Here is a 45,595-nt window from a genome sequence, read left to right as displayed (position 1 = left end):
TGGACCCCCTTGGCGTGCCGCCGCTGATGCAGGCGGTGCGCATGCTGCATCACCCGGGTGTCGATTCAGACGAAACCGCCCTGATGGACGGCACACATCCGGCGTGGGTGCGCATCAAGTTCGAGGAACTGCTCGCCCAGCAGATGTCCTTGAAGCGTGCGCACGATGAGCGCCGCACCCGCGCGGCGCCGGGCATGCCACGGCGAACCGCGGACGATCCGGCCTCGCTGGTGGCGCGTCTCCTGAAAGCGCTGCCGTTCTCGCTGACCGGCGCCCAGCAGCGCGTGGGCGGAGAAATCGCGCTGGATCTGACCCAGCCACATCCGATGCAACGTCTGCTGCAGGGCGACGTGGGCAGCGGCAAGACCGTCGTTGCCGCGCTCGCCGCCGCGCAGGCCATCGACGCCGGCTATCAGGCCGCCTTGATGGCGCCGACCGAAATCCTCGCCGAACAGCACGCGCGCAAGCTGCGCGGCTGGCTTGAGCCGCTCGGCGTCAGCGTGGCGTGGTTAGCCGGCAGCCTAAAGACCAAGGAGAAGCGCGCTGCCATCGAGGCCGCGGCGCTCGGCACCGCGCAACTGGTGATCGGCACGCACGCGATCATCCAGGATGCGGTGGAGTTCGCGCGGCTTGGCCTCGTGATCGTCGACGAACAGCATCGCTTCGGTGTCGCGCAACGTCTCGCGCTGCGCGCCAAGGCGCAGCACGCGGCGGACGGCGCGCGCGATTTCCAGCCGCATCAGTTGATGATGTCCGCCACGCCGATCCCGCGCACGCTCGCCATGACGTATTACGCGGACCTCGACGTCTCGACCATCGACGAGCTCCCGCCCGGCCGTACCCCGATTCTCACGAAGCTCATTTCCGACGCGCGCCGCGAAGAGGTGATTGGCCGGGTGCGTGAGGCGGCGCTGACTGGGCGCCAGGTCTACTGGGTCTGTCCGCTGATCGAAGAGAGCGAAACGCTGCAGTTGCAGACTGCCGTGGAAACTTACGAGACGCTGGTCGCCACGCTGCCGGAGCTGAACGTCGGCCTCGTGCATGGCCGGCTTGCTCCGGCGGAGAAAGCCGCGGTGATGGACGCCTTCACCCGTAACGAGGTGCAACTGCTGGTCGCGACGACCGTGATCGAAGTGGGTGTGGATGTGCCGAACGCGTCGCTGATGGTGATCGAGCACGCCGAGCGCTTCGGGCTGGCGCAATTGCACCAGTTGCGCGGCCGGGTCGGGCGCGGCAGCGCGGCGTCTGTCTGCGTGCTGCTTTACACCGGACCGCTGTCGATCACCGCCCGCGCTCGCTTGCAAACCATGCGCGAGACGACCGACGGCTTCGAGATCGCCCGCCGGGATCTCGAAATCCGCGGTCCCGGCGAGTTTCTCGGCGCACGCCAGTCGGGCGCGGCGATGCTGCGCTTTGCCGATCTGGAGCAGGACGGCTGGCTGATCGAGCCGGCTCGCGAAGCGGCGGCCCATCTGCTGGAAAAGTATCCGGACGTGGTCACGCAGCACCTCGCGCGCTGGCTCGGGGCGCGGGAACAGTACCTGAAAGCCTGACCCAGAGCGCATTTGCGGGTTTTGAGCAGCGCGGCGTTACGGTCGGTAACGTTTCCGTGCATTCCCTGTGCCTGGGGGAGGTTGGCGAATTGGCCCCATAGGTGTATAACTGAAACCTATCGAATTCATCGCACTGATTGGTCCCCAATGACGCTCACTGAATTGAAATACATCGTCGCGGTTGCCCGCGAGCGGCACTTCGGCCGCGCGGCAGAGGCGTGTTTCGTCAGCCAGCCGACGCTGTCGGTAGCGATCAAGAAGCTCGAAGACGAACTGAATGTGCAGATTTTCGAGCGTGGCACGAGCGAAGTGAGCGTGACGCCGATCGGCGAGCAGATCGTCACTCAGGCGCAACGCGTGCTCGAACAGACGCTCGCTATCAAGGAAATTGCCAAGCAGGGCAAGGATCCGCTGGTCGGGCCGTTGCGCCTCGGCGTCATCTACACGATCGGACCGTACCTGCTGCCCACGCTGGTCAAGCAGATGATCAAGCGCGTTCCGCAAATGCCTTTGATGCTGCAAGAGAACTACACGCTCAAGCTGATCGAACTGCTCAAGCAGGGCGAGATCGACGTCGCGATCATGGCGCTGCCGTTCCCCGAAACCGGCCTGATGCTGCGCCCGCTCTACGACGAGCCGTTCGTCGTCGCGCTGCCGTCCGGCCATGCCTGGGAGAACCGCAAGAAGATCGACCCGGACGATCTCAAGCAGGAAACCATGCTGCTGCTCGGCAGCGGCCACTGCTTCCGCGATCACGTGCTGGCCGTCTGCCCCGAGTTGATGCGCTTCTCGCAGAACGCGGACGGCATCCAGAAGACTTTCGAAGGTTCGTCGCTCGAGACGATTCGCCATATGGTGGCGAGCGGCGTTGGCATCACTGTGCTGCCGCGTATGTCGGTGCAGGAAGTGAAGCCGCACGCGGGCGGCATCGATTCCGGCCTGCTCAGCTATGTGGCCTTCGACGAGCCGGTGCCGGATCGCCGGGTCGTGTTGGCATGGCGCAAGAGCTTCACTCGCATGCCCGCAATCGACGCGGTCTGCGACGCCATCAACGCCTGCGATCTGGCCGGTGTGAACAAGCTCGAATTGCCCGTCGCGGTGAGTTGAGCGTCTAAAGGCAGGCCCAGCGTCATCAAGTGCGCCGCTGGCCTCGCCCGCAATAAAGGCCGATAGCGTTGGCCCCTATCGAATAGATAAAATTAATCAAATATCACTTCTCGATAGCATCTATATAGTTTCCTCCATGGGTCGCCTGATTCCGATCGCGACCAACCCGATATGGAGGAAATCATGACGCAGCCTCAACCGCAGCAGCCCCAGCAAGTTTCCACCCAAAGCGCCACACCGGCGAGCCGGTTCGCCGTCTCGGCGAATAGCGTGCGCACCGTTGCGCTCTCGTTGCTGGTCGACCGCGCGCTGAGCGCTTAAGACGTCGCCCGGTTGGGCGAGTTACGCCGCGAAAACACGGCGTGCGGTCCAAGACCCCATCTCCAGCAGCGCAAAAACTCTCATCAGGAATACACGATGTCCGAAAGCAAACTTACCTCCGCAGCCGGCGCACCCGTCGCCGACAACCAGAATTCGATGACAGCCGGCGCCCGTGGCCCCGTGGTGCTGCAAGACGTTTGGCTGCTCGAAAAGCTCGCGCACTTCGACCGCGAAGTGATTCCTGAGCGCCGTGTGCATGCCAAGGGCTCGGGCGCCTTCGGTACGCTGAAAGTTACGCACGACATCTCGCGCTTCACGAAGGCAAAGGTGTTTGCGCAAGTCGGCAAGGAAACCCCGCTCTTCATGCGTTTTTCGACGGTGGCAGGCGAGCGCGGCGCAGCTGACGCCGAACGCGATGTGCGTGGCTTCTCGATCAAGTTCTACACGGAAGAGGGCAACTGGGACATTGTCGGCAACAACACGCCGGTGTTCTTCATCCGCGATCCGCTCAAGTTTCCGGACTTCATCCACACGCAAAAGCGCGATCCGTACACGAACATGCGCAGCAATGTGGCCGCGTGGGACTTCTGGTCGCGTCATCCGGAATCGCTGCATCAGGTGACGATCCTGATGAGCGATCGTGGCATTCCGCAGAACTACCGTCAGATGCACGGCTTCGGTTCGCACACGTTCTCGTTCATCAACGCGAACGACGAGCGCTTCTGGGTGAAGTTCCACTTCAAGTCGATGCAAGGTATCGAGAACTACACCGACGCGCAAGCAGCGCAAGTTGTTGCGCAAGACCGTGAAAGCGCACAGCGCGATCTGATCGACAACATCGATAACGGCAACTTCCCGAAGTGGCGCTTCTGCATTCAGGTGATGCCGGAAGCCGATGCGGTGACGTATCGCTACAACCCGTTCGATATCACCAAGGTGTGGCCGTACAAGGATTACCCGCTGATCGACGTCGGCACGATCGAGCTGAACCGCAACGCGCAGAACTACTTTGCCGATGTCGAGCAGGCGGCCTTCACGCCGGCCAACGTGGTGCCGGGCATCGGCTTCTCGCCAGATCGTCTTTTGCAGGGGCGTCTGTTTTCGTACGGCGATACACAGCGTTACCGCCTCGGGATCAATCATCACCAGATCCCGGTGAACGCATCGCGTGTGCAGCGTCAGCATTCGTTCCATCGCGATGGGGGGATGCGCACTGACGGCAATCTCGGTAGCACGGCGAACTACGAGCCGAACCGCTTCGGCGATTTTGCGCAGGATCGCAATGCGTCGGAGCCGCCGCTCGCTGCAGGCGCCGTGGACCGTTACGACCATCGTGAAGACGAGGACTACTACAGCCAGCCGGCTGCGCTGTTCCGCCTGTTCGACGCGTCGCAACGCGAGCGCTTCTTCGGCAACATCGCACGCCATATCAACAGCGTGCCGCAGGAGATCCTCGCGCGGCAACTCGAGCATTTCTGTCGGATCGACCCGGCATACGCAGGAGGGGTGATCGCCGCGTTGGCGACGCTTAATGAGAAAGCGAAGTAAGCGACGCTCAATCAGCAAGCGAAGTAGGCATCACCCGACGTACCACCTCTCCGGTCAATGGGGCCGGCAGGTACAGCGGGCTCAGGCGGTCAAGTCAGAACCGCCTGAGCCTTATCCGATAGTCACGGCGGACGCATCGACGTCTTGCCAGCTCGAAGTCGAAGGAGAACGAGCATGGTTCATATGTTAAGCATCGGCAGCGCACGGATCGCACGTGACGCACGGATCGTCTTTGGCGGCGACTTCTCGCGCAAGCTGGTCGGCCTCGCCATTCTGACCAGCGGTTACGCATTGATCGCATCGCACGCGCTGCAACATTTGTCGGGTCACTAGGACCGACCGGTGGAGCGCTGTTGCGTGCACGTGGATTTACTCCCGAATTTTTCTTATGGAGGTTGTCATGTCACTTCATCCCACCCGCAATACGTTGCCCGAAGCGATTCGGCGCAAGTCTGTTGATCTGCTTGGTCAGTCTCTCGTCACCGCGATTGACGTGCAACGGCAGGCGAAGCAGGCGCACTGGAACGTGAAGGGTCCGAATTTCATCGCGCTGCATCTGCTGTTTGACGAGGTTCATACCGCCGCTATCGAGTGGGCCGATTTGAGCGCCGAGCGGCTGGTCGCACTCGGTGGCGCGGCGGACGGCCGGGTCAAACACGTGGCCGATAAAACGCAGCTCGAGTCGTATCCGCTGGAACTGACGGATGGCACCGACCACGTTCGCCAACTCTCGGCTGCGCTTGCGCAATTCGGGCAGAAAACCGTTGCAGCGATCAAGGAGTCGGGTGACGCTGGAGACCCGTCGACCTCCGATCTGTTCACGGAGATTTCGCGCGCGGTCGATGATTATCTGTGGAAGGTCGAAGCCCACAATTACGCAAAGTAGCGTGAGCGAGGGGCATAGGGTCTGCACCGTTGTACGATAAACTGGCGGACGTTCGCAGATTCATGGTTTGCGCATCATTGTATCAGCGCACCATGCTCTGCCTGCTGTTTCGTATCACTCTTTACAGGAGTCGTCATGGCCAAAAAAGAAACCATACAACACATCAATATCGGCATCAGCGACAAGGATCGCAAGAAGATCGCAGACGGCCTGTCCCATCTGCTGGCGGACACGTACACGCTGTACCTGAAGACGCACAACTTCCACTGGAACGTCACGGGTCCGATGTTCAACACGCTGCATCTGATGTTCGAGACGCAGTACAACGAACTGGCGCTGGCTGTCGATCTGATTGCTGAGCGGATCCGTGCTCTGGGCGTGCATGCGCCGGGCAGCTACAAGGAGTTCGCGAAGCTGTCGTCGATTCCTGAAGCGGACGGCGTGCCGGCAGCGGAAGAGATGATCCGTCAACTGGTGGAAGGCCAGGAAGCCGTGGTGCGCACCGCGCGCGGAATCTTCCCGGCAACTGAAGCCGCCCACGACGAACCGACCGCCGACCTGCTGACGCAACGCATGCAGACGCACGAAAAGACCGCGTGGATGCTGCGCGCGATGCTGGCTTAAGCGTCAGCGTACGTAAAGTACCGGGCCTCCCTTTGGCTGTTCGGGGAAGAGTGCATACTATTTTTCTGTGAGCAGGTAAATCCGCCACTCTTGAAATGTTATGCGTAACATCTCGGCATAATATTTCTGAACCCGTTCGCGAATGTGAACGGTTTTTTTCTTGGTCAACGAATCAGGGGCTCCGCCGCGCCAACCCCATACTGGATGTGTGGGCAGCCCGGGGGGGCGGGGTTCAAATACCCCCCTGCAGCCACGGACGTCAATCGCCTCGGTCCGTCAAGAACCTCTCGCGGCATAAACGGAAGCCTTCCCACGAAAGTGTGGGCCCCTTCCAGTTATCCCCTGTTGGTCTCGACCGCCTTCCGCTCTAGGTTCTTGCTCAGCGTCAAACCGGCATTCGGGCCACGACAACCTAGACTGCATTCAAGACCTTCTTGATAGCAGTGGCAAACCCAGCTCTGAAGATAGCATGCCCATCTTTCGATACTCGCCCAGTCTTCGCGTCCACACTCCAGCCCATCTTGGTAAGCAACTCGCCCGAGATGGAGTGGCGCAGTGCATCCACTTCCAATGGCAACAACGTACTCATTGCCGTTAGCACTTGCACCCCCGACGGAGTGGTCGGCGCCGACATTGCGGAGCTATTCTTCTGCCGGAGCGCTATGCGGCAAGCGGGACCATTACGCAAAACAACAAGCTCGTTGAAGCATCCGGGGTGCTGGGCTATTTGGATACCGAGGACGAGGCGCAGCAGGCTGGCCCCGCCTGGGCGCGAGCGTGGATAGACATTCATGGTTAGGTACCAAGTCCACTTGGGCAAGGATGCCCGTTCTATAGCGAACCGGAACGGCCACGTCGTGCAAACGCCAAACCCTTCCCTAAACGGTACCCGAGCACAGTCGGCCGGCATGCTCATCGAAAGATGTTGATGCTCGCGTTAGCTGTCTGGGCGCGCATTAGTCATTCTCTGCCGGGAACTACCTCACGAGCCGTTGCTTTCCACCAGCCTCGTCAGTAGGGGGCCTAGCTCTTCAAGAGAGACACAAAAGTCGGGACTGGCACCGCGGAGAGCACTCATCGGCATATCGGGTTTTCGGGCGCCCGCTGGATGCTGAACAATGCACAGGCCGCCCGCCTCTTTGATTCTTCTCAGTCCTTCGGTGCCGTCGCAGTTTCCGCCAGTCAGTACCACGCCAATGGTGCGCGGCCCATAATGCCGGGCCGCAGACTCGAATAGCCGGTCAACAGCAGGTCGAGCGTAGTGAACCTTGGGGCCGGAGTCCAATCCGAGCAGGCTGGGGCAGACGATGACCATGTGCCGGTCAGGAGGGGCTATGTACATGCACCCAGTCTTAATTTGGCCACCATGGCCGCCATACTCAACGCCGAGCGACGTGTAGTTTTGGAGGATACCGGCAAGTAGCCGAGGGCTTTGTGGAGAGGTATGCAAGACCACCAGTATCGACGCAGGCAAGTCGCAGGACAGTGAGCTTGAAATATGGCGCAAGGCCTCGAGTCCACCTGTCGAAGCGCCAATCACAATAATGTCGCGGCGTGTGCTCATCGTAAATACTCGAGAACGTCCTAGTCCGCCCACTGGCGCGCGTTTCGGTGCTGTGCCGTTCACTGTGCTTGTGCGAATGAGCGGCAGCGTCCTTCGGTTTCTAGTCTGCGCCTTTCCGCCGTGGGTGGGCGGCCAACTGAGTTCGCCCGCAAAAGGGCAAAGCGTCAGGACTTAGCCGAGCGCACGTCGCAAAGTTTAGCGAGCCGTTTCGACCAATCGGGCACTGGAGAAGTTACATTTTTCAGGATATCGAACGCCCGCATGCTCACGGAATTGTGGACTGGCGTCTTGCCGATTTGGAACCAAACAATTCCACGCGCGGGTTGGATTAGGCTGCGCCGAAGGGCGCGGACCACGTTCGCGCCTTGGCCATATGCATCCTTTGGCGGCTCGGGCACGCCGTGTGCTTAGACGACTGGCGTTTGACCGATGCCGAACGACCACACCTACGGCCCGATTGCGGGTTTACCAAGACAGAGAAAATGCTGAGTTCGAGACCTTGCACGAGCACGTGCGTAATTGATGGCACACCCGTCACCTTCACCTACTATCCCGATACCTGCGATTTGCGGATTTCCGATGCATGTGGTGTATGCATCCACAAGACGAGATGGCTCGCCCCATGGACCGCACTTCTCGCCGCCCTCCGCGATTTTGCGCAATTACCTGAGGCAGGTGTGAACGACGCTTTGGGTCTGGTTGCCAACCTGCTTGGCGTCGCAAACGCAAATCACGCTGCAGGCCGCCTTGCGACAGGTGCCCTGAGAATTACGGCGGCAAGCGCCACATGATTTATCAACCGCGGGCAATTGGCCCGCTTTTTTTCGAAGCAGAGGAATATATGGCGACAGGCACTGTGAAATGGTTTAACGATGCCAAGGGATTTGGCTTCATCACGCCCGACGGCGGCGGTGAGGACCTCTTCGCGCATTTTTCGGAAATTCAGAACAGCGGCTTCAAGTCGTTGCAGGAAAACCAGAAAGTGACCTTTGAGGTCAAGCAAGGTCCGAAGGGCAAGCAGGCGTCGAATATCCAGGCGAATTAAGCCTCTCGGGTGCTGCCGCACTATGCGGCGGCTCAACCAATCGGAATTGCCATCATGGAAACTTCAAGGTCGGATGCCAACATCCATCTACGAGCGTACTACCTCTGGGAAGCAGATGGGCGACCAGAAGGGCATGCTGACGAATACTGGGGGAAGGCACAAGCGTTGCTCAAGGAAGAGGCGCGAGTTACTGCGCCGGCTGACCAGGCCAATGCGGCCGGTGCGTTCCTGACGCAGGAGAAACGACCTTCCCTTGTTACCCAGCAGTCCGGGAAATTGCCCTCCGACGCGGTTCAGTCGCCGTCGTCAAAAGCGCCGTCAACGCGGAGAAAAAAGTTGAGTGCAGGCGACGAAGCGAAGCCGGCCTCGGGCGAAGGCGGTCGAACCGCGAAGCGTCGCACACAGCAGGCGGGGACAAAATCGTCTACGGCCGTCACGAACAAAAATTCTGAGAAAAGCTGAGTTTGTTCGAGCTCTGGGGTAACTGGGCAGCGATTCGTGGCGAACTTCCGCATACCGGCGCCCCGAGCGCCGAGCATGGCCGAGTCCAGGTTCCGACGTGAACGCCGAGGCGTATGACGGAATGCGAACTGGACTGATTCCGAAATTGGCGGCGTGACAGGTTTGCTTTTGTGGCGGAGGACATTTCGCATGTGCGACTCCGCACTTTCGATATGCTTGAATACTCGCGATGGAATCTATAATCGTTTTAAACATCAGCTACTTGAGAGAGGCCAATTACGGCGGTGGGTCTCTAGTATTGCTATGACTGGGCTCCTCTAACGTTGACACATATGGAAAGCGCTCTCGCCCTGGAAGTCTCTATTTCTCCAGACGGAAAACTCGTCGCGTTTGTTGCACATGTCCGAGGCCTCGACGTCCCTTGTTCCATCCTGCGCAATGCACTGGAAGAACATTTTTGGGTGCCGGCCGGCGCTGATGACGCCCGTCTGATGAAAGCCATAATAGACGGCCGTAATCGCATTACGGCCGCAGTCGAGCGCAAGATGCTGAGAGCACCCGGGGAACTAATAAAGTTGAGCGGTGCGGACTTCAGGCATTAGCGACCTGCTCGCTTGAATGCGAAGCGAAAGAACTCTGCCGCATCCGCTCGACTGTCAGCCTCTTTGAATCTCGCTATGCGCGACCACGCGGTGTGTTGGGCGTCGGCGCTGCGTCCAGGGCTAGTACTTTGGTTGATAGACGGAGATAAGCGACAGCAAGCGCTTTCAGTTCCTCTTCGGAGGCGTCCTCTATCCCGATGAGTTTATTACTTGCGGCGCGGTGAGACGAAAGCAAGTCATTCAGCTTCAAATGGAGCGCCACGCTGTCCTTGTTCTGGCTTTACTGAATCAGGAAAACCATGAGGCAGCTAGCAACACTCAATGGCCTCACGTCCGTCGCTTGCAACGGCGATTGCCACGGATGGAACACACATATGAGCGATGGGCCAAAAGGCGCGCGAGTGGCATCATTTTTCGACTTCGACGATGGTGGCCCTGGCTACCTGGCCTATGACCTGGCAGTTTATCTCTGGAACAACTTGCTAGGTCGGCAGCTTGAAAAGCCGGATGAAGAAGTCGAGACCAAGTGGGGCCATTTCGTGAACGGCTATCGCAGTGTTGCGCCGATTCCATCAGCCGATTTCGAGGCCATCATGGCGTTCGTTGCAATCCGTCACTTCTGGTTGATGGGCGAGTTAGCCAGCCGTGTTCACCGGATGGGTTTGGGGGTGTTTCGGGGACCGTGGTTTCGCAATAACTTTGAGCTTGTCAAAGAGTGGCAATCACTTAGTACCCCAAGTGTCTGAAATTCCAAGGCCACGTCTTGTAATCTGCAGTGGCATAAATGCGATATTGCACAAGCGTTCGGATTCGTAGCCTGGCGCGCAGGGCGAAGCAGACCACTAGCTCGGAAGAAGACCGGCTTTGCGATAGTTCTCGACCAGCGAATCGTAGGCGGCAATGTCAGAGCGGCTCCTCGCCATGAGCTGCGCGCCAGCAATGGCGGCGTAAATGGCACGCGCCCGGCCGTCGCTCTCCTCCGGATTCACCACGCCGGCGGCGGTGAGCACTTTCGCCAGCCAGTTGATGTTGACATCGGAGAACATCTGAACTTCCTTCTTCACCGTATCCGGCAGGTCGTCATACTCAGCTGCCATGAAGCTGCATAGACACATTCGATTGTCGTTCTGCAGCGCGGTCCGGAAAGTATCAGGGTATTCGCGCAAGCAGAGAATCGGGTCGGCTGTGGCAGACAACCGCGCGTCCAGCATGGCCGCAAATTGCTCCCCATAGCGTTTAGCCACTTCGGCGCCCAGGTCCGCCTTGGTGGGGAAGTGATGGTAGATGCTGGCAGCCTTGATGCCGACTTCTGCCGCGATGTCACGGAAATTCAGCCCGCCGTACCCGTGCGCCCCCGCGACCTTTGTCGCGGCAGCGAGAATGTTCTCCCTCGAATTTGAACCGCCTTCAGTTTTCACCGGCACTACCTCTTTTTAAAAAAATGGTGTTGACAGAGGCAATTCTATCCCATAAAGTGAATCCTACCAAGTGGCAGGTAGCCTCACTTGGTTGAGAACACCCGGATAACGCGAGGTGTTTTTTTTGTACCGAGGCAGGCTACCAAGTGGCAGGTAGCCTGCCTCGGTAGTGATGAATCCCCCTTAAACCCTTAGGAGCCGCACCATGTCGTCCAAACTTCAACTTTTCACTTCGCCCTCAGCTTTCCCTAACCCGCAGCGCCTGCGGCTGTTCATGTACGAGAAAGGCATCGCCGAGCTGTTCGAGGAGACCGTCTACGACATGACGCCGGTTGGCGAGCAGCGTGGCTGGCGTCATCTGAAGATGAATCCGTGGGGCGAGACCCCGACACTCCAGCTGGCCGACGGCAGCTTCATTTCCGAGACAGCTGCCGTGGTTCGCTATCTCGACCAGACTTTCCCGGGCCGGAAGATTATGGGCGAGACCCCGCTGGAACAGGGCCTCGACAACATGTGGGACAACCGCATCTGGGTACACATCCTGTATCGAATCGTCACGGCTTTCCACGTGCTGCACACCGGTCTAGGGTTCAAGCTTGAACTGACGAAGAACGAGGCGTGGGGCGAGCACAGCCGCAAGGAAGCGCTGGCCCATGCGGCACTGGTCAACACGCACCTGTCGGACGGCCGCGCATGGCTGCTCGACGGTGACGAGCCTACCTTCGCGGACATCACGCTGGCAACCGCAATCGCGTTCTCCAAGTTCCCGGTCAACGCCACCCCGCTCGACGAGCGTTTCGAATTCCTGGACGCGTACTGGAAGCGCTGGCAACAACGCCCGACCTTCAAGGCCGCCTACGCTGACCGTCAGAGTGGTATCCCGGAACTCGACAACCCGCAAGGAAAGTAAGGCAAACAGCCGGCAAGGAGCTCTCCGGAATAGTGGCCATAAGAAATCTGTTTTCTTAGCACTCCTAATCCAGAGATGCTCTCGCCAGCATGTTGGCCATATGTTTTCGACGCGCCCGCATATTCCGGGAGGCGTGACTTTTTTGAAATTCGCACATGAACAAGGAGTCTCATATGCAACCGGAAAGTTTGTTCTTACCTGGCAAAATCGGCGCTATTCCCGTGGCGAACCGGATTGTCATGTCGCCGCTGACGCGAGCACGTGCCGACATGGAGGGTAAACAGACGGCACTTGCCGTTGAGTATTACCGACAAAGGGCATCCGCGGGGCTGCTTATCACCGAAGCGACCAACATTTCTCGCCAGGGCCGGGGTTACGCGTTTACACCCGGCATCTATACGGATGAGCACGTGGCCGCCTGGCGACCGGTGACGGATGCCGTACATGACGCAGGTGGTCGCATCGTGCTCCAGTTGTGGCATGTAGGGCGAATCTCGCATAACAGTTTGCAGGAGCACGGCAATGCGCCCGTCGCGCCATCCGCAATCCGCGCCGGCCAGACGACCTACACCGAGTCTGGAATGCAGCAACCGTCACAACCAAGAGCGTTGCGTAGCGACGAAATTCCTGGCTTGATTGACGAGTACCGTAATGCTGCTACCAGAGCAAGGTTGGCTGGCTTTGACGGCGTGGAAGTGCATTCGGCCAACTGTTACCTCCTCGAACAATTTATTCGTGACAGCACGAACAAGCGCGACGACGCCTACGGTGGTTCGGTGGAGAACCGCACACGCCTGACTTTCGAAGTTGCGCGCGCGGTGGCCGACATCTGGGGTAGCGACCGCGTTGGGGTGCGGCTGTCACCGCTGACGATGTCTGCCGGCGATACGCCGCTCGATAGCGACCCGCAGGGTACCTATGGTTACCTGGCCGACCGACTCGGGACGCTAGGGTTGGCTTACCTTCACTGCATTGAAGGGCAGACCCGTGGCGATAACGCGAAAGATGCCTTCGACTTTCAGGCGTTACGCCGCGCGTTCGGCGGTCAGTACATCGCGAACAATGGCTACGACCGCGAAAAAGCCATTCAGGCAGTGAAAGATGGACACGCAGACATGGTGGCCTTCGGGCGTTCTTTCATTGCCAACCCTGACCTTCCCGAGCGGTTGCGCCTGAATGCCCCGCTGGCCGTTGCATTGCCGGAGACTTTTTACGGTGGTGGCGCGCCTGGCTACACCGATTATCTAACCCTGGACCAGCAGACGGCAGACTTACGGGGACATCGCATATGGTGACAGACGAGCCCTGGCTCGGCGCACGACGTCTTCCGTTAATAGTCACTCCACCGCCCCGACCGGATACTCCTGCGGATGACAAAGTGGGTGCGTAGCGTCCGCGCAAATCAGCGGCAATGAAAATGCCACACGCTCGCGTGGTAGCAGGAAGCCGGCGAGCCGGCGGACGCGATTCGAACAACCATGCAGGCCGCCGAACAGGGTTTTGCGCGGGCGACGTTCACGGGAGATGCTCTCGACTTAGCAGTTGAATGGCTGCTGGTCATCTGCGGTCAGTAGCGATGGTAGTAGCCGCCTCCTGGCACAACAATACAGGCGCTCAACACGGTTCCGAGACATACAACCATCAGCAGCAGCGCAAAGATTCGTTTCATACGTGCCTCACTTGTCAGTAGTGAAGGCAATATATTTGGAGTGCAGATTACCGGTGTGTTTGTGTGTAACGAGACGTGTGGTTTGATACACCTACATCATCCCGGACCTTCTCGGAAATCCCGTCCGCAGCGAAATATCCGGTTTCAGAATTCACAACTCCAAGGTCAACATCATGGTCGTCCGACGCGTTGAGGAGATGAACGGCCAGAAGTTGGCCATGCTCACCATGAGCGCGACATAGATATCACTTTTGGCACTGCATCCGTTTCGCTGCGCTATACCGTTGACCTAACGGCACCGGCCACATTCAACGAACATGATTTTCTTTCCGGACGAAGAGATAGCTGCCAGAGAGCGTCGCAGCACCCAACGTTGAGCTCGCGCGAGAGGTTTGCTCCTCTTGCCCGTGCTTCAAGCCCTTTCTCATCGCCGCTTAGGGCGACCGCATCCTCCTCCGGAAGGATACAGGTCGTTGCTTTTGCGTCATCCCGGCGCAAAACCCCTTGTTTTAGGGCCTCGCCCGTTGCAGATTCACATCCGTGTTGCTACGCTGGCGTCAGCCTGAGGATTTGGACCTTTGCGTATTGTCGGTGACTACGCAAAGGCAAAGGTCTCGGGCCAACCTTTGACCAATGACGAGGAATCTATGGCAACCACAAGTGCAACGAAAGCTGCAGCAAAACCGGCTCCGAAGAAAGCTGTAACGCCGGTCGAGAAAAAGGCAAAAGCGCCGACAGCGAAGAAGGCGGCGACTCCTGCCACGAAGAAGGCGGTCGCTGCAACGCCGCTGAAGCCCATCAAGGATTCGTTCACGAAGGCTTCGCTCGCCACCCATCTTGCCGAGCGCGCAGGTGTCGAGCCGAAAGCGGCGAAGGCTTTGATGGTCGCTCTGGAAGAAACGGTGCTCGCGTCGGTCCACAAGAAGGGCGCGAAGGAGTTCACACTGCCGGGTCTGCTGAAGGTTGTTGCTCAGGACGTGCCGGCAAAGAAGAAGCGCTTCGGCAAGGACCCGTTCACGGGTCAAGACAAGTGGTTTGCCGCGAAACCCGCTTCGGTGCGTCTGAAAGTGCGCCCGCTGAAGAAGCTGAAAGAGGCCGCTCTCTAAACCGGGCCGCCGGAAAGGAAGCCCTTCGCGACGGAAGTCTGAGGGGCTTTTTTGGTTCTATGCCTGAGACGCAGGGGGCCTTCATGTAATCTGCCTACTCGAGATGAGCCGGACGATATCTGCAAGAACGGCGCACAAGCAACATCGTCCTTTCACGAGGCAAGAAGCTAAGGGTCGGTCTTCACGAGAAATTGAGGGGGGACATCGGTGAGCATCGTCGGCCGCCGCTCATCATCCTGAGGAAATTCCACGGTGAGAAGACCGGTGGCCTTCGAGGAAGACACAACCTCACCGACCCTACCTACATACAAGGTCGCAGACCGGTTGTCCAGTTCACCGAGCCGCTCGTCGCTCAGTCGCACCCGGGTTCCTTTCCTGATTTCTCCCATTCTGCCTCCATCTGGTTCGGAAACGGTGGGACGCTCAGGAACGACAAAGGTTCGACCGAACGATACCAGTGTTCGAAACGCACGTTCTACCTCGAGGACGAGCAACCGCCGCGCGCCTAGGCGCTCCGGCGTAATGGCCGCCGACAGAGCCGGAACAGGGAGCTCGCTGAGAACCTTGCTGGGGCAGAACGGTAGTCATCGCCTTTCCCCTTGGAGCTGACCGTGTTCACGAGTGGCCTCGCGCGCTCTAACAGGTGCTAATTGATGGTGCGAACGGCCATTTATTTGCCATGTCCGCCACCAGCAGCTCCTCCAGCAGCGCCGCCAGCAGTGCCGCCGTGACCCATGCCTCCACTGGGAGACGCGCTGCCGGGCAACGCGCTGCCACCACCAGCGCCGCCAACTCCGCCTCCAGCGGCGTGGGCGCTTGGATTGCCGGACACGCCCTTGCCGGGGTGCATGCCGTCGGGGCCATGAGGCCCCTGGTCCGGCCGGCGAATCCGGGAACCGCCGCCATCGTTTACCGGCGGGCAGTTCATCGAGCTGTCCGCGGGGCTGCAGACAACTTGCGCGAAGGCCACACCCGGAGCTACCAACGGCGCAGCTAGGGCGGCCAGGACCGTTAACTTCGTAAGTAATCTGGGCATGATGTTTCCCTCCCTTTAAATGCTTAAACGGCCGCCGACGCATGAATATTCCACCGCGCAGGGAGTCGGCGATTCGGCGGCGTCGGTCATAAGTGCTTTTCAGAGGCGGCACGGAGACTTCCATGTTGACCGGGCGCCGCCGCTAGGAACCTCACCCGCAAGGTCGGTGCCCGGTGCGACAGCCGGCCCAAAAGAGTCGACCTGTCAGCGCGACGCCCGTTGAAAAGACGGAGGCACGCAATCGCGCTGGAGTTGGACGGCCTAATGCTGCGAGTGGGTGTAGCTCGAGGGGAGAGGCACAGTCGGAATGCGGACCTGCCGGTAATCTGTCGTGGGTTCATGAGACCACTTGGAAGGCGAGGAGCGAGGCGCGGCGAGATGGAGAGGCACAGCCGGCAGAACGGGGTGTTAGCTAGTCCGCCGTCGCGGGTTGCCACCCCGTCTGCATCTGGAAGGAAGTGTCCGGCTCACACGCCAGCGAGCGAAGCACGACCTGTGTCCAGGTCGGCCGGCCAGGTGGGCTCGCGACTGGTGCGCATACCGATGTAATGCAGGATGGCCGTGAGCGTGGCGAACGGCGACAGTCCCCGGGCGAGCGCGGTCGCCGCCACATTGCCCTCTGCGAGCAGTTTTCTGTTCGTGCGTTGCCACAACCGGTAGCTGTTACGGAACGAGACTTCGGTCGGAACCAGCTCAGGTGCCGGCACCGCGGACGGGCCGCCATCCATGTACCGGCGGACGTATTCGAACTGGTCGTTCAGGTCGTGAACTATCTGGCGACCGTTCTCCGTCGTCTCGTCGTCAATGGTGCAGACCGTGCGACCGAACGAAAACGACTGGCTCACGCGCCCCTGGTCATCGAGCACGTGACAGCGCAGCCCATACGGTGTACTCCGGGAAATCGGGTCCTTCGGGCGCTGCTCGATGAAAAAGAACGCCTTGTCCCAAGGGACTGAAATGACACCTTTCGCGCCCACCCCCCGGTAGGCGTGCACCATGCGCGTCTGGCGATTGAACCGGATGGGAATGCGCGTCCAGGTGAACATCTCCTGGCGAAAGCCCCATAGCGACACGAGAATGATGCCGAATCCAAAGAGCATGAAGACAACGACGAAAGCCATTGCTTTGTTTTTTGTGGCCGGTCTAAAACGGCGGCTGAGACACGCCGGCGCAAGGTGGCGGGGTTCTACGGCTTCCCTCGCGCACATACCTTAAAATGTCGTCACCGCCCGCACTTGACGACGCCTGCCCATGTTCGCCCGACTCCCTTTGTATCTGCGCCTCGTCCGCCTGGACAAGCCGATCGGCAGCCTGCTGCTGCTGTGGCCGACGCTCAACGCGCTGTGGATTGCGTCGGACGGGCACCCGCCGTTGTCGTTGCTGGTGATCTTCGCGCTCGGCACGGTGTTGATGCGCTCGGCTGGCTGCGCGATCAACGACTACGCCGACCGCGATTTCGACCGCTATGTGAAGCGTACCGAGAACCGTCCAATCACCTCGGGCAAGATCAAGGCGTGGGAGGCCGTGGTGCTCGCGGTAGTGCTCGCGCTCCTGTCGTTTCTTCTGATCTTGCCGCTCAATACGCTGACCAAGGAACTGTCGGTGGCGGCGCTATTCATCGCAGGTTCGTATCCGTTCACCAAGCGTTTCTTTGCGATCCCTCAGGCGTACCTGGGTATCGCGTTCGGGTTCGGCATTCCGATGGCGTTTGCCGCCGTGCAGGACCACGTGCCGACGCTTGCCTGGCTGATGCTGCTGGCTAATGTGTTCTGGTCGGTGGCCTACGACACCGAATACGCGATGGTCGACCGCGACGACGACATCAAGATCGGCATTCGCACCTCGGCGCTGACCTTCGGCCGTTACGACGTTTTCGCGATCATGCTGTGCTATGCGCTGACGCTCGGGATTTATATCTGGATTGGTCTCACGCTTGGTTTTGGCTGGTTGTACTGGCTCGGCTGGGCTGCTGCTGCAGGCTGCGTGATCTATCACTACACGCTGATTCGCGACCGTGACCGCATGGCGTGCTTTGCGGCCTTCCGTCATAACAACTGGCTAGGTGGGGCGCTATTCGCGGGGATTGCCGCGCACTACGCTGCGGCTTCGTTCTGAGCTTCAGTGCTTGCCGAACTCGTCGCCCATTTCCTTGGCGCGTGCGTCGGCCGCCAGCACGCCGCGCACGATTGCATCCTTGATCCCACTCGCGTCAAACGAGGCGAGCGCCGCAGCCGTTGTGCCGCCTTTTGACGTCACCCGTTCACGCAACACGCCCGGCGGCTCGTCGGACTGGGCCGCCAGTTGCGCCGCGCCGGTGAAGGTCGCAACAGCCAGCGCCCGGCTTTGCGCTTCGTCCATGCCGAGCTGGCGCGCGGCTTCCTGCAACGCTTCGATGAAGTAGAACACGTAGGCCGGCCCGCTACCCGAGATGGCGGTCACGGCGTCGATCTTCGCTTCGTCGTCGAACCAGACGGTCCCGCCCACGGCGCCCAGCACCTGGGTCGCCAGTTCGCGATCTGCAGCGTCGACGCTGCCAGTCGCCGTCAGACCCGCCACACCCATGCCGATCAGCGCCGGCGTATTGGGCATCACACGCACAATGCGTTGATGGCCGTTGAGCCAGCGAGACATATCGGCGGTGCGAATCCCGGCCACGATGCTGATGACCACCTGCGTAGCGCCCAGATATGGCGCTAGGCCTTCAGCCACGGCCTTGAGAACCTGCGGCTTCACGGCCAGCACGATTGCGTCGAACGGCCCGAGTGCGGCATCCGCGGCTGCGCCCGTGCGAATGCCGAATTGCTGCTCGTTGCGTTTGCGCGCTTCTTCGTTGGGGTCGATCGCGTAAAGATCGGTTGGCGCGACGCCATGCTTGATCAGACCGCCGATGATTGCAGCGGCCATATTGCCGCCGCCGATGAAGGCAATTTTCATGATGTTCCGGGATGGTTCAGTGAGAGTAGTCGCGGGCGCCGAAGATCGCCGTACCGACGCGCACGATGGTTGCGCCTTCGAGCACCGCCGCTTCGAGATCGCTCGACATGCCCATCGACAGCGTGTCCAGTTCGAGCCCATCGGCACGTAGCTGCTCGAAGAGCTCGCGCAACTGGCGATGCGGTACCCGTTGAGCGTCGATGGTTTCGGCCGGCTCGGGAATCGACATCAGTCCGCGCAAGCGCAGTTGCGGCAGCGCGGCGATCGCGTGTGCAACCTCGGCGGCTTCTGCCGGGCTCACGCCGGCCTTCGATGCTTCACCGCTCACGTTCACCTGCAGACAGACGTTGAGCGGCGGCAAATGAGCAGGGCGCTGTTCGGCGAGCCGCTGCGCAATCTTCAGGCGATCGACCGAATGCACCCAGTCGAAATTTTCCGCGACCGGGCGGCTCTTGTTCGATTGCAGCGGCCCGATGAAATGCCACTCGAGCGAAGCGCGCAGGTCGGCCAGCGTTTCGATTTTCGTCAACGCCTCCTGCACGTAGTTCTCGCCGAACGCATGTTGGCCTGCCGCATGGGCGGCGCGGACATCTTCGGCGGGAAACGTCTTCGAAACCGCGAGCAGCGTGACCGAGCGCGGGTCGCGCGAGGCGAGTTGTGCGGCCAGCGCGATGCGCTGCTGAACGGCGGCGAGGCTGTGGTCGAGATCGGGCATGAGACGTCAGAAGAAATCTGCGCGGAGGCGATGTACCCGATTATACGGACCCGCGCTCCCCACTTTGCCCCTCACGCGTACAGCATGTGCTCGACCAGTTCGATCCAGTGCGCCACCGGCGTCGACGTGCCGCTTTGCAGATGGGCGATACAGCCGACGTTAGCCGATACGATCACCTGTGGCTCCTGCGCCTGCAATTTTTCGAGCTTCTGGTCGCGCAACGCGTACGATAGCGCCGGTTGCGTCAGCGAATACGTGCCCGCTGAGCCGCAGCACAGATGGCTGTCGACCGGCAGCCGCACTTCGATACCGAGCGCCGTGAGAAGGTGTTCGACGTTCCCGCGCAACTGCTGACCGTGCTGCAGTGTGCAGGGCGGGTGGAACGCCACGGTATGCACCGAGCGGCGGCGCGTCACCGCAACAAGCGCTTCCTCGAACTCGGGCAGGACCTCGGAGATATCGCGCGTCATCTCCGTGATGCGCTGTGCTTTCTCGGCATACACCGGATCGTCGCGCAGCAGATGTCCGTATTCCTTGACGGTCGCACCGCACCCGGAGGCGTTCATCACGATCGCCTCCGTGCCTTGCTCGACGTACGGCCACCAGGCGTCGATATTGGCGCGGATATCGTCTAGTGCTTCGTCGTTGTAGCCGAGATGCAGACGAATCGCGCCACAGCAGCCGGCTTCCGGGGCCACGATCGTCTCCACGCCGAGCGCATCGAGTACGCGTGCCGTGGCGATATTGACGTTCGGCATCATCGATGGCTGCACGCATCCTGCGAGCATCAGCATCTTGCGCGCGTGCTTCTTCGCCGGCCATTCGAGCGGACGCTGGCGCGCCGGCACCTTGTCGCGCAGCTTTTTGGGCAGGAACGCGCGCACGTGCTGGCCGAGCCGCATGGCCGGCGTGAATAGTGCGCTATTCGGCACGACGCTCGCCAGCAAGCGCCGCAGCAGCCGTTGACCGAAGGGCCGCGTGACCTTTTCTTCGGTGATCTTGCGGCCGATTTCCACCAGCCGTCCATACTGCACGCCCGACGGGCAAGTGGTCTCGCAATTGCGGCAGGTCAGACAGCGGTCCAGGTGTGTTTGCGTGCTACGCGTTACCTCCGCGCCTTCGACCATCTGCTTGATCAGATAGATGCGTCCACGCGGGCCGTCGAGCTCGTCGCCGAGCAGCTGGTAGGTGGGACAGGTGGCCGTGCAGAAGCCGCAATGCACGCACTTGCGCAGGATCGATTCTGCATCGATGCCGTCAGCGGTGTCGCGAATGAAGTCGGCGAGGTTGGTTTGCATCGCGCGCTCAGAAGTCGGGGTACAAGCGGCCGCGATTGAAAATGCGGGCTGGGTCGAAAGCGGCCTTCAGGCCACGATGGATTTTCATCAACGGTGCGGGCAGCGGTGTGAACACCCCCGCACTGCGGTCGTAGTTTTGCCCGGTGCGGAAAATCGTTGCGTGGCCGCCGGCCTGTTTGGCGCTGATGCGCACGGTTTGCGCATCGGTGTCGGTAATCCACCAGCGCTGGCCGCCGCCCCATTCCATCAACTGGGCGCCGGGTAGCTGCAGCGGCTCGGTAATCGATGGCAGCGCGAGGCGCCAGAGCGCAGCCTTTGGCGCGATGGCCGCGAAGAAGGGGTCGGTTTGCTCGCGCAGACCGGCCCAGAAACGTTCGGCCTCGACCGCGTCGACCACTTCGCCGCCGAGCGCCGAGCGCGCCGATTTGACCGCCGCTTCGGCGCCGCCGAGGCGCACGGCGAGCGTGCCATGGCGCCAGGCGCTGGCCGTGATCGGCAGCGGGCGGCCGCCCCACTCGTTGAGCTTGCGGACCGCGTCGGTGCCATTCATGTCGAACTTGAGGGTGGCTTCGGCCTGCTGCAGCGGCAGCACCTTGATCGATAGTTCGAGGATCAGTCCAAGCGTGCCGAGTGAGCCCGCCAGCAGCCGCGACACGTCGTAGCCGGCCACGTTCTTCACTACCTGGCCGCCGAAGTGCAGCACCTGGCCCTGGCCGTTCATGATGACCGCGCCCAGCACGAAGTCGCGTGGGGCGCCGGTCGATGGACGGCGCGGCCCGGCGATCCCGGCCGCAATGCAGCCGCCCAAGGTGGCGCTGGGGCCGAAATGGGGCGGCTCGAAGGGCAGCATCTGGGCGTGGTCGGCCAGCGCGGCCTCGATTTCCAGCAATGGCGTGCCGGCGCGCGCCGTGATGACCAGTTCGGCCGGGTCATAAGCAATGATGCCGCGATGCGCACGCGTGTCGAGGATGTCTCCCTCCAGCGTCTGCCCGTACCAGTCCTTGGTGCCACCGCCGCGAATGCGTAGCGGCCGGCCTTCGGCGGTGGCCGAACGGATACGTTCGGACCATGCGGCGACGGTGTCGTCCTCTTCCATGTTGTCCTGCGTCGTTGTGTTTTGCTCGATTGTACCGGGCGGGGACCGACTGACAACCCGGAGCGGACCCCTAGCGGTTGTCCGGAGGCGGGGTCCGAATGGCGAGCAGGGCGGCCTGCGGGAGCGGTGTGTTCGTGTCCGTGTCCGCTCGCCGCGCCTTCCGCGCTCGCCGATGGCGTCTGCCGGAAGCCCTAAAACCGCGGCAGGTCCGGATGCGGCAGTAATCCGCCGCGAACATGCATCTTGCCGTATTCGGCGCAGCGGGCCCGCGTCGGGATGCCTTTGTCAGGGTTCAGCAGGCCGGGCGGGTCGAAAGCCCGCTTGACCGCATGGAACGCATCGCGCTCCTCGGGTGAGAACTGCACGCACATCGAATTGATTTTTTCTATGCCCACGCCATGCTCGCCCGTCACGGTCCCGCCCAGTTCGACGCAGGTCTCGAGGATATCGCTGCCGAACGCCTCGGCCCGGTGCCACTCGTCCATATCGTTGCCGTTGAACAGGATCAGCGGGTGCATGTTGCCGTCGCCGGCATGGAAAACGTTCATGCAGCGCAACTGATACTTTTTCTCCATCGCTTCGATGCGTGCGAGCAACGGCCCGATACTGCGGCGCGGCACGGTGCCGTCCATGCAGTAGTAATCGGGCGAAATGCGGCCCGCGGCCGGGAACGCATTCTTGCGTCCGGACCAAAAGCGCAGACGTTCCTGCTCGGAGCGGGAGATCTGGATGCGCGTCGCGCCCTGTTCGCGCAGCACGGCCGTCATGCGGACGATTTCGTCGGCCACTTCTTCAGTCGTGCCGTCCGATTCGCATAGGAGAATCGCGGCAGCGTCCAGGTCGTATCCGGCCTTGACGAACTCCTCGACGGCGCGCGTCGCGGGTTTGTCCATCATTTCCAGTCCGGCCGGAATGATGCCCGCTGCGATGATGCCGGCGACCGCATCGCCGCCTTTCACCACGTCGTCGAAACTCGCCATGATGACCTGTGCGGTCTGCGGCTTGGGGATCAGCTTGACGGTGATTTCGGTGACGATGGCGAACATGCCTTCGCTGCCGATCATCACGGCCAGCAGATCGAGCCCCGGCGCATCGGGCGCGAGTGAGCCGAACTCGACCACTTCGCCTTCCATCGTAACGGCCCGCACGCGCAGGACGTTGTGCACGGTGAGACCGTACTTGAGGCAATGGACCCCGCCGGAATTTTCCGAAACGTTGCCGCCGATCGTGCAGGCGATCTGCGAAGAAGGATCGGGTGCGTAGTAGAGCCCGTAGGGCGCAGCCGCCTCGGAGATGGCGAGGTTGCGCACGCCCGGCTGAACGGTCGCGGTGCGCGCGTACGAGTCCACTTCCACGATTTTCCGGAAGCGTGCCAGCGATACCACCACGCCGTGGCGGATCGGCATGGCGCCGCCCGACAGCCCCGTGCCGGCGCCGCGCGGGACGATGGGCACGTCGAGCCGGTGGCAGATCTGCACGATCCGCTGCACCTGCGATTCGGTTTCCGGCAACGCCACAGCGAGCGGCAGCCGGCGGTATGCCGCAAGGCCGTCGCACTCGTAGGCGACGGTGTCTTCCTCGCGATACAGCAGACAATGGGTCGGCAGCACGGCCATCAGTGCCTGCACGACCTCGCGTTGGCGCTGCGCGAGCACTTCAGCCGACAGCTCGGCGGGTGCATTCATGTTTCCTCTCCTCGTACTCCGGTGCGCCGGGCGCGCGGGTTTGCCGCGCGAGGTATTTCAGGTGCCAGCGGGGCGGCCTATGGGGTGACCTATCGGTGCCCTAAGCGGCCCACGCGAAAATCTTGCCGGGATTCATGAGGTTACGCGGGTCGAGTGCGTGCTTGATCGAACGCATGGTATCGACGGCGACCTCACCGTGCTCTTCCAGCAGGAAGCCCATCTTGTGCAACCCGACCCCGTGTTCGCCCGTGCAGGTGCCGTCCATCCGCAGCGCGCGCTGCACGATGCGCTGGTTGAGCCGCTCGGCTTCCGCGAGCTCTTCGGGCTTGGTCGGGTCGATCAGGATAGCGACGTGGAAATTGCCGTCACCCACATGACCGACGATCGGGCAGGGCAGCGGCGAGGCCAGCAGGTCCTGCTCCGTTTCGACCACGCATTCCGCGAGCCGCGAGATTGGCACGCAGACGTCGGTGGTGACTGCGCGGCAGCCCGGCTTCAGCTGCAACATCGCGAAGTAGGCGTTGTGCCGGGCGTTCCACAGACGGCTGCGGTCTTCCGGACGGGTGGCCCATTCGAAGCCTTCACCAGCGTTCTGCGCGGTGATTTCCTGCACCGTTTCCGCCTGTTCCTTTACGCCGGACTCGGTGCCGTGGAATTCGAAGAAGAGCGTGGGCGCCTCGCGCAGCGTGAGGTTCGAGTGGCGGTTGATCGAGCGGATGGCGAGCGAGTCCACGAACTCCACGCGTGCAATCGGCACACCCATCTGGATGGTCTCGATGACGGCGCGCACGGCATCGCCCATCGAAGGAAACGTGCATACCGCTGCCGAGACGGCCTCCGGTTGCGGATAAAGCCGCAAGGTGATTTCGGTGATGACGCCGAGCGTGCCTTCCGAGCCGACAAAGAGGCGCGTCAGGTCGTACCCGGCCGCCGACTTGCGTGCCCGCGTGCCGGTCTTGATGAGACGGCCGTCCGCCAGCACGACGGTGAGGCCGAGCACGTTCTCGCGCATCGTGCCGTAGCGCACAGCGTTGGTACCCGATGCACGCGTCGCCGACATGCCGCCGATGCTGGCATCCGCGCCGGGATCGATCGGGAAAAACAGGCCTGTGTCGCGCAGCGCCTCGTTCAGTTGTTTGCGTGAAATGCCCGGCTCGACGGTGACGGTGAGGTCTTCTGCGTTAATCGACAGGACCTTGTTCATCTCCGACAGGTCGATCGACACGCCGCCCTGTACTGCCAGCAGATGCCCTTCCAGCGACGACCCGTTGCCGTAGGGAATGATCGGCACACCATGTTGGCCGCATAATCTGACGATGGCCTGCACCTCTTCCGTATTGCGCGCGAATACTACGGCGTCAGGCAATTGCGGATCGAACGGCGATTCGTCACGGCCATGATGGGCGCGCACGGCTTCGGCGATCGAAACCCGCTCGCCAAAGGCAGATTTGAGCGAAGTGAGGAGTTCAGCGGGGAAGGGGCGGCGCAACGGTGCCGGCGGCGCGGGATGATTCACACGTGTCTCCTGATGACGGGCTTGGCGTCTGTAGCTTCTGATTCATTTTACGCCGAACGCCGGGCTTTACGCCGAACCGCGGCGCCTCGCCGGCTAGCCGAACCTATAATGGCCGCGACATCGGGACCCGGCATCGGGCAGGCAGCTACGAGAAGGCATCCCACACTGAAAGGACGGCGCATATCATGGGTCACCGCTTGAGCAAGATTGCCACCCGGACGGGCGACGACGGCACCACGGGGCTCGGCGACGGCCGCCGTGTCCGCAAGGACGACGCGCGAATCACAGCCATTGGCGAGGTGGATGAGCTGAACTCGAATCTCGGCGTGTTGCTGTGCGAAACCCTGCCTGAGAACGTGCGCTCGGCGCTGACCGCCATCCAGCACGACCTGTTCGACCTGGGCGGCGAGCTCTGCATTCCGGGCCATACGATAATCACGGACAAGCACCTGGCCCGGCTCGACGGCTGGCTTGATGCCTACAACGCGACATTACCGCCGCTGAAGGAATTCATCTTGCCTGGCGGCTCGCGTTCAGCGGCGCTCGCGCATGTCTGCCGGACGGTGTGCCGCCGCGCCGAACGTGCCATCGTGGCGCTCGGCCAGAACGACGCGATTAATGCTGCGCCTCGTCAATATGTGAACCGCCTGTCCGATCTGCTGTTTGTGCTGGCGCGCGTGTTGAATCGCGTGGATGGCGGTAGCGACGTGCTCTGGCAGCACGAGCGCGGCGCGAAGTAAGCAGCCCGGACGCAGCGATATAAGCCGCGCAACGCAAGCAGCGAAGAGAGGTGCGAAGCGCCTTAGCCGATCTCCAGCGTGACCGGCTTGCCGATCCGGCTCATCATTTCGACCAGCGTGTCGATGGTGAATTTGGTGGTCTTCTTGTTCACCACGTCCGACACGCGCGGGCGCGACACCATCAGGATCTCGGCGGCTTCGGCCTGCTTCAGGTGGTGTTCGTCGATCCATGTAGACAGTTCGGTCATCAACTGTTCCTTGAGGAGCCGCGTGTCGTTGATCTCTTTCTGCGATACAGCGTGCAGCCGTGCAGCCTCCTCAGCGGGGAAACCCAGCTCGAGGAACAGGTTTGCACCCGGCTTCGTCACATGACGGATTTTGGTGTCGATGGTCATTGGTATGTCCTTGTCTCGTTGAACACTGCGCGATAGCGCGCCTCAGCAATAGCCCGGTCGTGCCGGCTCGTGACCTGGCTCTGTTTCTGGAAGCAGTGCAGCACATAGATGGCCTCCACGAACTTCGTCACGTACATCACCCGGTAAATACCGTTGGCTTCATTGATACGGATTTCACGCGTACCGGAGCCGACGGCGGCAAACGGTTTCCAGTCGTCGGGTTCAAGCCCTGCCTGGACTTTACTGAGTTGGAAACCGGCCTTCCGGCGTGCCTCGTCGGGAAAGGCCAATAAATCGCCAAAGCTTGAACCCACCCAGCGAATTTCTTTGTCCCACTGCATGTACGCCCTCACGTATAAAATTATATACCTGTCACCCAGAAGCAGCAAGATGCATCTGCTTCCACCATGGGTAGTGACAGTACAAGGACGTGACGCGGACGAACATTCAGCCGAATGGCCAGTGCAAAGGGAAACGGCCCGACCGACGTAAGCCGGTTGGGCCGTTTTGGCAGGTAGGCGATCGCGCTTGCGACCGTGCTAATGCATGCAGGCGAGCATGTAGACGCTTTCCGCTTAATTCCCGCTGCCGCGCGCGACGCGGCGCTGCTTGACCGCTTCGGCGAGGCCTTCCAGAACGCCGAGGCTTTCGTCCCAGCCGATGCAGGCATCGGTCACGCTCTGGCCGTAGGTCAGCTCGCAGCCGTCCTTCAGGTCCTGGCGGCCGGCCACCAGATGCGATTCCACCATCACGCCGATGATCCGCTCGTCGCCGCCGGCGATCTGGCGGCCGATGTCCGCGCACACTGGAATCTGGTTCTCGTGCTTCTTCGAGCTATTGGCGTGGCTCGCGTCGATCATCAGACGCGCCGCGAGGCCTGCCTTGCCGATATCGGCGCAGGCGGCGTTCACGCTGTCAGCGTCGTAGTTCGGCGTCTTGCCGCCGCGCAGGATGATGTGGCAGTCCTCATTGCCGGCCGTCGAGACGATCGCGGAGTGACCGCCCTTCGTCACCGACAGGAAATGGTGCGGTTGCGACGCGGCCTTGATGGCGTCGACGGCGATCTTCACATTGCCATCGGTGCCGTTCTTGAAGCCCACTGGACATGACAGGCCGGAGGCCAGTTCGCGATGCACCTGCGACTCGGTCGTGCGCGCGCCGATTGCGCCCCACGAGATCAGGTCGGCGATGTATTGCGGGCTGATCATGTCGAGGTATTCGGTGCCGGCCGGCAGGCCGAGTTCGTTGATGCGCAGCAACAGTTCGCGCGCGGTGCGCAGACCGTCGTTGATCTTGAAGCTGTTGTCCATGTGCGGGTCGTTGATGAGACCCTTCCAGCCCACCGTCGTACGCGGCTTTTCGAAGTACACGCGCATCACGATCTCGAGCTCGCCCGCGAAGCGCTTGCGCTGTTCGACCAGACGTCCTGCGTATTCGAGCGCGGCCTTGGTGTCGTGGATCGAGCACGGTCCGATGATGACAATCAGACGATCTTCCATGCCGTGCAGGATACGGTGCATCGACTGGCGCGAATGGTAGATCAGGTTCGACACTGACTCTTCGCAGGCGAATTCGCGGATCAGATGGGCGGGCGGCGTGAGTTCTTTCAATTCTCGAATTCGGACATCGTCAGTGTTGTGTGGGGGCATGGTTGTTCTCCAGGATTCAATTCGTAGCGTGCGTTTTGTATTCGCTCGGGGCGAAAAAAAACCGCCAGACTCGCTGGCGGTTTTTCGGGAATTTCGGGTGCCTTACGTGCACTAACACCCCTCTCGATCCGCCAGCGGTCTGAGATGCCAGAAAAAGTAAAAATAAAACTTGGCGGACATGGCGAAAGTAAGGTCGTGCGTCAAAAAGGGTGGATGACTTTATAACCCGGGTAGTCTCGATTGACAACCAGCAGGGGTAAAAAATGCGGACAATCCGCACACTTCATGCAAAATTTGCGTGAAGTGTGCGTTTTTAGAGGCTTAGGCGGTTCCGCCTACCGTCATCTTCTCGATGCGCAAGGTCGGCTGACCAACGCCCACCGGCACGCTCTGGCCTTCCTTGCCGCATACGCCGACGCCGGAATCCAGCGCCATATCGTTGCCAATCATGCTGACGAACTTGAGCGATTCCGGGCCGCTGCCGATCAGCGTCGCACCCTTCACCGGGTACGTCACCTTGCCGTCTTCGATCATGTAGGCCTCGGATGCCGAGAACACGAATTTGCCGTTGGTGATGTCGACCTGACCGCCCCCGAAATTCACCGCGTACAAACCGTTTTTCACCGAGGCGATGATTTCCTGCGGATCCTTGTCGCCGTTCAGCATGTAAGTGTTAGTCATGCGCGGCATTGGCAGGGCGGCGTACGACTCGCGGCGCGCGTTGCCCGTCACCGGCATCTTCATGAGCCGGGCGTTCAACGTGTCCTGAATATAGCCCTTCAGGATGCCGTCCTCGATTAGCGTGGTGCACTGGGTCGAATTGCCTTCGTCGTCGATGTTGAGCGAGCCGCGACGGTTCGGCAGCGTGCCGTCGTCGACCACCGTGACGCCCTTGGCTGCGACGCGCTCACCGATTTGTCCAGCGAACGCCGACGATCCCTTGCGGTTGAAGTCGCCTTCCAGACCGTGGCCGATCGCTTCGTGCAGCAGCACGCCGGGCCAGCCCGGTCCGAGCACGACCGTCATCGCGCCGGCCGGGGCCGGGCGGGCGTCGAGGTTGACCAGCGCGGCATGTACGGCGTCGTCGACGTACTTCGACAGCACAGCGTCAGTGAAGTAGCCGTAATCGAAGCGGCCACCGCCGCCGCCGCTGCCGATCTCGCGGCGGCCGTTCTGCTCGGCGATCACGGTAACGGAGACGCGCACGAGCGGCCGGATGTCCGCGGCGAGCACGCCGTCGCTGCGCGCCACCAGCACCACGTCATATTCGCCGGCGAGACCTGCCATCACCTGGGTGATGCGCGGATCGCGGCTGCGCGCCATCTGTTCGACGCGCTCGAGCAGCTTGACCTTGGCGGTCGCGTCGAGCGAATGCAGCGGGTCGGACGGCAGATACAGATCGCGCCCGGCAATGCCGGTCAGCGAGGGCGCCACCTTGATCTTCTGCTTGCCGCCGCCGGCTTTGGCGATCGAGCGGGTGGCGAGCGCCGCCTGGCGGATGGCCTCAGGCGACAGATCGTCCGAGTAGGCAAACGCCGTCCGGTCGCCCGAGACGGCACGCACGCCCACACCTTGATCGATGCTGAAGCTGCCAGATTTCACGATGCCTTCTTCAAGACTCCAGGCTTCGCTGCGGGTGGCCTGGAAATACAGGTCCGCGTAGTCGATGCGGTGCGTGAAGATCTCGGCGAGCGTGCGGGACAGCAGAGCTTCGTCGAGGCCATAGGGCGTGAGGAGGACGTCCTTGGCAGTGGCGAGATTACGGATACCGGGTTCGATGATGTTCATGCGAAGTGTCTTCTGCTCGATACAAAGGGGTTCGGTTGGCGCACGCGCATCACATACATGGGTGGGCGGCGTCGGACTTTCAATGTCTGGTGCAGCTTTAGCTCGTCAGTACGCGGTGACGCCAGGCCGGCAGGCTCTGCCGGACTTCGTCGATACGTGCCCGTCCGAGATTGCCGGCCGCGACGCCGGCACCTTCCTCGCGTACCGCGACGATCTCGCCCCACGGGTCGATCAGCATGCTGTGTCCCCATGTGCGGCGGCCGTTCTCGTGCTTGCCGCCTTGCGCCGCGGCGAGCACGTAACACTGGTTCTCGACGGCGCGGGCGCGCAGCAGCATTTCCCAGTGCGCGCGGCCGGTCGTGTAGGTGAAAGCGGAAGGCACCACGATCAGCGCGCAATCGCCCAGCCGCCGGTACAACTCCGGGAAACGCAAATCGTAGCAGACGGACAGGCCGACCCGTCCGAACGGCGCGTCGAAGGTGCGGACCTCGGCGCCAGGGCGGATGGTGCGCGCTTCGTCGAACGATTCGTCGCCCTTCTCGAAGTTGAACAGGTGAATTTTGTCGTAGCGGGCGACTTCCTCGCCCCGCGGGTTGAACACCAATGTCGTATTCAGGACGCGATTGGCTTCCGGTGCGGTGATCGGCAGCGTGCCGCCTATTACCCAGACGCCGTGGCGACGCGCCGCGTCTGACAGAAAGCGCTGGATCGGGCCGTCGCCATAGGGTTCGCGTACGCTGAGCTTGTCGGTGTCCTTGAAGCCCATAAAACAGAAGTATTCGGGCAGCAGGACGAGTTGCGCGCCGTCGGCGGCGGCCTCGGCGATCAGGCGTTCCGCATCGGCGAGGTTGCGCTCGCGATCCGGTGTGCTCACCATCTGCAACGCGGCGACGCGGAAGGACGGGCTAAGGGAGGGGGTGTTGGCGTGCTGTTCGCTCATGAGCGTTTCGAAAAACTCCCGGCTGGGCAACGCCGACCACAGGCGCCGCATACGTCGATCAAGGCTGTACCGCCGCTTCGCAACCGTGTCCGCTGAACCCACCGATACGGGCTCGCTGCGCCACTCACTGCGCTTCCACGGTCGAAGCCGGCAGGTCCATCTTACCGCGATCGCCGCGCACCCGCTCGACGTGGGGTTTTGACCACGAACCCGTGATCGCATAGTCCATTGCGAACGCCTTCGAAATCGACTTCGACAGGGCGAAGTCGGCCACCAGTGCGGCGAGGCCGAACAGCGGGTTGATCACCGTGGCAGCGACCACGCCGGCCCCCGCGCTGACGGTTGGCACGACGTGCACGTGCAGGTCCTGGGTCTCCTGCGCGAGGTCCACCGAGCCCGACATCTCCGCGCGGGCCGGCGCGGTCACCATCTTGAAGTTGTCGGTGCGGCCGATGCCGTCGCTGATCTGTCCGATGCCGGTCACGCTCTCGAACGGCAGACCTTCGCCGATCACGTCCTTGAAATTGAGCGTCGCAAAGCGCGCAAGGCTTTGCAGGCTCAGCACGCCCAGCAGCTTGGCGACGCCCGGATCGACCTTGAGGATCTGGCCATGGCGCATGTCGACCGCCAGGTTGCCGTTCAGCGTCTGATAGTCGATGCGGGTCGGGCCACCGCGCCAGACGACCTTGCCTGACAGCGTGCCGCTGCCGCCCTTGAGCGTGCGTGGCTGGCCGAACTGCTGGAGCAACGCGCCGGCATCCTTGATATCCAGCTTGAAGTCGAACACGGTGCGCTTCGGCGTGTCTTCGTCGGCATTGGCGCCGAGCTGCGTCGAGGTGCGCCAGTTGGCGGTGGCGGTCAGCGTGGCAGCCGGATTGGTGATGTCGAGCTTGTCCAGTTGCCAGACCGGCACGCCGTCTTCCTGGAAGTTATGCGCGTCGACTTCGAGACTGCCGATGTTGTGGTCGCGCACGATCAGTTCGTTCACCACCAGATCGATCGTCGGCATGTTTTGCGCCGGCGCCGAGATCGCCTGGCCTAGCAGATCGTTTTCGGTGGCAGACGGGATGACCAGGCGGGCGAGGCGGGCCTGCAGCGTCCCTGGCGAACCTTTGACAGGGCCGGGCAACCAGGCCACGTGTCCGGAAACCTGGTTCGAGGCGATGTTGGCCTGCCAGTTGCCGTTGTCACGTGACGCGCCGACGATCACGCTCTCCCAGTGGCGCTTCAGTAGCGTCAACGTTCCGATATGGACGGCAAAGCGGTCGGGCAGGAACTGCGTGATCGTCGGGTTGGGGGCGCTCGCCGGGGTGCCGGGCGCGGGCGTTTCCTTGCTGCGCATCTGGGTCACCAGGGCGCGCCATTGATCTGCATCGAACGCGTCGATGTCGACCGCGGCGATCACGCCTTCACTCGGCAGTTCAGCCGGCTTGTTGACGCCGACTGCGCCGACGACCACCTTCGGCGGCTGGCCCGGCGTGTGGCGCAGCAGGTAGGTGGCGGCGATCGGGCCGAACTTGAGGTCGGCGCGTTGCAGGCCGGCGTCGCTTTCCGAGGCGGCCGGCCTGAAGGTGAAATGCAGCGGCATCGGTTGGCCGAGCGGCTTGTTGAACGGCGCGGGGAAGTCGAGCGCGAGGCCGGTCAGGTCGGAGCTGGCCGTGACGTTGGGCAGACGTCCTTTGGCGCCGGTTACGTTCAGCTCGTAGGGCGCGCTGCCGTTCATGCGCGTCAGCACCTGGGCGGCTGGCCCGTGCAGATTGAGGCCGCGGGCTGCGTCGACGGCAATGTGGCCGTTCAGATCAAGCGCGTAAGTCCCGTTGTTCTGCATGCCGCCGTTGGCGTGAACGTCGCCGCCGAGGAACTGGCCGCTCAAGTGATCGAGCTGGGCGGTGTGTTCGGTGAAGTGGACCTTGCCGGTCAGTTGCGACAGCGGCGGCACGTTGTCGGTGCTGAGACGGTTGTTCTGGAAGCCGAGCGCACCCTCTACGGCGATGTGCGGTTTCGGCGTGCGCGGCACCGTCAGCTTCAGTGCCAGCGACGCGGGCCCTTCGGCCTGCACCTTTTCGCCGACGTGCTTCGAGAGGCTGCCGAGTGAGCTCGCATTGACGTAGTCGAGCATGTCGGCGAGCGGCCCGTGTCCATCGCCGTTGATGACGAGGCTCGATGCCTTGGTGCCCAGATCGTCGATCTTGCCGCTGACCTTGCCGAGCGCGACGCGCTTGTAGTGCGCGCGATCGACATCAAAGCGCAGCACGTTCTCTTTCAGCGAGAAGGTGCCGTCGATACCATCCAGCGGCGGCCACACATTCGGCGTCACGCCGTCTTTCATCATGCGGGGCGGGAAGGGCGATGGGTCGAACTTGCCGCCCTTGAACGGAGCCACGATCTGGAACACGCCAGCAGTCGGGTCGCGCGAATAAGGGAATTTGGTGAGGTCGCCGTGTATCTCGATCACCCCGCCGCGCGAGATGCCTGCCTGTAACCCGTGACCCAGGTAGGTGCGCAGCTTCTCGGGGATGCTGGTGGGAAGATAGCGGACGATCCGCGTGACCTGCGCGTGCTCGAACTTCGCCGTCAGGTCGAGCGAGCCGCGGCCGTGGCCGGGATTGCTGTAGTTAGCAGTGGCCGAAGCGACCGCGTCCGCGTTGGCGACGCTCAGTTCCGGGACAGTAATAGCAAACGCCTTGTGGGCTTCACCTGGCGCTGCCGGCTTGACCGTCCAGCTGCCGCGACCCTTCAGGCGGTCGAATCTGAGGCGCGGGTTGTCGAAGACACCCGGCAGCGTGAGGGCCACGTTGTTGGTGTCGATGCTCATTGCGCCATGGTTTTCGTCCGCGTCGACGCTGCCCCACAGGTTTTCGACGCCTGGCAAACCGGCCCGCGGGTGACCCAACGGGGTGAGCCCTGGCGGCGGCTCCTGGGCTGCAACGCTGATGCCCTGCAGGTCCGCCTTGAAGCGGTAGCGTACGATCGGCTCGGCGCCGCCTGTATTGCGTTCGCTGGCCGCTTCGCCGGATTCCGGCCTGGCCCGTTCGACCTCGATCAGGTAGTTCGCCACCAGGCCGCGAGGATCGAAGCGCACCAGTTCATTCAGAAGGTGCCCCGAGAGCGGCAGCGCGCGGCTGAATTCGGCGAGTATGCCGAGATCGACACGGTCGCCAGTCACGCTGAACAACTGGCCGTGTTGTACCGATGCGCGACGGTAGTGGCCGCTCAAAGTTGTGAGGGCCAGCGTGCGGGTGAGCGGCGTGCCGTCCTCGAGCGGCGGCTGGCCGAGTTCCGCGTGCAGGTGGTCCAGTTTCAGCGTGTAGTCGTCCGGCCCCATCTCGACTTTCCAGGAGAAGCTTGCGACGGGCACGTCGAGGCGTGGCTGGGTCGGTCGCACGCGCAGCGAGACATCGGAGCCGCTTAGATCGCCGCCTGCCGAGGTCATCCGGCCCTGGGCGAAGTCGATCCAGATAGCGTTGTCGATCCGGCCCGCGAACGTCTCGACCGGAAAATCCATGTAATGAGCGAGGGCGGGCAGGTCGACCGGGCCGGTCGACACGTAAGCCTGGCCGGTCCAGTTGATCGGCTTGCCGATAGCCGACAGCGGCGCATGTTTAAAGTACACGCGGAAATCGAGCGGGCCGTGCAGGACCCGGCCGTCCGGCGGCGCCTGCAACGCGAGGTGGTGGTTATAGCCGTCGTTGAGAATGGCCAGACGAATGTTCTGCAGCGCAAGTTCAGGCGCGTCGTGGCGTGCGTCGTGCCACCTCAATGTGCCGCCGCGCAACACGATGGCCTGCTGGCGCAGCAGCCACGAGCTGAAGGTGTCGTTGCCGGTATGGGTGCTCGGCGCTACGACGCCGGCGACCGAGAGCGAGCCGTCGCTGCCGCGCTCGATCAGCACGTCAGGCTGATTGACGATCAGGCTCGACAGGATCGGCTTGAATCGCCACAGCGAACTCCACGAGACCGTTGCGGTGGCATGCGGGATGTTCAGCCCGACCTTGCCTTCGTGGTCGCGGATCATCAGGTTGGTGACGTCGATGCCAGGCTGAAAACCGGTCCAGTGCGGCGCCAGTTTGCCGATGGTGAGTTGCGCGTGGATCTTCTCGGAGACGAGGGTTTCGATGCGCGGCCGGAACGAATCGACGTACGGCAACAAGCCGTAACGCAGACCCATGAACAGACCGGCTGCAATGAAATAAACGACGAGCGCGATCCCCAGCAGCACTCTCAGGGTGTGACGCAGCACCACGTGGTGGTCGCCGCTCACTGACCTGACTTGTCCGGCTTCCTGTTGCTCGGCGGATTCGTTTCGCTCGGACATGCTGCGGCGGGGATGGGCGTATGGTAGTTTTGCGATCTGACGACGAAATGTAACACACGGGCCAGTCGCGACGAATATCCTTCAAAGCCTGTGCCCATGCCGTCTCGCGACCTGTGCGACGCAGCGCCTGGCTCAGTGATGAGCTGGATACAGCAACGAACGATCCACACCCTTTGATGACCCAAGCCACACTCCTGAGTTCCAGCTATTCGCATTACGCAACGCGCGCGCTGGCGGCCCGTCCCGAACTGACCGAGCGCATTGCGATGCTGGCTGCGCAGCCCGTCACGCGCGAGCGGATCGAAGCCCGCTTCGATGATCTGTGCGCGGCGCTGGCGAGTCCCGCCGATGGAGCGCTGACCGAAGAGGGTCTCAAACGCGCGCTTCGTCAGTTACGCACCGAGGTATTTTGTGCCGTGATGGAGCGCGATCTGGCCGGCCGCGCCGATGTCGCCGAAGTCACCGGAGCCATGACCGATCTGGCTGAAACGACCATCCAGCGGGCGATGGCGGTGCTGTCCGCCGATCTCGAAATGCTCTACGGCGAGCCGCGCGGTCCCGAGGGCGAGCGTCTTGCTCTTGGCGTGGTCGGTATGGGCAAGCTGGGCGGGCGTGAGCTTAATGTGTCGTCTGACATTGACCTGATCTTCATTTATGAAGAGGACGGCGAGACCGCCGGCGGTCAGCGTCCGCCGATTGCCATGCAGGACTTTTTCACGCGTCTCGGCAAACGCCTGATTGCCGCGCTGGCCGAAGTAACCGCCGACGGTTATGTGTTTCGGGTCGATATGCGGCTGCGGCCGAACGGCGATTCAGGGCCGCTGGTGTGTAGTCTTGGCATGCTCGAAGAGTATTTTTACGTGCAGGGCCGCGAGTGGGAGCGCTACGCCTGGATCAAAGGGCGGCTCGTGTCCGAAGGCAGCAGCGAGGCTGCGCGCCGCATGCAGAAGCAGCTCGATGCGATCTGCACGCCGTTTATCTACCGCCGCTATCTGGATTTCGGTGTGATCAGTGCGATCCGCGCGTTGCACCTGCAGATTCGCCAGGAGGCGCAGCGCCGTGCCTCGATGCGGCCGGACAAGGCCGACGACATCAAACTCGGCCGCGGCGGCATCCGCGAGATCGAATTCAGCGCCCAGGTGTTCCAGTTGATTCGCGGCGGCCAGGACGCGGGCCTGCGCGTGCGGCCGACGCTTGCCGTGCTGCGCCACGCTGCGACGCATGGCCTGATCGCGCCGGTCGTGTGTGTGGGGCTCTCGCAGGCGTATCGGTTCCTGCGCGAACTCGAGCACCGGCTGCAGTATCGCAATGACGCGCAGACCCATGCGATGCCGGTGGATCCGGAGGAGCGTGCGGCGTTGGCCCATGCGATGGGTTTCGAGGATTACGCCGCGCTGATGGCGAAGCTCGACGCGCACCGCGAGATGGTCGAACAGCAGTTCGACCAGATTTTCGCCGACAAGATCAAGGGCCGCGACGGTTGTGGTGCGCCGGAAGACGGTGCTGCGGTATGGGTCTGGAGTAGCGCGCTGGCCGACGATAGCGCGGACGCCGCTCTGCAGGCGCGCATTGTCGAGCTGGGAATTCCAGAGCCGGCCGAGTTGCTCGCGCGCCTGCGCGCCGTGTGGAATTCGTCGCGCTATGCTGGGCTCGCCGAGCGTAGCCGGCAGCGCTTCGACATCGTTGCGCAGCGAGCGCTCGAAGCGGCTCGCACGCTGGAGCCGCCCGCGCGGCGTGGCGATACGGTGGCGCGCTTCTTCGACCTGCTCGAAGCGGTGAGCCGGCGTGGAGCCTATCTGGCGCTGCTGACCGAATATCCGCAGGCGTTGCACCGCGTGCTGTCGGTGCTGGGCGCTTCGCACTGGGCGGCTGGGTACCTGATCCGCCATCCGCAACTGCTCGACGAACTGCTCGATGACGAGGCGATTGCGAGTCCGTTCGACTGGGCCGAGTTCAAGCGCACGCTGCGTTTGCGCCTTGCCGCGGCGGACGGCGTCGAACAGCAGATGGATCTGCTGCGTCACGCTCACCAGGCCGAAGTGTTCCGCATCCTGCTGATCGATCTGGCCGGCAAGCTGAGCGTGGAACACGTGAGCGACCGGCTCTCCGAACTGGCCGACGCCGTGCTCGACGTGACGCTCGAGGCCGTCTGGAAGCAACTGGCCAAACGTCATCGGGACGTGCCGCGTTTTGCCATCATCGCGTACGGGAAACTGGGCGGTAAGGAGTTGGGTTACGCGTCGGACCTCGACCTGATCTTCCTCTACGACGACCCCGACGATGCAGCCGCCGACGTCTACTCCACCTACGCGCGGCGTCTGATCACCTGGCTGACGATGGCCACCGGCGCGGGTACATTGTTCGACGTGGACCTGCGGTTACGGCCGAACGGCGAATCGGGACTGCTCGTCACCGATCTGGATGCGTTCAAGCGCTACCAGTTGCGCGAAGGCGATGCGGCCAACACGGCGTGGGTGTGGGAGCACCAGGCGCTGTCGCGGGCGCGCTACTGTGCGGGCGATGCCGAGATTGGCGCCAGGTTCGAAGCGATCCGCGAGCAGGTGCTGACCACGCCGCGCGAGGCCGGCCCGCTCGCCAAAGAGATTGTCGAGATGCGCGAGCGTGTCGAGGCCGGACATCCGAACCGCACCGAGCTGTTCGATCTGAAGCACGATCGGGGCGGGATGGTGGATATCGAATTCACCGTTCAGTATTGGGTGCTGCTGCATGCCGCGCGTGACCCCGAGCTGATCCGCAATACCGGCAATATCGCGTTGCTGCGTGAGGTATCGCGCTTCGGGATGATGAGCGAGGAGGAAGCTGAGACGGTCGGCGCGGCGTATCGCACATATCGCAAGCTGCAGCACAGGCTGCGGCTCGACGGGATGGAGAAAGCGCGGGTCGAGCCCGAGACTGTCGAGGCGGAACGCGCCGCCGTGCTGGCGTTGTGGAAGCGGGTGTTTGGGTGAGGTGAGGGGCTCTGCGGTCAAGGACGCTGGCGTGCTGTCGCCACTGCCGTCTACGCCGCCAGCATTTCCTTCGCATGCTTGCGGGTGGTGGCGGTGATCTCCAGGCCGCCGAGCATGCGTGCCACTTCCTCGATTCGGCTGGCCTTGTCCAGCGACGTGACGCTGCTGACCGTGCCGCCTTTCTTGTCGGAGGCCTTGGCTACCTGGAAATGATGCTCGCCGCGCGCGGCCACTTGCGGCAAGTGCGTGACGCACAGCACCTGTCGAGCGCGTCCGAGTTGATGCAGCAAGCGCCCGACCACTTCGGCGACGCCGCCGCCAATGCCGGTATCCACTTCGTCGAAGATCAGGGTGGGGATCGGGCTGGCGGCGCTGGCGATCACGGCGAGCGCGAGGCTGATCCGCGCCAGTTCGCCGCCTGAAGCGACTTTCGCGAGCGGTCGCAGCGGCACGCCGGCGTGCCCGGCGACGCGGAACTCGACCTGCTCGAGGCCATGCGCTCCCCCTTCCGGCAGCGCGACGAGCGCGACCTCGAAGCTGCCGCCTTTCATCGACAGTTCCTGCATGCCCGTGGTGACCGCCGAGCCGAGCGCCTTGGCCGCCTTGGCGCGTGCTTTGGACAACTGTTTGGCTTCGGCCAGATAGGCTTCCTTCGCTTTGGCTTCGGCGGCGTGCAGGCTGTCCAGATCCGCGGCGGCGTCCAGTGCGGCCAGTTGCGCGCGGCGCGCGGCGTGTTCCTCGGGCAGTGTCTGCGGCTGCAGACGGAATTTGCGCGCGGCCGAATGCAGGGCGTCGACGCGTCTCTCGATCTGAGCGAGCCGGTCTGGGTCGAGTTCGAGACGCTGCGCATAGTGGCTTAGCGAATACGCGGCTTCCTGCAGCTGGATTTCGGCGGGTTCGAGCGCAGCGAGTGCGTCGTTTAACGCCGGATCGATTTCCGCCAGGTCGCGCAGCTTCGAGACGATCGACGCAAGATGCGTGATCATCGCCTCGTCCGACTCGGAGAGGGCGTTGAGGGCTCCCTGCACGCCTTCGATCAGGTTGGCCGAATGCGACAAACGGTTGTGTTCGGCGTTGACCTCTTCCCATTCGCCGGGCTGCGGGGCGAGCTTGTCGAGCTCGGCCAGTTGCCACGCGAGCCGCTCGCGTTCGAGTTGCAGTTCGCGGTCGCGTGTTTTGGCTGTTTCGATCGCTTGTACCTTGTCGCGCCAGGTGCGCCATGCGCGGTTCACGGCGGCGGCCTTATCCACCAGACCTGCGTGCGTATCGAAAAGCTCACGTTGCGCGTCGGGACGCATCAGTAACTGGTGGGCGTGCTGCCCGTGAATATCGACCAGCATTTCACCCACCTCGCGCAGTTGCGCGAGCGTCGCGGCGGTGCCGTTGATGAATGCACGCGAGCGGCCGTTCGCATCCACCACGCGCCGCAGCATGACGGTGTTGTCGTGCGGATCGGCTCCGTTTGCTCCGTGCGTGTTGTTTGTGCTGCTTGCCGAGCCTAAGGCCTGCTCCTCGAGCCACTGGTCGACCTGAGCGTGCGTTTCGAATTCCGCGGTGATGTCCGCGCGGGTCTCGCCGGTGCGCACGACGCTTGCGTCGGCGCGGGCGCCAAGCGCCAGTGCCAGCGCGTCGATCAGGATCGACTTGCCGGCGCCTGTTTCACCTGAGAAAACCGTAAAGCCGCTGTCGAATTCAAGGTCGAGCGCGGCGACGATGACGAAGTCGCGTATCGAGAGGTGGCGAAGCATGGAGGTCGTCGGGTAGCTTGGGTTACCGGCTGCGGCCAGGTGCTCAGGGTTAGCTCAGGATCGGCGCAGTGTTCGTTCAGGATTCGTTCGGGATCGGTTCAGGGCTTGATGTCGTCTTCGTGCGACGGGTATTCGTTCCAGTGCAGCTTCTTGCGCAGTGTCGCGTAATGGCTGTAGCCGACCGGGTGCAGGAGCGGCACGGTATGGCGCGAGCGGCGCACTTCGATCGTGTCGTTGTGTTCGAGCGCGGTGAACGACTGCATGTCGAAATTAACGTTGACGTCGCGGCCGGAGACGATCTGGATGCTCACCTTCGAGTCGTCCGGCAGCACGATGGGGCGGTTCGACAATGCGTGCGGCGCAATCGGCACCAGCACGATGCCCTGCAACTGCGGATGCAGGATCGGTCCCGCTGACGACAACGCGTAGGCGGTCGATCCGGTCGGCGTGGCGACAATCAGTCCGTCCGAGCGCTGGTTGTACATGAAGCGGCCATCCACGGCCACGTGCAGTTCCGCCATTCCCGAGAAACCGCTGCGGTTCACCACCACGTCGTTGAAGGCCAGCGCGTGGTAGATCGGACTGCCGCCGCGCATGATGCGCGCTTCCAGCAACATGCGTTCCTCGCGCTCGAAGTGGCCTCCCAGCATCTGCGGCACGAGTTCCTGCATGGCCGAAATCGGGATGTCGGTGATGAAGCCGACCCGCCCGTGGTTGATGCCGATCAGCGGCGTGCGATACGGCGCAAGCTGGCGCCCGATGCCGAGCATCGTGCCGTCGCCGCCCAGCACGACGGCCACGTCGGCCCGCGCGCCGATTTCCGCGGGGCGCAGGGCCGGGTAGTCGGTGATGCCGATCTCCGCGGCGGTGTCTGCTTCGAACACCACGTCGAAGCCGCGCCGCGCGATGCACGCGGCGAGCGCGGTCAGCGGCTCGCCAATGCCTGGCGTGTTGTTGCGCCCGACGAGCGCGACGGTCTTGAACTGACTGGTAACTTGCATGCCGGCATTACACCATAGGTGAGGGCTGAAAAGAACCGTCCGCGGCCACATGGGCGGCCGGCGTCAGGCGGGCGCGCCTGTCAGGCTGCAGGCCCGCGCCGGCTGGCCTGCGCAGGATTATCGCCAGAATGATGAACTCCTCGTGACAGGGGTGCGGTATGTGCTGCGTCGAACTCCCGGGTAAGGGTTCGCGCCAGGGGTTGTGCGGGCAAACCGGCACATGCAGTCCATGCCTCGCCAACGAAGGCACGAACGCTGTTATTGTTAGCGCTCGCGGTCGTCGCGTCATTAAGCTAAACTTTTCCGTCATGCTAGATCCCCGCGCACAAACCCTCCTCAAAACGTTGATCGAGCGATATATCGCCGAAGGTCAACCGGTCGGCTCGCGCACGTTGTCCCGCTACTCCGGTCTGGAGCTGAGCCCGGCGACGATCCGCAACGTGATGTCCGACCTGGAGGAGGCGGGGCTTGTCATCAGCCCGCACACCTCGGCGGGCCGCATTCCGACACCGCGCGGCTATCGCCTGTTTGTCGACACGATGCTCACGGTCGAGTCTGCGGCGGACGAGGAAGCTGTCACCCGTACCGTCAAGACCACGCTGCAGGCGGGCGAGCCGCAGAAGATCGTTGCAGCGGCGGCGAGCGTGCTCTCCAGCCTGTCGCAGTTTGCCGGCGTAGTGCTGACGCCGCGGCGCAGCCACGTCTTCAAGCAGATCGAGTTTATGCGCCTGTCCGACAAGCGCATCCTGCTCATCATCGTCACGCCCGAGGGCGACGTACAGAATCGCATCATGGCGACGCAGCGCGACTTCTCGCCGTCGCAACTCGTGGAAGCGTCCAATTACATCAACGCTCACTTTGCCGGCCTTTCGTTCGACGAAGTGCGCCGGCGCCTGCGCGAAGAGATCGACGAGTTGCGCGGCGACATGACCACGCTGATGCACGCCGCTGTCAAGGCGAGCACAGACGAGGCCGATGCCGGCGAGACCGTGCTGATCTCCGGCGAGCGCAATCTGCTCGAAGTGGCCGACCTGTCGTCGGACATGGCGCGGCTGCGCAAGCTGTTTGATGTGTTTGACCAAAAGACCAGCCTCCTTCAGTTGCTTGACGTATCGAGTCACGCCCAGGGCGTACAAATCTTCATTGGCGGCGAGTCGAATCTCGTGCCGATCGAGGAAATGAGCGTCGTGACCGCGCCGTATGAAGTCAACGGCAAGATCGTCGGTACGCTCGGCGTAATTGGGCCCACGCGCATGGCCTACAACCGTGTGATTCCGATCGTCGACATCACCGCGCGCCTGCTCTCGCTAACGCTCAGCCAGCAATAAGCGTCTGCTTCGCGCAACGCTAGGGCGGCACGTTCCACCGCCTTTGCCGCTGCCCGCATCTCCATCGGGCAGGAGCCCGAACTGCATGGTGCAAATGATGCGATGCGGCGCGCAGCTTGCCAATCGGCCGAATGGCCAGCTATCGGCGGCGGACCGCCCCGCTATAATGAGTCTCACCTGAACCGATTTCCCGCTGCGCGCGGCTAGCCCTGTTGCCTATGCGTTTCGACCTCGAGCGGCCATCGCAACCCGCCACATCCCATCGTGTCGCGGTTTTGCTGATCAATCTGGGCACGCCCGACGCACCTACGCCGCGGGCCGTGCGGCGCTATCTCGCGCAGTTTCTGTCCGACCCACGCGTGGTGGAGATTCCGGCAGCCATCTGGCAGGTGATCTTGCGGCTCCTGATCCTGCCGGTTCGAGGGCGCTCGTCGGCCAAGAAGTACGCAGCCGTATGGACTCCGGAAGGCTCGCCGCTACGCGTGTTTACGGAGAAGCAGGTCGAAGGTCTGCGGCATCTGCTGCAGTTGAACGGCTACACGACGATCGTCGACTACGCCATGCGCTACGGCATGCCGGGGATCCCGGACATGCTGAATCAGCTCAAGCTGGCCGGCGCCGAGCGCGTGCTGCTTGTGCCGATGTATCCGCAATACTCGTCGTCGACTACGGCTACAGCATTCGACGCCGCATTCTCGGCGCTCAAGCGCATGCGCAACCAGCTGGAAATCCGCACCATCCGCCAATATGCCGACCATCCGGCCTATATCGCGGCGCTGGCGGCGCAAGTGCATCAGTACTGGCATGCTCACGGCCGCCCTGATTTCGCGGCGGGCGACAAACTGGTGCTGAGCTTCCATGGCGTTCCCAAGCGCACGCTCGATCTGGGTGACCCGTATCACGACCAGTGCCAGCAAACGGGGGCGCTGTTGACGCAGGCGCTCGGGCTGACAACGGTGGAATGCCGTGTCACGTTCCAGTCGCGTTTCGGCAAGGCCGAGTGGTTGCAGCCCTACACCGCGCCGACGCTCAAGGAGTTGGGTGCGGCGGGGGTGCGCCGTGCGGATGTGTTTTGTCCGGGCTTTACTGCCGACTGCCTGGAAACTATTGAGGAAATTGGCATGGAGGTCCGTGACGAGTTCCTTCATGCGGGCGGCAAGGAGTTTCACCGCATCCCTTGCCTGAACGCCTCGCCGGCTTGGATCGCGGCGCTAGGGGAGATCGTCGCCCAGAACCTGCAAGGCTGGCCGGTGCAGGTCGCCTCGGTGCAAGGTACGGTGACGGCGTGAGACTGGTTGACGGAATCGTTTTCAACGCGCCTGAAGCGCGACTTATGACGCCTCTTTGGCACATAGGGCGCCAGACTAACTGATGAACTACAGGATTTCGACCGAACCCGGCGCGCGCCTGCGCATCGACAAGTGGCTATGGGCAGCGCGTTTCTTCAAGACACGCTCGCTGGCGGCTGATGCCGTCGACAAAGCCCACGTAAGGATCGGCGGTGCGGCAGTCAAGCCGGCCAAGGAGGTGCGGGTTGGCGATCTCGTCGAAATCGAGATCGAACGCATCGTCTGGCAGGTGGAGGTGCTGGGCGTATGCGACGTGCGCGGTCCGGCGAGTGTGGCGCAGACGCTTTATGCGGAAACCGAGGAAAGCAAGGTGAAGCGCCAGGTGGAGCAGGAGCGGCGTAAAACGTATCGCGAGCCGGCCGCCGCTTTGCACGGGCGCCCGACCAAGCGCGACCGGCGCACTATCGACAAACTTTCAGGTGGGGATTGAACAGTTGTTCCATCGTGGCATGCACGCCGCCATATTCGGTCGTGCTGTCGTTGACGGCCCCGGACATGCAGATGGTCGTGGTTCCCGCTATGAGCACCAAGGCGACCACGGATATTGCGAAGGTCAATTTCACGGTACTCCCCCGAAATGATGCTGGACGAACGCGCGATGAGTTAATTGAAGTGGTATATACCAGGTTAGGGTAAACGTGCCTTTCCGGGTGGACAGCTGAAGTTTAGGTCAGTCCACGAGGCCGCTCAATCTCAATCTGATTAATCGTTGTAACGAGGCATTTCTGCCGCACTGTTGCGGTGCGAAAAGATCCTTTTGACCGCTTGAATTCGTGCTTTGAGACCCAAACTAAGTGGGCGATGAGCGGTGGTTTGTGTGGCGTTTCTGCAACGCTCAAGCGGGCCTTGCAGAACATCACGCGGCCGCCCTAGGCTTTAACTTTTTTACGACTTTCAGCGACATGGAAAACACGCAAGAGAATCCGACGAGCCAGAATCCCACGCCCGCCGAAGAAGCCGCGCGCCAGGCTGCCGAAGCCACTGCGGCCCAGCCGGAAGTCAACCCGGCGGAAGCCGCGCCGGCCGGCGCCGAAGCCGCGTTGGCTGAAGCGCAGGTCAAGATCGCCGAGTTGCAGGAAAGCTTCCTGCGTGCCAAGGCCGAGACCGAAAACGTGCGCCGTCGCGCTCAGGAAGACGTCACCAAGGCGCACAAGTTCGCGATCGAAAGCTTTGCCGAGCATCTGCTGCCGGTGGTCGACAGCCTCGAGGCCGCCGTCGCCCACTCGTCCGACGACCTGCAGAAGGTTCGCGAGGGTGTGGAACTGACACTGCGTCAGTTGAGCGGTGCGCTTGAGAAAGGCCGCGTCGTGGCGATCAATCCGCCCGCCGGCGAGAAGTTCGACCCGCATCGTCATCAGGCTATTTCGATGGTGCCGGCCGAGCAGGAGCCCAACACCATCGTCTCCGTGCTGCAGAAGGGTTACGTGATCGCCGACCGCGTGCTGCGTCCGGCGCTCGTCACTGTAGCCCAGTCGAAGTAGGCGTAAGGCATAGCTCAGGCGCTCCCGGGCAGGCATCCCGCTATCATGGCCAACCTTCCCGTCGATGCCACGGCGTTTGCCGTGTTCGAGATGCAGGAATTGAGCGCGGAATCGTTCGACTCCGCGCTCGAAGCGGCTGGCGATGAGTTGGCGGTGGTGTTCTTCTGGGGACTCGACTGCTTCAACTGTGAAATAGCGAAGAAGGCGATGCTGGTGCAGCCCGACGCGATCCGCGCGCTCAGGCTCAGATGGTTTCACAGCAATGTCTACGAGCACCGGGAACTGGGCCGCCGTTTCATGCTGCATGGTGTGCCGACCTGGTTCTTTTTTCACCGTGGCAAGCGGCTTGGCCGGGCGACCGGCTGGCACGGCCTCGGGCAGTTCGAGGCAGCGGTGGTAGCTGCCCGGGAAAAGGTTGCTGCAAAGGCCGCGTCAAAGGCTTCGGATGGGGCGACCGGTAGTGGCGGCTAATCGCAATGGCAACAAGCCGGGCAATCCCGGCAACACCAATCCCAAAGCCGCAGGCGATTGAAAAAAATTAAAGACCGCATTGCGTTCAAGGTCTTGAAAACGATGCAGACGCACTTATGTTGAGTGCAGGTTTGAATTGAAGGCGGGTTGCCTTGCCGCCAGATGGGCACAAGGCAACCTACCGCAGCGATCAAAGTCAGGAGATTAGTAAAAATGGGCAAAATCATCGGCATCGACCTCGGCACGACCAACTCGTGCGTGGCGATCATGGAAGGCAATTCGGTCAAGGTGATCGAGAACTCGGAAGGTGCGCGCACCACGCCGTC

40 protein-coding genes and 2 pseudogenes are annotated in these 45,595 nt (G+C 62.2%); 23 read left to right on the top strand and 19 right to left on the bottom strand.

Features of this window, described 5'->3' with window-relative positions; all coding sequences use genetic code 11:
• From recG to M0954_RS12930, 7 genes are all read left to right on the top strand, one after another.
• On the top strand, positions 1-1,553 hold a 1,553-nt coding region (recG, locus tag M0954_RS12960), incomplete at its 5' end, for an ATP-dependent DNA helicase RecG (RefSeq protein ID WP_297353627.1).
• Positions 1,554-1,700: 147 nt separating this feature from the next.
• A complete protein-coding gene (locus tag M0954_RS12955) occupies positions 1,701-2,660 on the top strand; it encodes a hydrogen peroxide-inducible genes activator (RefSeq protein WP_297353626.1) in 960 nt (319 codons plus the stop codon).
• 183 nt (positions 2,661-2,843) lie between these two features.
• Entirely contained in the window at positions 2,844-2,981 is a 138-nt protein-coding gene (locus M0954_RS12950; protein ID WP_297353625.1) for a hypothetical protein, read from the top strand.
• 96 nt (positions 2,982-3,077) lie between these two features.
• Complete coding sequence (locus M0954_RS12945) at positions 3,078-4,529, top strand: catalase (RefSeq protein WP_297353624.1); 1,452 nt, start codon at positions 3,078-3,080, stop codon at positions 4,527-4,529.
• A gap of 174 nt (positions 4,530-4,703) precedes the next feature.
• The gene (locus M0954_RS12940) at positions 4,704-4,862 is read left to right on the top strand and encodes a hypothetical protein (protein WP_297353623.1); all 159 of its coding nucleotides are present in this window, start codon (positions 4,704-4,706) and stop codon (positions 4,860-4,862) included.
• Positions 4,863-4,929: 67 nt separating this feature from the next.
• Positions 4,930-5,415, top strand: a complete 486-nt coding sequence (gene dps / locus M0954_RS12935) for a DNA starvation/stationary phase protection protein Dps (RefSeq protein ID WP_297353622.1) — start codon at positions 4,930-4,932, stop codon at positions 5,413-5,415.
• A 135-nt stretch (positions 5,416-5,550) separates the two neighbouring features.
• Positions 5,551-6,039: a Dps family protein gene (locus tag M0954_RS12930; protein ID WP_297353621.1), complete on the top strand. Its 489-nt coding sequence runs from the start codon at positions 5,551-5,553 to the stop codon at positions 6,037-6,039.
• A gap of 412 nt (positions 6,040-6,451) precedes the next feature.
• Here the strand turns inward: M0954_RS12930 and gmtX are convergent.
• Positions 6,452-6,730, bottom strand: a pseudogene (gene gmtX, locus M0954_RS30350) (gamma-mobile-trio protein GmtX); the annotation flags it as partial.
• A gap of 291 nt (positions 6,731-7,021) precedes the next feature.
• Entirely contained in the window at positions 7,022-7,603 is a 582-nt protein-coding gene (locus M0954_RS30345; RefSeq protein ID WP_367279513.1) for a chemotaxis protein CheB, read from the bottom strand.
• Positions 7,604-8,444: 841 nt separating this feature from the next.
• Here M0954_RS30345 and M0954_RS12925 point away from each other — a divergent pair.
• The 3 genes from M0954_RS12925 (at position 8,445) to M0954_RS12915 (ending at position 9,712) form a co-directional block, all read left to right on the top strand.
• The gene (locus tag M0954_RS12925; protein ID WP_297353629.1) at positions 8,445-8,648 is read left to right on the top strand and encodes a cold-shock protein; all 204 of its coding nucleotides are present in this window, start codon (positions 8,445-8,447) and stop codon (positions 8,646-8,648) included.
• 54 nt (positions 8,649-8,702) lie between these two features.
• On the top strand, positions 8,703-9,110 hold the full coding sequence (locus tag M0954_RS12920) for a DUF2934 domain-containing protein (protein WP_297353620.1): 408 nt from the start codon (positions 8,703-8,705) through the stop codon (positions 9,108-9,110).
• Between the two features lie 332 nt (positions 9,111-9,442).
• Positions 9,443-9,712 (top strand): DUF1488 family protein, encoded by a 270-nt coding sequence (locus M0954_RS12915; RefSeq protein WP_297353619.1) that lies wholly within the window; start codon positions 9,443-9,445, stop codon positions 9,710-9,712.
• A gap of 73 nt (positions 9,713-9,785) precedes the next feature.
• Here the strand turns inward: M0954_RS12915 and M0954_RS12910 are convergent.
• Positions 9,786-10,031: pseudogene (locus tag M0954_RS12910) on the bottom strand (low affinity iron permease family protein); the annotation flags it as partial.
• On the opposite strand from M0954_RS12910, the gene M0954_RS12905 reads away from it, so the two are divergent.
• Positions 10,012-10,458, top strand: a complete 447-nt coding sequence (locus M0954_RS12905; protein ID WP_297353618.1) for a phosphotransferase — start codon at positions 10,012-10,014, stop codon at positions 10,456-10,458. The pseudogene M0954_RS12910 and the gene M0954_RS12905 sit on opposite strands and share 20 nt — an antisense overlap.
• Before the next feature lie 96 nt (positions 10,459-10,554).
• On the opposite strand, the gene M0954_RS12900 is transcribed toward M0954_RS12905, so the two are convergent.
• Positions 10,555-11,130, bottom strand: a complete 576-nt coding sequence (locus tag M0954_RS12900; protein WP_297353616.1) for a TetR/AcrR family transcriptional regulator — start codon at positions 11,128-11,130, stop codon at positions 10,555-10,557.
• A gap of 205 nt (positions 11,131-11,335) precedes the next feature.
• Here M0954_RS12900 and M0954_RS12895 point away from each other — a divergent pair, with 205 nt between their 5' ends.
• From M0954_RS12895 to M0954_RS12885, 3 genes are all read left to right on the top strand, one after another.
• Entirely contained in the window at positions 11,336-12,040 is a 705-nt protein-coding gene (locus M0954_RS12895; RefSeq protein WP_297353614.1) for a glutathione S-transferase C-terminal domain-containing protein, read from the top strand.
• 173 nt (positions 12,041-12,213) lie between these two features.
• Complete coding sequence (locus M0954_RS12890) at positions 12,214-13,335, top strand: alkene reductase (RefSeq protein ID WP_297353613.1); 1,122 nt, start codon at positions 12,214-12,216, stop codon at positions 13,333-13,335.
• A 1,021-nt stretch (positions 13,336-14,356) separates the two neighbouring features.
• Entirely contained in the window at positions 14,357-14,815 is a 459-nt protein-coding gene (locus M0954_RS12885) for an HU family DNA-binding protein (protein WP_297353611.1), read from the top strand.
• A gap of 1,503 nt (positions 14,816-16,318) precedes the next feature.
• Here M0954_RS12885 and M0954_RS12880 read toward each other — a convergent pair.
• Positions 16,319-16,972: a DUF6708 domain-containing protein gene (locus tag M0954_RS12880; protein WP_297353609.1), complete on the bottom strand. Its 654-nt coding sequence runs from the start codon at positions 16,970-16,972 to the stop codon at positions 16,319-16,321.
• 130 nt (positions 16,973-17,102) lie between these two features.
• Here M0954_RS12880 and ubiA point away from each other — a divergent pair, with 130 nt between their 5' ends.
• The gene (gene ubiA, locus M0954_RS12875; protein WP_297353607.1) at positions 17,103-17,966 is read left to right on the top strand and encodes a 4-hydroxybenzoate octaprenyltransferase; all 864 of its coding nucleotides are present in this window, start codon (positions 17,103-17,105) and stop codon (positions 17,964-17,966) included.
• Between the two features lie 3 nt (positions 17,967-17,969).
• On the opposite strand, the gene proC is transcribed toward ubiA, so the two are convergent.
• From proC to M0954_RS12845, 6 genes are all read right to left on the bottom strand, one after another.
• Positions 17,970-18,785 carry a pyrroline-5-carboxylate reductase gene (gene proC, locus M0954_RS12870; RefSeq protein WP_297353605.1) on the bottom strand — a complete coding sequence of 272 codons (816 nt, stop codon included), beginning with the start codon at positions 18,783-18,785 and terminating at the stop codon, positions 17,970-17,972.
• A gap of 16 nt (positions 18,786-18,801) precedes the next feature.
• The gene (locus M0954_RS12865) at positions 18,802-19,500 is read right to left on the bottom strand and encodes a YggS family pyridoxal phosphate-dependent enzyme (protein ID WP_297353603.1); all 699 of its coding nucleotides are present in this window, start codon (positions 19,498-19,500) and stop codon (positions 18,802-18,804) included.
• Between the two features lie 71 nt (positions 19,501-19,571).
• Positions 19,572-20,798 (bottom strand): glycolate oxidase subunit GlcF, encoded by a 1,227-nt coding sequence (gene glcF / locus M0954_RS12860; protein WP_297353601.1) that lies wholly within the window; start codon positions 20,796-20,798, stop codon positions 19,572-19,574.
• A gap of 7 nt (positions 20,799-20,805) precedes the next feature.
• The gene (gene glcE, locus M0954_RS12855; protein ID WP_123384810.1) at positions 20,806-21,894 is read right to left on the bottom strand and encodes a glycolate oxidase subunit GlcE; all 1,089 of its coding nucleotides are present in this window, start codon (positions 21,892-21,894) and stop codon (positions 20,806-20,808) included.
• 191 nt (positions 21,895-22,085) lie between these two features.
• Entirely contained in the window at positions 22,086-23,579 is a 1,494-nt protein-coding gene (locus tag M0954_RS12850) for an FAD-linked oxidase C-terminal domain-containing protein (RefSeq protein ID WP_123384809.1), read from the bottom strand.
• Between the two features lie 100 nt (positions 23,580-23,679).
• Positions 23,680-25,095, bottom strand: coding sequence for an FAD-linked oxidase C-terminal domain-containing protein (locus tag M0954_RS12845; RefSeq protein ID WP_297353599.1), 1,416 nt, complete (start codon positions 25,093-25,095; stop codon positions 23,680-23,682).
• Positions 25,096-25,280: 185 nt separating this feature from the next.
• On the opposite strand from M0954_RS12845, the gene M0954_RS12840 reads away from it, so the two are divergent.
• Entirely contained in the window at positions 25,281-25,835 is a 555-nt protein-coding gene (locus tag M0954_RS12840) for a cob(I)yrinic acid a,c-diamide adenosyltransferase (RefSeq protein WP_297353597.1), read from the top strand.
• 62 nt (positions 25,836-25,897) lie between these two features.
• On the opposite strand, the gene M0954_RS12835 is transcribed toward M0954_RS12840, so the two are convergent.
• The 6 genes from M0954_RS12835 to M0954_RS12810 all read right to left on the bottom strand — a co-directional run bounded on the left by M0954_RS12835 (position 25,898) and on the right by M0954_RS12810 (position 34,922).
• Complete coding sequence (locus M0954_RS12835; protein ID WP_297353595.1) at positions 25,898-26,230, bottom strand: XRE family transcriptional regulator; 333 nt, start codon at positions 26,228-26,230, stop codon at positions 25,898-25,900.
• Positions 26,227-26,571 (bottom strand): type II toxin-antitoxin system RelE/ParE family toxin, encoded by a 345-nt coding sequence (locus M0954_RS12830; RefSeq protein WP_297353593.1) that lies wholly within the window; start codon positions 26,569-26,571, stop codon positions 26,227-26,229. The genes M0954_RS12835 and M0954_RS12830 overlap by 4 nt, the downstream gene beginning before the upstream one ends.
• A gap of 234 nt (positions 26,572-26,805) precedes the next feature.
• Positions 26,806-27,879 (bottom strand): 3-deoxy-7-phosphoheptulonate synthase AroG, encoded by a 1,074-nt coding sequence (aroG, locus tag M0954_RS12825; protein WP_297353591.1) that lies wholly within the window; start codon positions 27,877-27,879, stop codon positions 26,806-26,808.
• Between the two features lie 321 nt (positions 27,880-28,200).
• A complete protein-coding gene (gene tldD, locus M0954_RS12820; protein ID WP_297353589.1) occupies positions 28,201-29,667 on the bottom strand; it encodes a metalloprotease TldD in 1,467 nt (488 codons plus the stop codon).
• A gap of 97 nt (positions 29,668-29,764) precedes the next feature.
• Positions 29,765-30,607, bottom strand: coding sequence for a carbon-nitrogen hydrolase family protein (locus M0954_RS12815; protein WP_297353587.1), 843 nt, complete (start codon positions 30,605-30,607; stop codon positions 29,765-29,767).
• A 124-nt stretch (positions 30,608-30,731) separates the two neighbouring features.
• Positions 30,732-34,922, bottom strand: coding sequence for a YhdP family protein (locus M0954_RS12810; protein ID WP_297353585.1), 4,191 nt, complete (start codon positions 34,920-34,922; stop codon positions 30,732-30,734).
• 176 nt (positions 34,923-35,098) lie between these two features.
• On the opposite strand from M0954_RS12810, the gene glnE reads away from it, so the two are divergent.
• Positions 35,099-37,891, top strand: a complete 2,793-nt coding sequence (glnE, locus tag M0954_RS12805; protein ID WP_297353583.1) for a bifunctional [glutamate--ammonia ligase]-adenylyl-L-tyrosine phosphorylase/[glutamate--ammonia-ligase] adenylyltransferase — start codon at positions 35,099-35,101, stop codon at positions 37,889-37,891.
• A gap of 50 nt (positions 37,892-37,941) precedes the next feature.
• On the opposite strand, the gene recN is transcribed toward glnE, so the two are convergent.
• Both recN and M0954_RS12795 read right to left on the bottom strand, forming a co-directional pair.
• The gene (recN, locus tag M0954_RS12800; RefSeq protein WP_297353581.1) at positions 37,942-39,639 is read right to left on the bottom strand and encodes a DNA repair protein RecN; all 1,698 of its coding nucleotides are present in this window, start codon (positions 39,637-39,639) and stop codon (positions 37,942-37,944) included.
• A gap of 98 nt (positions 39,640-39,737) precedes the next feature.
• Complete coding sequence (locus M0954_RS12795) at positions 39,738-40,640, bottom strand: NAD kinase (RefSeq protein ID WP_297353579.1); 903 nt, start codon at positions 40,638-40,640, stop codon at positions 39,738-39,740.
• Positions 40,641-40,948: 308 nt separating this feature from the next.
• Here M0954_RS12795 and hrcA point away from each other — a divergent pair, with 308 nt between their 5' ends.
• The 6 genes from hrcA to M0954_RS12765 all read left to right on the top strand — a co-directional run.
• Positions 40,949-41,968 (top strand): heat-inducible transcriptional repressor HrcA, encoded by a 1,020-nt coding sequence (gene hrcA / locus M0954_RS12790; RefSeq protein ID WP_074265815.1) that lies wholly within the window; start codon positions 40,949-40,951, stop codon positions 41,966-41,968.
• 218 nt (positions 41,969-42,186) lie between these two features.
• Positions 42,187-43,257 carry a ferrochelatase gene (gene hemH / locus M0954_RS12785; protein WP_297353577.1) on the top strand — a complete coding sequence of 357 codons (1,071 nt, stop codon included), beginning with the start codon at positions 42,187-42,189 and terminating at the stop codon, positions 43,255-43,257.
• 82 nt (positions 43,258-43,339) lie between these two features.
• Positions 43,340-43,747: an RNA-binding S4 domain-containing protein gene (locus M0954_RS12780; protein ID WP_074265813.1), complete on the top strand. Its 408-nt coding sequence runs from the start codon at positions 43,340-43,342 to the stop codon at positions 43,745-43,747.
• Positions 43,748-44,219: 472 nt separating this feature from the next.
• A complete protein-coding gene (grpE, locus tag M0954_RS12775; RefSeq protein WP_133892379.1) occupies positions 44,220-44,798 on the top strand; it encodes a nucleotide exchange factor GrpE in 579 nt (192 codons plus the stop codon).
• Positions 44,799-44,843: 45 nt separating this feature from the next.
• Entirely contained in the window at positions 44,844-45,269 is a 426-nt protein-coding gene (locus tag M0954_RS12770; RefSeq protein WP_297353575.1) for a thioredoxin family protein, read from the top strand.
• A 213-nt stretch (positions 45,270-45,482) separates the two neighbouring features.
• The coding region (locus M0954_RS12765) for an Hsp70 family protein (protein ID WP_297353628.1) at positions 45,483-45,595 on the top strand (113 nt) is incomplete at its 3' end.

The sequence above is a fragment of the Paraburkholderia sp. genome (genome assembly GCF_026225065.1).
Taxonomy (GTDB): Bacteria; Pseudomonadota; Gammaproteobacteria; order Burkholderiales; family Burkholderiaceae; genus Paraburkholderia.
The sequence above is the reverse complement of the archived record's forward strand: the minus strand, read 5'-3'. Positions and strand labels throughout refer to the sequence as shown.

Bases quoted from the DNA above. Each gene is read 5' to 3' on its own strand.
- tldD (WP_297353589.1), bottom strand. From the start codon at position 29,667: ATGAACATCATCGAACCCGGTATCCGTAATCTCGCCACTGCCAAGGAC.
- M0954_RS30345 (WP_367279513.1), bottom strand. From the start codon at position 7,603: ATGAGCACACGCCGCGACATTATTGTGATTGGCGCTTCGACAGGTGGA.
- M0954_RS12850 (WP_123384809.1), bottom strand. From the start codon at position 23,579: ATGAATGCACCCGCCGAGCTGTCGGCTGAAGTGCTCGCGCAGCGCCAA.
- M0954_RS12810 (WP_297353585.1), bottom strand. From the start codon at position 34,922: ATGTCCGAGCGAAACGAATCCGCCGAGCAACAGGAAGCCGGACAAGTC.
- M0954_RS12770 (WP_297353575.1), top strand. From the start codon at position 44,844: ATGGCCAACCTTCCCGTCGATGCCACGGCGTTTGCCGTGTTCGAGATG.
- M0954_RS12780 (WP_074265813.1), top strand. From the start codon at position 43,340: ATGAACTACAGGATTTCGACCGAACCCGGCGCGCGCCTGCGCATCGAC.
- glcE (WP_123384810.1), bottom strand. From the start codon at position 21,894: ATGGAAGAGGACGACACCGTCGCCGCATGGTCCGAACGTATCCGTTCG.
- grpE (WP_133892379.1), top strand. From the start codon at position 44,220: ATGGAAAACACGCAAGAGAATCCGACGAGCCAGAATCCCACGCCCGCC.
- M0954_RS12890 (WP_297353613.1), top strand. From the start codon at position 12,214: ATGCAACCGGAAAGTTTGTTCTTACCTGGCAAAATCGGCGCTATTCCC.
- M0954_RS12815 (WP_297353587.1), bottom strand. From the start codon at position 30,607: ATGAGCGAACAGCACGCCAACACCCCCTCCCTTAGCCCGTCCTTCCGC.
- M0954_RS12945 (WP_297353624.1), top strand. From the start codon at position 3,078: ATGTCCGAAAGCAAACTTACCTCCGCAGCCGGCGCACCCGTCGCCGAC.
- M0954_RS12920 (WP_297353620.1), top strand. From the start codon at position 8,703: ATGGAAACTTCAAGGTCGGATGCCAACATCCATCTACGAGCGTACTAC.
- proC (WP_297353605.1), bottom strand. From the start codon at position 18,785: ATGAAAATTGCCTTCATCGGCGGCGGCAATATGGCCGCTGCAATCATC.
- aroG (WP_297353591.1), bottom strand. From the start codon at position 27,879: ATGCCCCCACACAACACTGACGATGTCCGAATTCGAGAATTGAAAGAA.
- M0954_RS12940 (WP_297353623.1), top strand. From the start codon at position 4,704: ATGGTTCATATGTTAAGCATCGGCAGCGCACGGATCGCACGTGACGCA.
- M0954_RS12905 (WP_297353618.1), top strand. From the start codon at position 10,012: ATGAGGCAGCTAGCAACACTCAATGGCCTCACGTCCGTCGCTTGCAAC.
- M0954_RS12835 (WP_297353595.1), bottom strand. From the start codon at position 26,230: ATGACCATCGACACCAAAATCCGTCATGTGACGAAGCCGGGTGCAAAC.
- recN (WP_297353581.1), bottom strand. From the start codon at position 39,639: ATGCTTCGCCACCTCTCGATACGCGACTTCGTCATCGTCGCCGCGCTC.
- M0954_RS12865 (WP_297353603.1), bottom strand. From the start codon at position 19,500: ATGCCCGATCTCGACCACAGCCTCGCCGCCGTTCAGCAGCGCATCGCG.
- M0954_RS12885 (WP_297353611.1), top strand. From the start codon at position 14,357: ATGGCAACCACAAGTGCAACGAAAGCTGCAGCAAAACCGGCTCCGAAG.
- M0954_RS12930 (WP_297353621.1), top strand. From the start codon at position 5,551: ATGGCCAAAAAAGAAACCATACAACACATCAATATCGGCATCAGCGAC.
- M0954_RS12925 (WP_297353629.1), top strand. From the start codon at position 8,445: ATGGCGACAGGCACTGTGAAATGGTTTAACGATGCCAAGGGATTTGGC.
- M0954_RS12915 (WP_297353619.1), top strand. From the start codon at position 9,443: ATGGAAAGCGCTCTCGCCCTGGAAGTCTCTATTTCTCCAGACGGAAAA.
- dps (WP_297353622.1), top strand. From the start codon at position 4,930: ATGTCACTTCATCCCACCCGCAATACGTTGCCCGAAGCGATTCGGCGC.
- ubiA (WP_297353607.1), top strand. From the start codon at position 17,103: ATGTTCGCCCGACTCCCTTTGTATCTGCGCCTCGTCCGCCTGGACAAG.
- hemH (WP_297353577.1), top strand. From the start codon at position 42,187: ATGCGTTTCGACCTCGAGCGGCCATCGCAACCCGCCACATCCCATCGT.
- M0954_RS12795 (WP_297353579.1), bottom strand. From the start codon at position 40,640: ATGCAAGTTACCAGTCAGTTCAAGACCGTCGCGCTCGTCGGGCGCAAC.
- M0954_RS12950 (WP_297353625.1), top strand. From the start codon at position 2,844: ATGACGCAGCCTCAACCGCAGCAGCCCCAGCAAGTTTCCACCCAAAGC.
- M0954_RS12955 (WP_297353626.1), top strand. From the start codon at position 1,701: ATGACGCTCACTGAATTGAAATACATCGTCGCGGTTGCCCGCGAGCGG.
- M0954_RS12840 (WP_297353597.1), top strand. From the start codon at position 25,281: ATGGGTCACCGCTTGAGCAAGATTGCCACCCGGACGGGCGACGACGGC.
- M0954_RS12895 (WP_297353614.1), top strand. From the start codon at position 11,336: ATGTCGTCCAAACTTCAACTTTTCACTTCGCCCTCAGCTTTCCCTAAC.
- M0954_RS12830 (WP_297353593.1), bottom strand. From the start codon at position 26,571: ATGCAGTGGGACAAAGAAATTCGCTGGGTGGGTTCAAGCTTTGGCGAT.
- glcF (WP_297353601.1), bottom strand. From the start codon at position 20,798: ATGCAAACCAACCTCGCCGACTTCATTCGCGACACCGCTGACGGCATC.
- M0954_RS12880 (WP_297353609.1), bottom strand. From the start codon at position 16,972: ATGGCTTTCGTCGTTGTCTTCATGCTCTTTGGATTCGGCATCATTCTC.
- hrcA (WP_074265815.1), top strand. From the start codon at position 40,949: ATGCTAGATCCCCGCGCACAAACCCTCCTCAAAACGTTGATCGAGCGA.
- glnE (WP_297353583.1), top strand. From the start codon at position 35,099: ATGACCCAAGCCACACTCCTGAGTTCCAGCTATTCGCATTACGCAACG.